Annotated in this window: 58 protein-coding genes and 1 other RNA gene (2 of these 59 running past the window's edge); 18 read left to right on the forward strand and 41 right to left on the reverse strand. The window is 73.9% G+C overall.

The window, feature by feature from the left end; genetic code table 11:
* Positions 1-57, forward strand: the 3' portion of a protein-coding gene (locus ASG36_RS03955; protein ID WP_082522763.1) for a TetR/AcrR family transcriptional regulator. 552 nt of this gene lie to the left of the window's left edge; the window shows 57 of its 609 coding nt (coding positions 553-609); the start codon falls outside the window, past its left edge; it ends in the stop codon at positions 55-57.
* Here the strand turns inward: ASG36_RS03955 and ASG36_RS03960 are convergent.
* Positions 54-809 (reverse strand): 3-hydroxyacyl-CoA dehydrogenase, encoded by a 756-nt coding sequence (locus ASG36_RS03960; RefSeq protein ID WP_055759709.1) that lies wholly within the window; start codon positions 807-809, stop codon positions 54-56. The two genes, ASG36_RS03955 and ASG36_RS03960, sit on opposite strands and share 4 nt — an antisense overlap.
* 103 nt (positions 810-912) lie before the next feature.
* On the opposite strand from ASG36_RS03960, the gene ASG36_RS03965 reads away from it, so the two are divergent.
* A complete protein-coding gene (locus tag ASG36_RS03965; protein WP_055759711.1) occupies positions 913-2475 on the forward strand; it encodes a long-chain-fatty-acid--CoA ligase in 1563 nt (520 codons plus the stop codon).
* Positions 2476-2666: 191 nt separating this feature from the next.
* A complete protein-coding gene (locus ASG36_RS03970) occupies positions 2667-3464 on the forward strand; it encodes an endonuclease domain-containing protein (RefSeq protein ID WP_235494548.1) in 798 nt (265 codons plus the stop codon).
* A gap of 50 nt (positions 3465-3514) precedes the next feature.
* Here ASG36_RS03970 and ASG36_RS03975 read toward each other — a convergent pair whose 3' ends face one another.
* The 4 genes from ASG36_RS03975 to ASG36_RS03990 all read right to left on the reverse strand — a co-directional run bounded on the left by ASG36_RS03975 (position 3515) and on the right by ASG36_RS03990 (position 8158).
* Positions 3515-4279: a crotonase/enoyl-CoA hydratase family protein gene (locus ASG36_RS03975; protein WP_055759718.1), complete on the reverse strand. Its 765-nt coding sequence runs from the start codon at positions 4277-4279 to the stop codon at positions 3515-3517.
* Positions 4280-4324: 45 nt separating this feature from the next.
* Positions 4325-5698: a sugar porter family MFS transporter gene (locus ASG36_RS03980; protein ID WP_082522764.1), complete on the reverse strand. Its 1374-nt coding sequence runs from the start codon at positions 5696-5698 to the stop codon at positions 4325-4327.
* Positions 5699-5836: 138 nt separating this feature from the next.
* Positions 5837-6988, reverse strand: coding sequence for a hypothetical protein (locus tag ASG36_RS03985; protein WP_162245166.1), 1152 nt, complete (start codon positions 6986-6988; stop codon positions 5837-5839).
* Positions 6989-7303: 315 nt separating this feature from the next.
* Entirely contained in the window at positions 7304-8158 is an 855-nt protein-coding gene (locus tag ASG36_RS03990) for a patatin-like phospholipase family protein (RefSeq protein ID WP_055759723.1), read from the reverse strand.
* A 64-nt stretch (positions 8159-8222) separates the two neighbouring features.
* Between ASG36_RS03990 and ASG36_RS03995 the strand changes: the two genes are divergently transcribed.
* The gene (locus ASG36_RS03995) at positions 8223-9956 is read left to right on the forward strand and encodes a class I adenylate-forming enzyme family protein (protein ID WP_055762374.1); all 1734 of its coding nucleotides are present in this window, start codon (positions 8223-8225) and stop codon (positions 9954-9956) included.
* A gap of 97 nt (positions 9957-10053) precedes the next feature.
* Complete coding sequence (locus ASG36_RS04000) at positions 10054-11040, forward strand: TrkA family potassium uptake protein (RefSeq protein WP_235494550.1); 987 nt, start codon at positions 10054-10056, stop codon at positions 11038-11040.
* Between the two features lies 1 nt (position 11041).
* On the opposite strand, the gene ASG36_RS04005 is transcribed toward ASG36_RS04000, so the two are convergent.
* Positions 11042-12538: an adenylate/guanylate cyclase domain-containing protein gene (locus ASG36_RS04005; protein WP_200944319.1), complete on the reverse strand. Its 1497-nt coding sequence runs from the start codon at positions 12536-12538 to the stop codon at positions 11042-11044.
* 117 nt (positions 12539-12655) lie between these two features.
* Here ASG36_RS04005 and ASG36_RS04010 point away from each other — a divergent pair, with 117 nt between their 5' ends.
* Together ASG36_RS04010 and ASG36_RS22150 are read left to right on the forward strand one after the other, a co-directional pair.
* Positions 12656-14107 (forward strand): glycoside hydrolase 100 family protein, encoded by a 1452-nt coding sequence (locus ASG36_RS04010; RefSeq protein WP_055759729.1) that lies wholly within the window; start codon positions 12656-12658, stop codon positions 14105-14107.
* Positions 14104-14589, forward strand: coding sequence for a DUF4240 domain-containing protein (locus ASG36_RS22150; protein ID WP_055759732.1), 486 nt, complete (start codon positions 14104-14106; stop codon positions 14587-14589). The genes ASG36_RS04010 and ASG36_RS22150 overlap by 4 nt, the downstream gene beginning before the upstream one ends.
* 5 nt (positions 14590-14594) lie before the next feature.
* On the opposite strand, the gene ASG36_RS04020 is transcribed toward ASG36_RS22150, so the two are convergent.
* Positions 14595-14822 (reverse strand): hypothetical protein, encoded by a 228-nt coding sequence (locus tag ASG36_RS04020; RefSeq protein ID WP_200944320.1) that lies wholly within the window; start codon positions 14820-14822, stop codon positions 14595-14597.
* A 140-nt stretch (positions 14823-14962) separates the two neighbouring features.
* Positions 14963-16033: an alpha/beta fold hydrolase gene (locus ASG36_RS04025; RefSeq protein WP_055759738.1), complete on the reverse strand. Its 1071-nt coding sequence runs from the start codon at positions 16031-16033 to the stop codon at positions 14963-14965.
* Between the two features lie 101 nt (positions 16034-16134).
* Here ASG36_RS04025 and ASG36_RS04030 point away from each other — a divergent pair, with 101 nt between their 5' ends.
* On the forward strand, positions 16135-17169 hold the full coding sequence (locus tag ASG36_RS04030; protein ID WP_055759741.1) for a uroporphyrinogen decarboxylase family protein: 1035 nt from the start codon (positions 16135-16137) through the stop codon (positions 17167-17169).
* 73 nt (positions 17170-17242) lie between these two features.
* Here ASG36_RS04030 and ssrA read toward each other — a convergent pair.
* Both ssrA and ASG36_RS04035 read right to left on the reverse strand, forming a co-directional pair.
* Positions 17243-17619, reverse strand: a transfer-messenger RNA (tmRNA) gene (gene ssrA / locus ASG36_RS21365).
* A 26-nt stretch (positions 17620-17645) separates the two neighbouring features.
* Positions 17646-18797, reverse strand: coding sequence for a magnesium and cobalt transport protein CorA (locus tag ASG36_RS04035; RefSeq protein ID WP_055759744.1), 1152 nt, complete (start codon positions 18795-18797; stop codon positions 17646-17648).
* Positions 18798-19104: 307 nt separating this feature from the next.
* Between ASG36_RS04035 and ASG36_RS04040 the strand changes: the two genes are divergently transcribed.
* Entirely contained in the window at positions 19105-19815 is a 711-nt protein-coding gene (locus ASG36_RS04040) for a YitT family protein (protein WP_200944321.1), read from the forward strand.
* Here ASG36_RS04040 and ASG36_RS04045 read toward each other — a convergent pair.
* The 17 genes from ASG36_RS04045 to ASG36_RS04125 form a co-directional block, all read right to left on the reverse strand.
* A complete protein-coding gene (locus ASG36_RS04045; protein ID WP_235494552.1) occupies positions 19757-20320 on the reverse strand; it encodes a carboxymuconolactone decarboxylase family protein in 564 nt (187 codons plus the stop codon). The two genes, ASG36_RS04040 and ASG36_RS04045, sit on opposite strands and share 59 nt — an antisense overlap.
* Positions 20317-21210 (reverse strand): hypothetical protein, encoded by an 894-nt coding sequence (locus ASG36_RS04050; protein ID WP_055759747.1) that lies wholly within the window; start codon positions 21208-21210, stop codon positions 20317-20319. Before ASG36_RS04050 ends, ASG36_RS04045 begins: the two co-directional genes overlap by 4 nt.
* 28 nt (positions 21211-21238) lie before the next feature.
* Positions 21239-22216, reverse strand: coding sequence for a GNAT family N-acetyltransferase (locus ASG36_RS04055; RefSeq protein ID WP_055759750.1), 978 nt, complete (start codon positions 22214-22216; stop codon positions 21239-21241).
* A gap of 11 nt (positions 22217-22227) precedes the next feature.
* Positions 22228-23121, reverse strand: a complete 894-nt coding sequence (locus tag ASG36_RS04060; protein WP_055759752.1) for an amidohydrolase family protein — start codon at positions 23119-23121, stop codon at positions 22228-22230.
* Positions 23118-24041: an NADP-dependent oxidoreductase gene (locus ASG36_RS04065; protein ID WP_055759757.1), complete on the reverse strand. Its 924-nt coding sequence runs from the start codon at positions 24039-24041 to the stop codon at positions 23118-23120. Before ASG36_RS04065 ends, ASG36_RS04060 begins: the two co-directional genes overlap by 4 nt.
* Positions 24038-24520, reverse strand: a complete 483-nt coding sequence (smpB, locus tag ASG36_RS04070; protein WP_055759760.1) for an SsrA-binding protein SmpB — start codon at positions 24518-24520, stop codon at positions 24038-24040. The genes ASG36_RS04065 and smpB overlap by 4 nt, the downstream gene beginning before the upstream one ends.
* Positions 24521-24654: 134 nt before the next feature.
* Positions 24655-25539 (reverse strand): permease-like cell division protein FtsX, encoded by an 885-nt coding sequence (gene ftsX, locus ASG36_RS04075; protein ID WP_055759763.1) that lies wholly within the window; start codon positions 25537-25539, stop codon positions 24655-24657.
* Positions 25540-25572: 33 nt separating this feature from the next.
* The gene (ftsE, locus tag ASG36_RS04080; protein ID WP_055759766.1) at positions 25573-26262 is read right to left on the reverse strand and encodes a cell division ATP-binding protein FtsE; all 690 of its coding nucleotides are present in this window, start codon (positions 26260-26262) and stop codon (positions 25573-25575) included.
* A gap of 62 nt (positions 26263-26324) precedes the next feature.
* Positions 26325-27437, reverse strand: a complete 1113-nt coding sequence (prfB, locus tag ASG36_RS04085; RefSeq protein WP_082522765.1) for a peptide chain release factor 2 — start codon at positions 27435-27437, stop codon at positions 26325-26327.
* Positions 27438-27496: 59 nt separating this feature from the next.
* Positions 27497-29269, reverse strand: a complete 1773-nt coding sequence (locus ASG36_RS04090) for a bifunctional diguanylate cyclase/phosphodiesterase (protein ID WP_235494554.1) — start codon at positions 29267-29269, stop codon at positions 27497-27499.
* A gap of 119 nt (positions 29270-29388) precedes the next feature.
* Positions 29389-29838, reverse strand: coding sequence for a hypothetical protein (locus tag ASG36_RS04095; RefSeq protein ID WP_055759771.1), 450 nt, complete (start codon positions 29836-29838; stop codon positions 29389-29391).
* Positions 29835-30233, reverse strand: coding sequence for a TadE/TadG family type IV pilus assembly protein (locus tag ASG36_RS04100; RefSeq protein WP_055759775.1), 399 nt, complete (start codon positions 30231-30233; stop codon positions 29835-29837). Before ASG36_RS04100 ends, ASG36_RS04095 begins: the two co-directional genes overlap by 4 nt.
* A complete protein-coding gene (locus tag ASG36_RS04105; RefSeq protein ID WP_055759778.1) occupies positions 30226-30426 on the reverse strand; it encodes a hypothetical protein in 201 nt (66 codons plus the stop codon). The genes ASG36_RS04100 and ASG36_RS04105 overlap by 8 nt, the downstream gene beginning before the upstream one ends.
* A gap of 31 nt (positions 30427-30457) precedes the next feature.
* Entirely contained in the window at positions 30458-31399 is a 942-nt protein-coding gene (locus tag ASG36_RS04110; RefSeq protein ID WP_055759780.1) for a type II secretion system F family protein, read from the reverse strand.
* Positions 31396-32259, reverse strand: a complete 864-nt coding sequence (locus tag ASG36_RS04115) for a type II secretion system F family protein (RefSeq protein ID WP_055759783.1) — start codon at positions 32257-32259, stop codon at positions 31396-31398. Before ASG36_RS04115 ends, ASG36_RS04110 begins: the two co-directional genes overlap by 4 nt.
* On the reverse strand, positions 32256-33494 hold the full coding sequence (locus ASG36_RS04120) for a CpaF family protein (RefSeq protein WP_055759786.1): 1239 nt from the start codon (positions 33492-33494) through the stop codon (positions 32256-32258). Before ASG36_RS04120 ends, ASG36_RS04115 begins: the two co-directional genes overlap by 4 nt.
* 300 nt (positions 33495-33794) lie before the next feature.
* Positions 33795-34739 (reverse strand): NADP-dependent oxidoreductase, encoded by a 945-nt coding sequence (locus tag ASG36_RS04125; RefSeq protein WP_235494556.1) that lies wholly within the window; start codon positions 34737-34739, stop codon positions 33795-33797.
* 110 nt (positions 34740-34849) lie between these two features.
* On the opposite strand from ASG36_RS04125, the gene ASG36_RS04130 reads away from it, so the two are divergent.
* Both ASG36_RS04130 and ASG36_RS04135 read left to right on the forward strand, forming a co-directional pair.
* A complete protein-coding gene (locus ASG36_RS04130) occupies positions 34850-36154 on the forward strand; it encodes a bifunctional glycosyltransferase family 2/GtrA family protein (RefSeq protein WP_082522767.1) in 1305 nt (434 codons plus the stop codon).
* Entirely contained in the window at positions 36151-38109 is a 1959-nt protein-coding gene (locus tag ASG36_RS04135; RefSeq protein WP_055759792.1) for a glycosyltransferase family 39 protein, read from the forward strand. The genes ASG36_RS04130 and ASG36_RS04135 overlap by 4 nt, the downstream gene beginning before the upstream one ends.
* A 127-nt stretch (positions 38110-38236) precedes the next feature.
* On the opposite strand, the gene ASG36_RS04140 is transcribed toward ASG36_RS04135, so the two are convergent.
* The gene (locus ASG36_RS04140; protein ID WP_055759796.1) at positions 38237-40633 is read right to left on the reverse strand and encodes a choice-of-anchor Q domain-containing protein; all 2397 of its coding nucleotides are present in this window, start codon (positions 40631-40633) and stop codon (positions 38237-38239) included.
* A 155-nt stretch (positions 40634-40788) separates the two neighbouring features.
* On the opposite strand from ASG36_RS04140, the gene ASG36_RS04145 reads away from it, so the two are divergent.
* Complete coding sequence (locus ASG36_RS04145) at positions 40789-41604, forward strand: L,D-transpeptidase family protein (RefSeq protein WP_055759800.1); 816 nt, start codon at positions 40789-40791, stop codon at positions 41602-41604.
* Between the two features lie 10 nt (positions 41605-41614).
* Here ASG36_RS04145 and ASG36_RS04150 read toward each other — a convergent pair whose 3' ends face one another.
* On the reverse strand, positions 41615-42175 hold the full coding sequence (locus ASG36_RS04150) for a hypothetical protein (protein ID WP_055759803.1): 561 nt from the start codon (positions 42173-42175) through the stop codon (positions 41615-41617).
* 20 nt (positions 42176-42195) lie between these two features.
* Positions 42196-43395 carry an acyl-CoA dehydrogenase family protein gene (locus tag ASG36_RS04155; RefSeq protein ID WP_055759805.1) on the reverse strand — a complete coding sequence of 400 codons (1200 nt, stop codon included), beginning with the start codon at positions 43393-43395 and terminating at the stop codon, positions 42196-42198.
* 112 nt (positions 43396-43507) lie between these two features.
* On the opposite strand from ASG36_RS04155, the gene ASG36_RS04160 reads away from it, so the two are divergent.
* The gene (locus ASG36_RS04160; RefSeq protein WP_157498548.1) at positions 43508-44230 is read left to right on the forward strand and encodes a hypothetical protein; all 723 of its coding nucleotides are present in this window, start codon (positions 43508-43510) and stop codon (positions 44228-44230) included.
* A 31-nt stretch (positions 44231-44261) separates the two neighbouring features.
* Complete coding sequence (locus ASG36_RS04165) at positions 44262-44693, forward strand: DUF4190 domain-containing protein (protein ID WP_082522769.1); 432 nt, start codon at positions 44262-44264, stop codon at positions 44691-44693.
* A 47-nt stretch (positions 44694-44740) separates the two neighbouring features.
* Here the strand turns inward: ASG36_RS04165 and ASG36_RS04170 are convergent, their stop codons facing one another.
* The 3 genes from ASG36_RS04170 to ASG36_RS04180 are packed head-to-tail and all read right to left on the reverse strand — an operon-like array spanning position 44741 to position 47545.
* The gene (locus ASG36_RS04170; RefSeq protein ID WP_055759810.1) at positions 44741-45694 is read right to left on the reverse strand and encodes a CoA ester lyase; all 954 of its coding nucleotides are present in this window, start codon (positions 45692-45694) and stop codon (positions 44741-44743) included.
* Between the two features lie 52 nt (positions 45695-45746).
* Positions 45747-46679, reverse strand: coding sequence for an EamA family transporter (locus ASG36_RS04175; protein WP_055759813.1), 933 nt, complete (start codon positions 46677-46679; stop codon positions 45747-45749).
* Positions 46676-47545, reverse strand: a complete 870-nt coding sequence (locus ASG36_RS04180) for a PhzF family phenazine biosynthesis protein (RefSeq protein ID WP_055762394.1) — start codon at positions 47543-47545, stop codon at positions 46676-46678. Before ASG36_RS04180 ends, ASG36_RS04175 begins: the two co-directional genes overlap by 4 nt.
* A 101-nt stretch (positions 47546-47646) precedes the next feature.
* On the opposite strand from ASG36_RS04180, the gene ASG36_RS04185 reads away from it, so the two are divergent.
* Positions 47647-48885 (forward strand): magnesium transporter MgtE N-terminal domain-containing protein, encoded by a 1239-nt coding sequence (locus ASG36_RS04185; RefSeq protein ID WP_055759816.1) that lies wholly within the window; start codon positions 47647-47649, stop codon positions 48883-48885.
* On the forward strand, positions 48878-49435 hold the full coding sequence (locus ASG36_RS04190) for a DUF1003 domain-containing protein (protein WP_055762397.1): 558 nt from the start codon (positions 48878-48880) through the stop codon (positions 49433-49435). The genes ASG36_RS04185 and ASG36_RS04190 overlap by 8 nt, the downstream gene beginning before the upstream one ends.
* A gap of 9 nt (positions 49436-49444) precedes the next feature.
* On the opposite strand, the gene ASG36_RS04195 is transcribed toward ASG36_RS04190, so the two are convergent.
* From ASG36_RS04195 to ASG36_RS04210, 4 genes are all read right to left on the reverse strand, one after another.
* Positions 49445-50707: an SLC13 family permease gene (locus tag ASG36_RS04195; protein ID WP_055759819.1), complete on the reverse strand. Its 1263-nt coding sequence runs from the start codon at positions 50705-50707 to the stop codon at positions 49445-49447.
* An 83-nt stretch (positions 50708-50790) separates the two neighbouring features.
* Entirely contained in the window at positions 50791-51324 is a 534-nt protein-coding gene (locus tag ASG36_RS04200) for a hypothetical protein (RefSeq protein ID WP_200944323.1), read from the reverse strand.
* A gap of 9 nt (positions 51325-51333) precedes the next feature.
* Complete coding sequence (locus ASG36_RS04205; protein ID WP_055759822.1) at positions 51334-51648, reverse strand: AzlD domain-containing protein; 315 nt, start codon at positions 51646-51648, stop codon at positions 51334-51336.
* The gene (locus ASG36_RS04210; protein WP_055759825.1) at positions 51645-52328 is read right to left on the reverse strand and encodes an AzlC family ABC transporter permease; all 684 of its coding nucleotides are present in this window, start codon (positions 52326-52328) and stop codon (positions 51645-51647) included. Before ASG36_RS04210 ends, ASG36_RS04205 begins: the two co-directional genes overlap by 4 nt.
* Positions 52329-52377: 49 nt before the next feature.
* Here ASG36_RS04210 and ASG36_RS04215 point away from each other — a divergent pair, with 49 nt between their 5' ends.
* On the forward strand, positions 52378-53538 hold the full coding sequence (locus ASG36_RS04215; protein WP_055759826.1) for an Mrp/NBP35 family ATP-binding protein: 1161 nt from the start codon (positions 52378-52380) through the stop codon (positions 53536-53538).
* Position 53539: 1 nt separating this feature from the next.
* Here the strand turns inward: ASG36_RS04215 and ASG36_RS04220 are convergent, their stop codons facing one another.
* From ASG36_RS04220 to sigE, 4 genes are all read right to left on the reverse strand, one after another.
* Positions 53540-53926 carry a twin-arginine translocase TatA/TatE family subunit gene (locus tag ASG36_RS04220; protein WP_055759829.1) on the reverse strand — a complete coding sequence of 129 codons (387 nt, stop codon included), beginning with the start codon at positions 53924-53926 and terminating at the stop codon, positions 53540-53542.
* Positions 53927-53986: 60 nt separating this feature from the next.
* Complete coding sequence (locus ASG36_RS04225; RefSeq protein WP_055759832.1) at positions 53987-55294, reverse strand: S1C family serine protease; 1308 nt, start codon at positions 55292-55294, stop codon at positions 53987-53989.
* A gap of 224 nt (positions 55295-55518) precedes the next feature.
* Positions 55519-56097 (reverse strand): anti-sigma factor, encoded by a 579-nt coding sequence (locus ASG36_RS04230; RefSeq protein WP_055759835.1) that lies wholly within the window; start codon positions 56095-56097, stop codon positions 55519-55521.
* A complete protein-coding gene (sigE, locus tag ASG36_RS04235) occupies positions 56094-56654 on the reverse strand; it encodes an RNA polymerase sigma factor SigE (RefSeq protein ID WP_055759838.1) in 561 nt (186 codons plus the stop codon). The genes ASG36_RS04230 and sigE overlap by 4 nt, the downstream gene beginning before the upstream one ends.
* A 195-nt stretch (positions 56655-56849) precedes the next feature.
* Between sigE and ASG36_RS04240 the strand changes: the two genes are divergently transcribed.
* Positions 56850-56909: the beginning of an O-methyltransferase gene (locus tag ASG36_RS04240; protein WP_055759841.1), read on the forward strand. The gene runs 618 nt beyond the window's last position; 60 of the gene's 678 nt are visible here — the first part of the coding sequence; its start codon is at positions 56850-56852; its stop codon lies off the right edge, out of view.

Genomic DNA, 56909 nt, shown 5'->3' on the forward strand with positions numbered 1-56909 from the left:
ACCGACCCCCACGTGGCGATGTGGCAGTCGCTGGCCAGGGAGCTGCTGGAGTCCTAGCGGGGCGCCATCCGGATCGCGCCGTCGAGCCGGATCGTCTCGCCGTTGAGCATCGGGTTGGCCACGATGTGTGCGGCCAGCGCGCCGAACTCGTCGGGCTCACCGAGCCGGGCCGGGTGCGGCACCTGGGCACCCAGGGACGCCTTGGCCTCCTCGGGCAGCCCGGCCAGCAGCGGGGTGTTGAACAGCCCGGGCGCGATGGTGACCACCCGGATCGCGTACTGCGCCAGGTCGCGGGCGATCGGCAGCGTCATGCCGACGATGCCGCCCTTGGACGCGGAGTAGGCCGCCTGCCCGATCTGGCCGTCGAACGCGGCCACCGAGGCGGTGTTGACGATGACGCCGCGCTCCTCGCCGAGCAGGTCCACGTCGAGCATCCGCTGGGCGCCCAGCCGGATGACGTTGAACGTGCCGAACAGGTTGACCGCGACGACCTTCTGGAAGGCCTCCAGCGGGAACGGGCCCTTCTTCCCCGCGGTCTTCACCGCGTTGCCGATCCCGGCGCAGTTGACCACCACGCGCAGCGGACCGAGCTCGACGGCCTGGTCCAGCGCCGCCTCGACCTGGGCGGTGTCGGTGACGTCGGTGGCGGCGAAGTGCGCGCCGAGCTCGCCGGCGACCTGCTCCCCGGCCGAGCCGGGCAGGTCCAGCAGCACGACCTGCGCGCCGGCGGCGCGCAGCCGCTTCGCGGTGGCCAGGCCGAGGCCCGAGGCCCCTCCGGTGACGACGGCGACGGCATCGGTGACGTCCACGAGCTCTCCTCCTCGATCGGCGACAGTCAGGGTTGACCGTCTCCAGCGGTGCCGACAGCATGGCCCACGTCACCCGCCCGCCGCGCACCAGGGAGCCCCCGCGATGACCACCACCCAGAGCTGGCGCGGGATGACGATCTCCGACCAGGTCGCCCGGCACGCCCGGTCCACCCCGGACGCCGTCGCCCTCCGCTTCGCCGGCACCGGTCGCACCTACGCCGAGCTCGACGAGCGGGTCACCCGGCTGGCCGCCGTGCTCACCGCCGCCGGCGTCGGGCACGGCGACCGGGTCGCGGTGCTCGCGCTCAACGGGCTCGAGGTGGTGGAGACGTACCTCGCGACCGTGCGGCTGGGGGCCATCGCCGTCCCGGTGAACTTCCGGCTGGTCGCCGACGAGGTGGCCTACGTGCTCGCCGACTCCGGCGCCGTTGCGCTCGTGGTGGACCCGGCGACCGCCGACACCGCCGCGAAGGCCCGGGACCGGGCACCCGCGGTCACCTCGGTGCTCACCGTCGGTCCGGCGTTCGAGGCGGCGCTGGCCGCGGCCGACCCGACCCCGGTGGAGCACGTCGTGGAGGAGGCCGACCCCGCGTTCTTGATGTACACCTCGGGCACCACCGGCAAGCCCAAGGGCGCCGTCCTCACCCACCGCAACCTGCTGATGCACGCCGTCAGCCACATGACCCACCTGGGCTGGTCCCCCGACGACCGGACGACCCTCTACGGGGCCCCGCTCTTCCACATCGCCGCGGTGGCCGGGATGCTGCCGAACCTGCTCATCGGCGGCACGTTCGTGATCACCCGGTCCGGCGCCTTCGACCCGGCGGCGACGCTGGACGAGATGGTGGCCGAGCAGGTCACCTCCTGCTTCTTCGTCCCGGCGGCCTGGCAGGCGGTCGTCGCCGTCCCGGACCTCGCCGGGCGCGACCTCTCCCGGCTGCGGCGGATCTCGTGGGGTGCGGCCCCGGCGTCGACGTCGCTGCTGCGCGCGATGCTGGCGGCCTTCCCCCAGGCCGAGATGGTCACCGCGTTCGGCCAGACCGAGTGCTCCCCGGTGACCTGCCTGCTCCGCGGGGAGGACGCGCTGCGCAAGATCGGCTCCGTCGGCACCCCGATCCTCAACGTGGAGGTGCGGGTCGTGGACGAGGCGATGGTCGACGTCCCGCGCGGGGAGGTCGGCGAGATCGTCTACCGCTCGCCGATGGTCATGCGCGAGTACTGGGGCAAGCCCGCAGAGACCGCGGAGGCCTTCGCCGGCGGCTGGTTCCACTCGGGCGACCTGGTGCGGCAGGACGAGGACGGCTACTTCTTCGTCGTCGACCGGAAGAAGGACATGATCATCTCCGGAGGCGAGAACGTGTACTGCGCCGAGGTCGAGGACGTGCTCGCCGCGCACCCCGGCGTCGCCGAGGTCGCGCTCATCGGGGTGCCCGACACCCGCTGGGGCGAGGCGCCGCTGGCCGTCGTCGCCCCGCGCGACCCGGCCGCTCCCCCCACCCCGGCCGAGCTGACCGCCTGGTGCCGCGAGCGGCTGGCCGGCTACAAGTGCCCCCGCGAGTTCTCCGTCGTCGGCGCCCTCCCCCGCAACCCCAGCGGCAAGGTGCTCAAGACCCAGCTCCGCCAGGAGCACTCCGCCGGCTCCCTGGTCGCCGACCCGGCGGTCTGAGCGTCGAGTGACAGCTGAGCGGGTGCAGGCGCTCGTCGCGCGCCCCCTCAGCAGTCACTCGGCGGCCTGTCCACAGGCGGTCTCCCGGGCAGGCCCGCTTCGGGGACGCTGCCCCGGTGACCCCGGCCCGTCGAGCGCACCCGTTCGGCGACCAGCCGTTCCGGGGTCGGACGGCGGTCGACGGTGGACTGTTGACCGTCGACGACCTGCGCGGGCCCCGATGGCGGCGGATCCTCCCCGGGATCCACGTCGCGGCCGGTGCGGTGGTCGACCACGAGCTCCTCGCCCGTGCTGCGGCCGGGCTGCTCCTCCCGCACGCCGTGGTGTCCGGTGCCAGCGCCGGGGTCCTCTGGGGGCTGGACGACCTCGCCGGGCCGACCGACCCGGTCGAGCTCACCGTCCGCCCCGGTGCCCCCCGGGCGGACTGCCCTGCCGTACGGGTCCGCCGCCGCACCCTCCCGCGCGCATCGGTGACCCAGCGGTCCGGGGTGGCGGTGACGACCGCAGAGGTCACCGCTCTCGGGCTCGCGGCCGACCTCCCGCTGGTCGAGGGCGTCGTCCTGCTGGACCGCTTCCTCGGAGCCCGGGTCACGCGGCTCGACTGGTTGCAGGACGCCGCTTCGGTGATGACCGGCCGCGGGTGCCGAGGGGCTCGGGCGGCCCTGGACCTCGCTGACGGACTGGCCGGATCACCTCAGGAGACCAGGCTGCGGCTCGTCATCCGGTTCTCCGGGCTCCCTCGACCCGTCGCGCAGCACGAGGTACGGATCGGCGGCCGCTTCGTGGCCCGGACGGACTTCGCGTGGCCGGGACGTCGGCTCGCTCTGGAGTACGAGGGCGCGTGGCACACCCGTCAGGTGGCCGCGGACCGTCGGCGCATCGAGGCGTTGCAGGCAGCAGGCTGGCGGGTGCTCTTCGTGACGGCCGCCGACCTGCTCCGTCCGGCCGAGCTCATCGCTCGCATCGCTGCCGCACTGAGTGACAGCTGAAGGGGCACCGGAGCGGGTGGTGCGCCCGCTCAGCTGTCACTCGGCGGCGCTCAGACGCCGCGCCAGACCGGGGGGCGCTTCTCGGCGAAGGCGACGGCACCCTCGCGGGCGTCGGCGGAGGAGAACACCGACTCGGTGACGGTGGCCTGGTGGTCCAGGAGGTCCCGGTCGGTCCAGCGGACGGCGCCGGCGACCAGGCTCTTGGTGGCCCTGATCGCCAGCGGCCCGTTGACGGCGATGCGGGCGGCGAGCTCGCGGGCGCCGGCGAGCGCGCCGCCGGGCTCGGTGAGGGCGTTGACCAGACCGAACCGGTGCGCCTCCTCGGCGCCCATCGGGTCACCGGTCAGCGCCAGCTCCATCGCCCGCTGGTAGGGCAGCGTCTTGGGCAGCCGCAGCACCCCGCCGCCGGCCGCGACCAGGGAGCGCTTCACCTCGGGGATGCCGAAGCGCGCCTCGCGGGAGGCCACCACCAGGTCGCAGGCCAACACGAGCTCGAACCCGCCGGCCAGCGCCCAGCCCTCGACGGCGGCGATCAACGGCTTGGCCGGCGGGGCCTCGGTGAGCCCGGCGAACCCGCGCCCGGGCAGCGAGGGCCGCTCGCCGCGGGCGAAGGCCTTGAGGTCCATCCCGGCGCAGAACACCCCGCCGGCGCCGGTGAGCACCATGACCGTGACGTCGTCCCGGGCGTCGAAGTCGTCCACCGCCGCGGCGAGCGCCTCCGTGGTCGCGAGGTCGACCGCGTTCTTCGCCTCGGGGCGGTTGAGGGTGAGGACCCCGACGCCGTCGGACACCTCGGTGAGCACCGTGTCAGCCATGGCGACATGTGTGCCAGGTCGCGGGCTGACGGTCAACCCTGACCGCTAGGACGACGGCGACAGCTCGCGCTCGATGTCGGACAGGCTCCGGTTCTTGGTCTCCGGCACCGCCTTCACCACGTAGACCAGCGAGAGCACCGTGACGACGGCGTAGGCGCCGAACGTCGCGGTCTCCCCGATCGCGGAGATGATCGACAGGTAGCTGACCGCGACCACGAAGTTGGCGATCCAGTTCGCCATCGTGGCCACCGAGGACGCCCGCCCCCGCACCGCCAGCGGGAAGATCTCGCTGATCAGCAGCCACACCACCGGGCCCAGGCTGACCGCGAACGAGCCGACGTAGAACGCCAGCACCAGCGTGGTGGCGATGGCCCCGGCGCCGTTGATGTCGAAGAGGAACGCGACGGCGAGCCCGATCAGGCCCAGGGTCATGCCGCTCATGCCCCAGATCAGCAACGCCCGGCGGCCGACCCGGTCGATGACCTTGATCGCCACGATCGTCATGACCACGTTGGTGAGCCCGACGACGAGCAGCGCGAGCAGCGCGGCCTGCGCGCCCAGGCCGGCGTTCTCCAGCACGGTCGGGGCGAAGTAGATGACGGTGTTCACGCCGGTGATCTGCTGGACGACGGCCAGCGTGATGCCCAGGATCATCGCTGGCCGGAGCTTGGGCGCCAGCAGGGAGCGCTTGGCGCCCTTCTCCTCCTCGGTGGCGGTGCCGCGGATCTCGTCGATCTCGGCCTCGATGGCCTCCTCGGAGTCCCGCAGCGTGCGCAGCACCGTCCGGGCCTCGTCGTCCCGGCCCTGGCGGACCAGCCAGGCGGGGCTCTCCGGCTCGCGGATCATGCCCAGGCCCAGGACGACGGCTGGGGCCAGCGCCAGGCCCACGCTGATCCGCCAGTCGCCGCTGCCGGCCAGGAAGTAGGCGACCAGCTGGCTGACCAGGATGCCCATGGTCACCGACAGCTGGTTCAGGCTGACCAGGGCGCCGCGGCGCTCGGGCGGGGCGATCTCCCCGATGTAGACCGGGACGACGAAGGACGCCGACCCCACGCCCACGCCGATCAGGAACCGGGAGAGCAGGAGCACCCAGAACGAGGGCGCGACGATCGACAGCAGGAGCGCGACCACGAAGACGACCGACGTCACGATGATCGCCCGGCGCCGGCCGAGGGTGTCGGCCACCCGTCCGGCGATCAGCGCTCCCACCGCGGCACCGACGAGCAGGATCGACACGACCGTCCCCTGCAGGAACGGGGTGTCGAGGGTGAAGTCGTCGCTGATGTTCGGCAGGACGCCGCCGATGACACCGGTGTCGTAGCCGAACAGGATGCCGCCGACCGCGGTCAGCGCCGCGGCCTTGGTCACCGCCCGCCGGTGGGTGGCCGATGCGGCCGCCGAGGACTGGGTCTCGCTCATGGTGCTTTCTCCCCCGGGTGGTTCGTTGCAACTCTCAACCACGTGATCATCCGCCCGGGGTGCCAGGAGTGCTACCGGAGGGCGGGGCCGCTCCGCTCCGGGCCGGGCCGCGGGCCGTGGGGCCCGCGACCCGACCGGTCAGCGAGCCGCCGGACGGCGGGCGGCGACGGTCGCGCCGACACCCAGGGCGAGCACCAGGCCACCCAGGAGAGCGAGGCTGCCGACCTCGTCGCCAGTGGTCGCCAGCGTCGTCGGGCGGGCCGTCACGGTCGTCGACGCCGGAGCGGTGCCGGTCGCCGCCGGGCGGGTGACGGGGTGCGGGGCGGGCGTCGAGCCACCGGTCGTCGGCACGACCGGGGCCGGTGCGGCCGGGACCGGGGCGACGGGGAGCGGGGCCACCGGGACACAGCTGCCCAGCTCGACGAGGTCTCCGGCGATCGACGCGTAGGTCACCCCGTCGACGACGAGGGAGAAGCCCGAGATGGCCTCCAGCGGGACGAAGCCGGTGTCGCTGACGAGCGACAACGTCCGGGTCAGGCGGCCGTCGGCCGGTTCCACGTCGGCGCTGGCGAGGGCCACCCGCTGGCCGGAGGAGGACGCCCCGATCACGGCGACCCCGTACACGCGGCCGTCCTGCAGTCCGGTGACGTCGACGCTCGCGGTCACGAGGTCGGGCGTCAGGCAGTCCCGGGAGACGGTGATCGTGCCGGTGGCCGTGCACACGTCGGCGACCGTCGCGGAGGTCACGAACACGAGGTCCTCCACCCGGACGGTGATCGCGACGCTCGTCGCGTCGTCGAGCAGCCCCACGGTCTGCACCACGATCCGGCGGTCGGGCAGGACAACGGCGGCCACGGGCTCAAGGCCCTCGACCAGCACGGTGACCGGGGTGCCGACCTCCAGGCCGGGGACGGTGACGACGACGGCCGTCTCACCGAGGCACCCCCGGGACGCGGTGGCCGTGGTCCCGCCCGTCGACGGGAGACCGGTCGAGGGCTCGGCCCCGTCCGTGGGCTCCGGGGTCCCCGACGGCGGCGCAGGGGGCGTGGTCCCGGTCGGTGCGGTGGTCTCCGGAGCAGAGGTCTCCGGAGCAGAGGTCTCCGGACCAGAGGTCTCGGGAGCGGAGGTCGTCGGGGCCTCGGTCGTCGGGGCGGCCGTCGTCGGAGCGGCCGTCGTCGGGGCGGCCGACGTCGACGGCGCGGCCGACTCGCTGGAGGACGCGGGCGCCGAGGTGCCCGGCAGCTCGTCCGGTGCACCGCCGGTCGCCGGTCCCGGGTCGGCCGTCGTCACCTCCGCCGCCGGAGAGGCCTCGACACCGGTCGCCCAGGCCGCTCCTGCACCCCCGACCAGCACTCCCGCTGTCAGCACCACTGCCGTCACTGCACGCACCACGTCGACCCGCACGAACCCCGTCCCGTCCTCAGCCCCTCGCGGGGGCACAGCGGGGACATGGCGTCCCCGCGGACACGGAACGTGACACCACATGTGCCGCTCGGCCAACCCCAGTCCCACCACCGGTGGACACCGACAGCGAGTCGCCACACCCGTGTCCGCGAGTGGTCACGCTCGGTGCACGTGACCTCACCCGATCGGGGGGGTGGGTTCTCAGCCCGCCCAGGCCTCGCGGACCCGGTCGACCTCGGCTGCGGCCTGGGCCCGGCCGGCCCGCGCCGAGGCCGCGCGGGCGGCCGGGTCCAGCACGTTCTTGCCGATCGCGGCCCTCGACCCGGCGTCCGGGCTGACCACCGCGACCCGGGAGACCAGCCCGGTGACCTGGGCGTCCACGCTGGTCATCGGGCCGATGCCCCGGGTGATCGGGGCGAGCACGACGATCCGGTCGTAGCCGGTGGCCAGGTCGACGTTGGCCACCGAGCGCATCCCACCGTCGACGAAGCGCCGCACGCCGATGGTCACCGGCGGGTAGACGCCCGGGATGGCGCAGCTGGCCGCGACCGCGGACACCAGGTCGACCCCGGAGTCGCGGGTGAAGGTCTCGAAGGCGCCGGTCTCGGCGTCGACGGCGGTGAGGGTGAGCGGGCGGTCCGGCCAGGACTTCGACGGCAGCCGGGCGGTGATCACGTCGCGGCGCTGCTGCTCGGTGGGGGTCTTCCCCGCGGCCTCGGCCTGCAGCGCCAGCCGGCCCACCTGGGCACGGAAGGCCTGCTCGTGCTTGCGGTGGCGCAGCACGGCCAGGCCGAAGCACAGCACCAGCCCGCGGCCCATCGCCGCCGGCGGCCCGGTCTCCACGGGGGGTGCCAGCTGCTGGTCGAACAGCTCGTGCACGTCGAGGGCGCTGCGCAGCTGGGTGCCCACCACCGACCCCGCCGAGGTGCCGACGACGAGGTCGGCGGTGCGCAGGTCGACCCCGGCGTCGGCCAACCCGGTGACCACGCCGATCTCCCACGCGATCCCGGTGATGCCGCCGCCGCCGAGGACCAGTGCCGTGCGCCCGTTGCTCATCGGCCCATCCTCACCCGCCGTCCACCGCTCGACAGCTGGTGTGACGCGGGCCACGCTGGGGTCCATGACCGCGGCACCGGAGACCACCACCGACCACTGGCCCGCAGGACTGCCGCGCAGCCTGGACTACCCGCTGGCCCCGGTGGGGTCGGTGCTGCGTGCCGCCGTGCGCCGTTGGGGCGACCGGACGGCGTTCACCCAGCACGGCGTGGCGCTGAGCTACGCCGAGCTGGGCCGCCGGGCGCACGCGGTCGCGGCCGGCCTGGCCGAGCGGGGCGTGGGCCGCGGCGACGTCGTCGCGGTGCACCTGCCCAACTGCCTGCAGTACCCGGCGGTCTACTACGGGGTGCTGCTGGCCGGCGCGACGTTCTCCCCCACCAACCCGCTGCTGCCCCCGGCCGAGCTCGCCCACCAGCTGGCCGACGCCCGGGCGCGGGTGCTGGTCACCTGGGAGCCGTGCCTGCCCGCGGTGCGCGCCGCACTGCCCGACACCGCCGTGGCCACCGTGGTGGTCACCGGCCCGCAGCAGGTCGCCGACCCCGACGCGGCGGTCGAGCTCCCCGACCTCGGCCGCACCGACCGGCCGGTCAGCCTGGCCGAGCTGCTGCGCGCCGACCCCACCGACGCCCACCGCGACGCCGGCGTCGACCCGGTCGCCGACCTCGCGCACCTGGCCTACACCGGCGGCACCACCGGGGTGAGCAAGGGCGTGGAGCTGCCGCACGCCCAGGTGGTCACCAACGTGCTGCAGTCGGCGTGCTGGTCCTCCGGCTCGGTCTCCGCCCGGGACGACGAGGGCGACGTGACCCTCGAGCAGGTCGTCGGCGCCGAGGAGTTCCCCACCCGGCTGGGCACCGCGTGCTCGATCAACCTGACGCCGTGGTTCCACGCGATGGGGGTGATCGGCTACCTCAACGGGCAGGTGCTCACCGGGGCCAGCGTCGTCATCCACGAGCGGTTCGACCCGGTCGCCTACGTCGCCGACGCCGTCGCCCACCGGGTCACCTCGATCGGCGGCGCACCGCCGGTCTTCGCCGCACTGCTGCAGGTGCCGGGCATCGCCGAGGCCGACCTGTCCTCGGTGCGGGGGCTGTCCAGCGGGGCCGCCCCGCTGCCGGTGCCGCTGATCGAGCGGCTGCAGGCACTGCTGCCCGACGTCGTCATCGGCGAGGGGTACGGGCTGACCGAGGTCACCATGCAGGCCACCGGCAACCCGGTGAGCCGGTCCGGGGTGCGCAAGCCGGGCACGGTGGGGCTGCCGGTCTTCGACACCGAGGTGCAGATCCGCTCGCTGGAGGACGGCGCACCGGTCCCCACCGGGGAGCGCGGGGAGATCCACCTGCGCGGGCCGCAGGTCATGCGCGGCTACGCCGGCAGACCCGACGGGGCGATCGACGCCGAGGGCTGGTTCCGCACCGGGGACGTCGGGGTGCTGGACGCCGACGGCTACCTGGCGGTGGTCGACCGGACGAAGGACATGCTGATCCACAAGGGCTACAACGTCTTCCCCCGCGAGCTCGAGGAGCTGCTGCACGCCGTCCCCGGGATCGCCGGTGCCGCCGTCGTCGGCCGTCCGGACGACGCCGCCGGGGAGCTGCCGGTCGCCTACGTCGTCCGCCGGGCCGACGACGCCGGGGCAGGACTGACCGCGGCGTCGGTGATGGCCGCGGTCAACGACCGGGTGACGCCGTACAAGCGGCTGCGCGACGTCGTGTTCACCGACGCGATCCCGGTCTCGGCCGCGGGCAAGGTGCTCAAGCGCCAGCTCAGCGACCTGGAGAGGTCCCGGGTCGGGTGACCCGGAGGGGTGTGCCCCGCGCACCGGCGGGCCCGGGGCCCACTACCGTCCTCGCCGTGGCAACGGGGCGGCGTCGGTGATGAACGACCACGGTGGCGTGCAGCTGGCGCACACCGAGCAGTCCCCGTTCCGCCAGGTCGGCAAGCGCGTGGTCATCGCCACGGTGGTGCTGGTGGCCACCGTGCTGCTCGTGTACTTCGACCGGGACGGCTACCGGGACAACAACGGCGGCGAGCTCTCCCTGCTCGACGCCACGTACTACGCCACGGTGAGCCTCTCGACCACCGGCTACGGCGACATCACGCCGGTCACCCCGGGCGCCCGGCTGGTGAACATCCTCATCATCACGCCGCTGCGCGTGCTGTTCCTGCTCATCCTCATCGGGACCACGCTGGAGGCGCTCACCGCGCGCTCCCGCGAGGAGTTCCGGGTCCGCCGTTGGAGGTCCTCGGTGCGTCAGCACGTCATCGTGTGCGGTTACGGCACCAAGGGCCGCAGCGCGATCCGCGCCCTGGTCTCCACCGGCACCGCGCCGGACCACATCGTGGTCGTCGACCCCAGCCCGGCGATGATCGAGGAGGCCAACTCGATCGGGCTGACCGGCATCGTCGGGGACGCCACCCGGGCCGACGTGCTCAAGCGGACGTCGATCGAGAAGGCCCGCGCGGTCATCGTCGCGGCCAACCGGGACGACACCGCCGTCCTCATCACCCTCACCGTGCGCCAGCTCAACCCCAGCGTGCCGATCACCGCCAGCGTGCGCGAGGAGGAGAACGCCAGCCTGCTGCGCCAGTCCGGCGCCGACTCGGTGATCACCTCCTCCTCCACCTCGGGCCGACTGCTCGGCCTGGCCACCGACAGCCCGCGGGTCGTCGCCGTGGTCGAGGACCTGCTCACCTCCGGGCACGGCCTGGACCTCACCCAGCGCACCGTGTCCTCCTCGGAGGTGGGCATGGGCGCCCGTCAGCTGCGCGACGTGGTGCTGTCGGTGACCCGGGGCGGGCGCACGCTGCGCTTCGACGACCCCCAGATCGGCACCCTGCAGAGCGAGGACGTGCTCGTCGTCGTCCGCTCGCACGCCTGAGTCAGGCGGCCACCCAGGTCCTCGTCGGCTCGGAGCGCCCGCGCAGGACGACGTCCTCGCCGCGGGACCACCACCGCCGCTCGGCGGGGTCCGCGGCCGCCAGCGCGGCGTCGGAGGCGACGACCCGGCCCGGGTGGTCCTTGGCCAGCTCGGTGAGCCGGGCCGCGGTGTTCACCGCGTCGCCGATGACGGTGTACTCCAGCCGGCTGGCCGCCCCGACCTGACCGGCGACGACGTCGCCCCAGGCCACTCCGACGCCGACGTCGACCTCCCCCGCCTCGGCCACGGCCGCGCAGACCGCCCGGGCCGCCCGCAGGGCCGAGCCGGCCGCGTCGGGCAGTGCCGCCGGGGCGCCGAAGACGCACAGCGCGGCGTCGCCCTCGAACTTGTTGACCAAGCCCCCTTCGGCGGACACCGCGTCCACGACGACGGCGAAGAACCGGTTGAGCAGGCCGACCATCTCCTGCGGGCCGACCTGCTCGGCCAGCGTGGTGGAGCCCGAGACGTCGACGAACAGCGCGGCCACCGTGCGGGTCTCCCCGCCCAGCTCGACGCCGTTCTCCAACGCCCGGGCCGCGACGTCGGCCCCGACGTGCCGGCCGAACAGGTCGCGCATCCGCTCCCGCTCGGCCAGTCCGGCGGCCATCGAGTTCACCCCGGTCTGCAGCAGCCCGATCTCCCCGGCGTCGTCGACCTGCACCCGGACGTCGGTCTCCCCCTCCCCCACCCGCTGGACGGCCCGCCGCAGCACCACCAGCGGGGTGCCCACCGAGCGGGCGACCAGCAGGGTGGCCAACAGCCCGACGACCAGGCTCACCCCGGGCAGGAACAGCGCGGTGAACCGTCCCGGCGTGCCCGTCCCGGTGGGGTCCAGGACCAGCAGCACCAGCCCGACCATGGGGACCCCGCTGGTCAGGCCCCAGGTGAGCAGCAGGCGCCGGCGCACCGACAGCGTCCGCGGCACCTCCGGCGGGTGCGCGGCCAGCGCCCGGGCGGTCACGTGCCGGCCGGCCCGGGCGACCAGCAGGTGGGTGACGCCTGCGGTCACCACCCCGCCGAGGACGACCGACAGCCCGGTGCGCAGCCCGACGAGGGGCTGCGGGTAGACCGACGCCGCGACCACGCCGATGCCCACCGCCCCGACCGCCCAGACCACCGCGACGATCCGGGCCACGTCGGCGGGCAGCCGCAGCGCGATCAGCGCCTCCTCGGGGGTGGGCTCACGGCCCGACCACAACCAGGCGTTGGTGCGCCGCTGGCGCCGCAGCCCCCAGACGGTGCCCACCGGGACAGCGAGCAGCAGGTAGCCGGCGCCGCTGACCGCGGTGACCAGCCGGGCGGTGGTGGAGTCCGAGGTGGTCACCCCGAGCAGCAGCAGGGTCACCACGCCGGCGCCGACCAGGTTCGCGACCACGACCAGCAGCACGATGACCGGGACGACGACCCTGTCGGCCGGGGCGACGCGGCGCACCGCGCGCACGACCCCGGTGACCCTCACGGACGTCCCAACGAGCAGGTCGCCGCCGGGACACGTGACCCGGCTCGCACCCACCCCGGGTTGGTCAGGGCCCGGCCGCGGGCGAGGATCGGCACTCGGCCACCGCTGAGGAGCACGATGACGGTCTCGCAGCCCACCCCGAACGACGTCGCGCTGATGGCCGGGCGTGCCGGCTACGTGCTCAAGGGCAACGACCGCGGGGACTTCACCGTCGCCTCACCCACGCTCTACCCGCACATGTGGAGCTGGGACGCCGGCTTCGTGGCGCTGGGCATCGCGACGGTCTCGGTGCCGCGGGCGCTGACCGAGCTGCGGACGCTGCTCTCGGGCCAGTGGGCCACCGGGATGCTCCCGCACATCCTGTTCCACTCCCCCAGCGACTACTTCCCCGACACGGACCGCTGGCGCACCCAGGTCGCCGCGGCCCGCCCGGCCGGGGTGCTCACCTCGGGCATCACCCAGCCGCCGATCCACGTCATCGCGCTGTCCCGGATCCTGCACGACGCCCGGCGCCGCGGGGGGCCCGACCGGGAGCTGGCCGAGGCCTTCGTCGTCGAGACGTTCCCGCAGTGGCTGGCCTGGCACCGCTACCTGGCCACGGCCCGCGACCCGTACGCCCACGGCCTGGTCGAGATCCACCACGGCTGGGAGTCCGGGATGGACGACTCCCCCCGCTGGGACGCCCCCTACTCCCACGTGCACCCCGGCCCGGAGATGCCGCCGTTCGTCCGCCGCGACCTGGCGCACGTGTCCGACCCCTCGCAACGCCCCTCGGACGCCGAGTACGCCCGCTACCTGTGGCTGCTGGAGCAGAAGGTCCGGGCCCGCTACGACGACGCCGCCTACCGGGCGACCGGGGACTTCGTCGTCGGCGACGTGCTGGTGTCCGCGCTGCTCGCCGCCGCCAGCGACCTGCTGGCCGACATCGGCGCCGAGCTCGGCATCGTCGAGGGCGTCGAGGAGTCCCGGGCGATCGCCCGCCGGTTCCGCACCGGGGTGCTGCGGTCGGTAGACCCGGCCACCGACCTGGCCCGCGACCTGGACCTGCGCACCGGGAAGTACCTCGACGTCGACTCCGCCGCCGGGTTCGCGCCGCTGCTGTGCGGTGGGGACGACGCGCTCATCCGCCGCCAGCGCGACCTGCTGCTGGGCCCCCGCTGGTGCGGGCACTCCCGGCTGCGCTGGCCCGTCGTGCCCTCGGTGTCCCCGGCGTCCCCGCACTTCCGGGAGCGCACCTACTGGCGTGGGCCGCAGTGGCCGGTGCTCAACTGGCTGATGGCCTGGGCGCTGAACCGCTCTGGGGAGCAGGAGGCCGCGAACTCGCTGCGGCTGGCGGGGCTGGCCCAGCTGGTGGACTGCGACTTCGCCGAGTACTACGAGCCGCTCACCGGCGAGCAGCTGGGCTCGCGGGACCAGTCCTGGACGGCGGCCATCGCGCTGGACTTCCTGGCCGCGCGGCGCCCCGGCCGGCGCCGCCCGGTGCGGCTGCTGACCAGCGAGCTGCCCCGGGTCACCCCCGCCGGTCGGCCGCCGACCCAGGAGTTCGGAGGTCCTACGGTGGCCCGGTGACCGAGGACGCGTTCTGGCAGCTGGTCGAGACCGCCGGGCCCACCCCCGACCGGGTGCGCGCCGCGCTGGAAGGCCTGCCCGACGACGAGGTGGTCGCCTTCCGTGCCCTGCTGCGCGCCCAGGTCGCCCGGGCCAACGACTGGGGCGTCTGGGCGGCGGGCTACCTGGCGCACGGCGGGATGAGCGACGACTCGTTCCTGGACTTCCGCTTCTGGCTGGTGCACCAGGGCCGCGCCGCCGTCGACGCCGTGCTCGCCGAGCCCGACGCGGTGGCCGGGCTGAGCTGGACCGACGAGGAGTTCGAGCACGCCGAGGACCTCGGCTACGTCGCCGACGAGGTGCTCACCGCCCGCGGGACCAGCGTGCCCGCCGACGGCGTCTCGTTGTTCGCCGACCCGACCGGCGAGGAGTTCCCGGAGGAGGACCGGGCCTGGTTCGCCGAGCACCTCCCCCGGCTCTGGGCGCGGTCCGGCGGTCTCTGAGGCCCTCAGTCCGCAGGCAGCTCGGCGAAGGTCTGCTTCGCGCCCTTGTACCAACCCATCGCCTTCTTCGGGTGCCGCCAACGGCTCTTCATGTCGTCCCGGGCCGGCTGGTGGGCGGCGTCCCCGGCCTTCTCGGCGTCCTTGAGGTGCTGGTCCTGAGCGTTGATCACGTCGTCGGCGCTCTCGCCGCGGTGCGCGGTGTCGCAGGGGCCGCCCAGCTGGCGGCAGGTCATGGTCTTCACGGTCGGTGCTCCTGTCGGTCGGTGGTGCTCCCACCCGTCTGACGTGTGCCGGCGCCAGGGTGTGACACGGCGGGTGCACGCTCGCTCTGCCCGACCCCTCCCCCGGACCAGAGCGAGCGTGCACCCGCGGGTCAGACCGGCCGGGCCAGCAGCTCCGACAGGTTGCTGTCGACGGCGTCCAGGTAGGTCTTCTCGAACCCGAACAGCCCGAAGTGCCCGGCGATGCTGGGCAGCACCCGCAGCTCGCTGTTCGGGGTGAGTGCCTGCTCGGCGGCGCAGTCCCGGGGCGGGAAGAACATGTCCTCGTCGATCGGCATCACGAACGTGGTCGCGGTGACCCGGCCCAGTGCCGCGGCCAGGTCGCCGCCGGTGTTGCGGGCGACGTCACCGCGCTGCCACTTCCAGCCCTGCACCAGCAGCGAGTTGGGGTCCATCGCGCCGAAGACGGCCTGGACGAAGCGCTCCTGGAACTCCTCGAAGGTGTCCCACGTGACGTCGGGCAGCTCGATGCCCTTCCAGAACCCCGAGCGCCAGAACTCGGTCGACAGGCCCATGATCGCCCAGATGTCGGCGTGCCGGCGCAGCCCGTCGGCCACCTCCGTGTTCGACCGGTAGGCACCCCCGGCCCACCCCGGGTCGGAGGTGATCGCGTCCAGGAGCGCCCGGGTGAACAGGAAGTCGTGCGGGGTGTTCTGCGCGGTGCCGGCGATCGGAGCCGCCCGGGCGACCTGCTCGGGGAAGCGGACCGCCCACTCCCAGGTCTGCTGGGCACCCATCGACCCGCCGACGACCAGCGCCCACCGCTCGATGCCGAACAGCTCGGCGGCCAGCTTCTGCTGGGCCCGGACGTCGTCCCCGATCCGCACCTTCGGGAAGGCGGCCATCGCGATCGACGCGTCGTCGGTGTTGTGCGGGGAGGTCGACAGCCCGTTGCCGATCTGGTTGACCACGACGATGAACCACCGGGTGGGGTCCAGGGCCCGGCCGGGACCGATGTAGACCTGCTCCCAGGTCGCGTGCGTACCGCTGAACCACGTCGGGATCAGGATCGCGTTGTCCTTGGCGGCGTTCAGCTCGCCGTACGTGGCGTAGGCCAGCTGCAGGTCGGGGATGCCCCCGCCCTCCTCCAGCGCGAAGCTGCCCAGCGAGTGCAGCTGGTAGGCCCCCTGGGCCTCGGGTGTGTAGAACGCGTTCTCGATCACGAGCAGCTCCTCGTCGAGCAGTCGGGGTGATGGGGCTCACCCTCCCGTCTCCACCCCCTGCTGACCACCCCCGGTCGCGCGGTCTGCGGCAGGATCGCCCCATGCCCCCGACGCTGCCCCCGCTGCCCACGACCGTCGTCGGCAGCCTGCCCCAGCCGGACTGGCTGATCGACCGCGACCGGCTGGGTCACCAGTTCCCGCCCCGGGTGCGGGCCGCCGAGCTGTGGCGCATCCCCGCCGACCACCTGCTGGAGGCCCAGGACGACGCCACCCTGGTCACCATCCGCGCCCAGGAGGCGGCCGGGCTGGACGTGATCGGGGACGGCGAGATCCGCCGCGAGTCCTACTCCAACCACTTCGCCACCGCGCTCGCAGGGCTGGACCTGGACCACCCCGGCACGGTGCGCAACCGGTCGGGCCTGGACGTGCACGTGCCCCGGGTGACCGGCGAGCTGCGCCGTCCCTCGCCCGTGCAGGTCGAGGACGTCCGGTTCCTCCGCGAGCACACCGACCGGGCCGTCAAGATCACCGTGCCGGGCCCGTTCACCATGGCCCAGCAGGCGCAGGACGACTTCTACGGCGACGACCGGCTGCTGGCGCTGGCCTACGCCGACGTCGTCCGGGAGGAGATCGCCGACCTGTTCGCCGCCGGCGCCGACATCGTGCAGCTCGACGAGCCCTGGCTGCAGGCCCGGCCCGAGGTCGCCAAGCGCTACGGGGTCGAGGTGCTCGACCGGGCGCTGGCCGGCGCGGCCGGCACCACCCACGTGCACCTGTGCTTCGGCTACGCCGCCATGGTCGCCGAGCGCCCCGAGGGCTACTCGTTCCTGCCCGAGCTGGCCGACGTCCCGGCCGACGCGATCTCCTTGGAGACCGCGCAGTCGCACCTGGACCCGGCCACCCTCGCCCCGCTGCGCGGCAAGGGCATCGCCCTCGGCGTGCTCGACCTGTCCACGCCGGAGGTGGAGACCCCCGAGGTGATCGCCGACCGGGTGCGCCGGGCGCTGGACCACGTGGACGTGGACAAGCTGCTGCTGTCCAGCGACTGCGGGCTGAAGTACCTGCCCCGTGCCGCCGCGGCCGGCAAGATGCGCGCCCTCGCGCAGGCGGCCGCCGTCCTGCGCACCGAGCTGTAGACGCGACAACGCCCGCACGGTCGGTGACCGTGCGGGCGCTGTCCTGCCAGGGGTGGTGGCTGGGTGGTGCTGATGGTGGAGGTGGCGGGAATCGAACCCGCGTCCTTCGACGCATCACCAGGGCTTCTCCGAGCGCAGTCCGCTCTGTCCCTGCTTGGCCTTCCTGATCACACGAACAAGTCAGGACGACAGGCCCAGCCGCTGTGTGGTGTCCCGTGCAGATCCGCGGCCGATCCGCACGGTGGAGCCATCTAGCTGATGCCAGGATCCGGGCCGATGGCAGAACCCGGGCTGACAGACTCACACTGGCTGCTTAGGCAGCGAGTGCGAAGTCGCGCTGACTGGAGTCGGCGCTTGTGTGTTTTGCAACGCGTGGTTAACGAGCTCATCGTTGCCTTCCTCGGCCCGCTTCCCCTGATGCCACGACCGAAGTCGAGACCAATCACCCCCTGTGCAGTTGTGTCCCCACCCTACCGCTAGATCCAGTCGCGGCGCTTGAAGATCACGTAGAGGGTGAAGCTGACCCCGAACATGAGGGCCAACGCGAACGGGTAGCCGAACACCCAGCCCAGCTCGGGCATGTGCTCGAAGTTCATCCCGTACACGCCTCCGACCAGCGACGGGGCGAAGAGGATGGCCGCCCAGGCGGAGATCTTCTTGACCTCCTCGCCCTGGGCGATCGAGGTCTCCGAGAGCGTCTTCATCTCCTCGTTCTGCCGCTGGGCGACCAGGGTCGCGTTCACGGTGAGGATGTCGCGCAGCTGGAGCCGGAAGCCCTCCACCCGCTCGTTGATGCCGGCGACGTGGTCGGCGACGTCGCGCAGGTAGGCCCGCAGGTCCTCGTCCACGCCGTACTTCTCGAAGCCGGCGGCGATGGCGGCGCAGATCCCGGCCAGCGGCGCGGTCGCCCGGGAGACGTCGAGGACCTCCTGGGAGAGCTCGTAGATGCGCCGGGACACCCGCGGGTCCCCACCGAACACCTCGAGCTCGATCTCGTCGATGTCCTTGTCCAGGCCCTCGACGACCGGGGCGTACCCGTCGACCACGGCGTCGAGGATCGCGTAGAGGACCGCCTCGCTGCCCTTGCCCAGCAGCTCCGGGTCGCTCTCCAGCCGACGGCGCACCCGGGCGAGGTCCGGGGACTCCGAGTGCCGGACGGTGATCGCGAAGTCGCGGCCGAGGAACAGGTGCAGCTCACCGAACTCGACCTCCTCGCGGGCGTCGAGGTACCGGGCGGCCTTGAGGACGACGAACAGCGTGTCCCCGTAGCGCTCGAACTTCGGCCGCTGGTGGGCGTGGATCGCGTCCTCGACGGCCAGCTCGGGCAGGTCGTACTGCTCGGCGAGCTCCCCCAGCTCGTGCGGCTCGGGGCGGTAGAGGCCCAGCCAGGCCAGCCGGTCCTCGGCGAACCCGTCGGTGAGCCACTCCCGGCTCTCGGCCGGGGACTCCGGGGTGGCGATCCGTCGGCCGTTCTCGTAGACGGCGTTGTCGATCAGCTTGGACGCCCGTCCGGGCAGCTCGAGACGGGGTGCCGGCGCGGGCGCGGCACCGCCCGGGCGGGGACGGCGGGTGAGGGTGCTCAGCGCGGTCAGGGGCGCGGTGAGCTGGGTGCGGCGACGGTCGGTCACGGCGGACTCCCGGGGTGGTGCGGACGAGGGACGTCGGCAGAGGCCCCGTCGCGCATCAGGCGGCGGGGACCTCGGGACTGTGACTGGGGGGCTCGCTGCTGCGCATCGCGGCCACCTCCCTGTCCTGGAGCATCGTCGTCGGGCCCGGGTGGACCGCCGACCATCGTGACACGCCGGGGCGACCCGCCGCACGACCGGTCCCGGTCGGGGAGGTGAACACCACACCCCCGGGGTGGGTCGGTGGCCTGCGGTCCACCGGCCGCAGTGGACTGCCCGGGACGACGGTGGACTGCGTCAGGCTGGGCCGGTGCCCACCGCTCTCCCCTCGCTGACCCCCCGCGAGCAGCTGCGCGCCGGCCGGCTCCCCCGCCGGCTCACCCAGCTCTACCTCGGCCTCGCCCTCTACGGCTTCTCGATGGCGATGGTGATCGAGGCCGGCCTGGGCCTGGACCCGTGGGACGTGCTGCACCAGGGTCTCGGCGAGCAGCTGGGCTGGTCGTTCGGCACGGTGACCATCGTGGTCGGCGCCCTCGTGCTGCTGCTGTGGATCCCGCTGCGCCAGTGGCCGGGGCTCGGCACGGTCAGCAACGTGGTGGTCATCGGGGTCGCGGTCGACGCCGGGCTCTGGTTGCTGCCGCCGGTGGACTCCCTGCCGGTGCGCACCGCGCTGCTGCTGGGCGGGGTGGTCGCGAACGGGCTGGCCGGGGCGACCTACCTGGCCAGCTCGTTCGGCGCCGGTCCGCGGGACGGGCTGATGACCGGCCTGGTCGCCCGCACCGGGCGCAGCGTCCGCCTGGTCCGCACGCTGATCGAGCTCACCGTGCTGGGCGTCGGCGTGCTGCTGGGCGGCACGGTCGGCATCGGCACGGTGCTCTACGCGGTGGCCATCGGGCCGCTGGTCCAGCTGTTCCTGCCGCTGGTCGCCGTCCGGCTGCCCGGGCGCACCCCGCACCCGCCGGTCAGCCGGCGACCTCGCCCTCCGGCGGGGGCACCTGCAGGGCGACGAGGAACCGGCTGACCATCGCGTAGCCGCCGATGGTCACCATCAGCTCGACGATCTCCCGCTCGCTGAAGGTGGCCCGGACCTGCTCGAAGAGCAGCTCGGGGACCTCGATGCCCCAGGTCGAGGCATCGGTCAGCTCCAGGACCAGGTTCTGCCGGGCGTCGAAGTGCGCGGAGGGGTCCTGCTCGTAGAGGGCGTCGATCTGCTCCTCGGTGATGCCGGCCCGGCGCGCGGCGGCCTTGTGCGCGACCCACTCGAAGGCGGCGTTGTTGAGCACCGCGACCCGCAGGATGGCCAACTCGCGCAGGTCCGCGCCCAGCGAGGAGCGGTGCCGCAGCGCGCCGAGCAGCTCGTTCCAGCCGTCGGCGACCGGCGGGCTGTGCAGCAGCAGCTTGTCCAGCGCGGACAGCTCGCCACCACGGCGGGCGGCCATCCGCTCGGCGATCGCCGCGTCGTCCGCACCGACCTCGGGGAAGGGCAGCCGGGCCGGGCCGGTGGCCTCGTGCTCGTGGGCGCTCACGACCGGGCCCCCGCGAGGACGCCGGCGGGGTAGGCGCCGTGGGCGGCCAGGGTGCGGGCCATCGGACGGGCCAGCTCCACCACCCGCTCGGTGCGCTCGGTGCCCAGGTGCGCGAAGGGCGCCAGCGACAGGTCGTCGGTGAGGTCCTCCACGGCCCGGCGCTGGGCCTCGCCCTCGTCGGTGAGCCCGGCGTCGTCGACCAGACCGCGGTCGGCGAGCCGTTGCCAGCCCTCCGCCCACTCCTGCTCGGACCACCCTCGGGTCTTCTGGGCTGCCTGCACGGTGAACCCCCGTCCGGTCGCGGTGTGCGTGATGAGCGCCTCGAGCCCGGAGAGACCGTGCTGCTGCAGCGCCATGAGGTGCCCGTCGCCGCGGTGCTCGCGCACCAGGGTGACGGCGTGCCAGAGCCGGGTGACCGGGTCGGTCGGCCACGGCAGGTCGGCGTGTCCGGCGTAGAGCGGGCGGGCCTCGGGGGCCAGCACCGTGCACGCCTCGGCCAGCAGGTCACCGAGCTCGACGACGTCATCGGTGGCGGTGTCGCCCAGCAGCCTCGTCAGCGACGCCCGGGCGGAGTCGAACCGGGCCGCGGCGACCGCCTCGGGGGTGGCCAGCGTCCAGCAGCGCGGCACGTGCCGGGCGACGAGGCCGGGGTGGAAGTTGTAGAACGTCGCCGTCACCACGCCCGGGCCGACGGCGCCCATCGGGGCGGCCCGGCCGGCGAAGTAGGTCATCCGGCCCGGTCGGAGCCCGGCTGCCGTCAGGTGCTCGTCGAGCTCGGGGGCGAAGTAGGTGTGGGAGTGCAGCGGCTCGACCGTCCGGTGCGCCCGGCTGGCGAGCCGGCGGTCGACGTCCGGCGGGGCGGCGGGTGTGAGCTGATCGACACTGACCATGGCCGGACCCTACTGGCGAGTGGTCCGATCAGGTGAGCGGGGCGAGGTGCGTCGACCAGGAGACCTGGGTGCGCCGGGTGGTGAAGCCGATCGACTCGTAGAGCCCCAACGCCTGGGTGACGTTGTCGCTGTCCACCTCCAGGCTCGCGGTGTCGCAGCCGGCCGCTGCGGCGGCCCGGAGCGCAGCGATGATCACCGGCTTGGCCAGGCCGCGGCCCCGGGCGGTGGGGACGACGCCGATCTGCCCGTAGTAGGCGTCGGTGACCCCGGTCGCCGCGGTGTCCGCCTCGTGGACGTAGGCCAGCACGTAGCCGACCACCTCGTCGTGGTCCAGGGCGAGCACCGACAGGTCGGGCCGGAACGACCGCTGCCCGGTGAACATCGACTCCCACGAGGTCCGGTCCCGCTCGCTGGAGCCGTAGTGCTCGGTGAACGCGGCGTTGTGCGCGTGCCTGGCCTGCTCGTCGCGGGACCAGTCGAAGGCGACGAGGTCCACGCCCTCGACGGTGCGCGCGGCGGGCACGTCGGCCAGTGGCCGGGACATCTGCTGGAACCAGCGCACCGGTTCGAGGCCCGCGTGCCGGAGCAGGCCCTCCTGGCCGGTGATCGAGGCCTGGGCCAGCACGGTCAGCCGGGCCGGTGCCTCGGGGTGCCGTTCGGCGTGGATCGCCGTCCCCCGCTCGAGTTGCCAGCCCAGCAGGGCCCGGCCGATCCCCTCGCCGCGGCGCGCCGGGTGCACCCGGCCGTCCAGGTGCACGCCGTAGGCGTCCCGGAAGGTGGGCGGCGCGACCGCGACACCGACGGCGACCAGCTCGTCGCCGTCGAGCACCACCCGGGTGTCGGCGGCGACGTCGATGAACGGCGCGAACCAGTACTCGGCCAGGTCGTCGGCGTCGTGGTGCTCTCCGGTGTCGTCGACCGCCTCGGCCGCGGCGTACAGCGCGGCGACCGCGGGCAGGTCCGCAGCGGTGAGCGGTCGGTCGGTGAGGCCGGCGGGGAAGATCACGGGTGCCGAGGCTAGCGGGGCAGGCCGAACAGGTCGGCCCCGTTCTGCCACAGCACCCACCGCAGCCAGTCCTCGCCCAGCCCGAGCCCGTGCAGCGCGGCGAGCTGGTGGGCGTACGGGTAGGGGATCGTCGGGAAGTCGCTGCCGAGCAGCACCTTGTGGCCCAGGGCCGCCAGGCGGGGTAGCAGCGCCCGGTCGAAGGGCATCAGCCGCTCGGTGAAGTCGGTGGCGAACATCGTGGTATCCAGCCGCACGCCGGCGTACCGCTCGGCCAGCGTCAGGAACTCGGCGTACTCGGGCATGCCGAGGTGGGCGATCACCAGCTGCAGGTCCGGGTGCCGCTCCAGCAGACCCGCCATCGGCGCGGGCCCGGTGTGCTCCCCGGCCAGCGGCCCGGACCCGCAGTGGATGACCACCGGGGTGCCGGACTCCTCCAGCCGGGTCCAGACCGGGTCGAGCAGCTCGTGCCGCGGGTCGAACGAGCCGACCTGCACGTGCACCTTGAACACCCGGGCCCCGGCCTCGATCGCCTCGGGCACGTAGTGCGCGGCCTCGGGCTCGGGGAAGAACGTGGCCGACTGCAGCACCTGCGGGTGGGCGGCGGCGAACGCGGCCGACCAGTCGTTGAGCCCGGCGGCCATGCCCGGCTTGTGCGGGTAGTTCAGCGCGGAGAACGCCCGGACGCCGAGCGCGGCCAGCTGATCCAGCCGCTGCTCGACGGGCCCCTCGTAGGTGATCGGCCAGGGCGCGCCGTAGTGGGTCTCGGCGTCGGCGAAGTACGCCCACACCGCCGCCTGCACCCGCTCGGGCATGAAGTGCACGTGCACGTCGACCAGCCCGGGCAGCCCCAGCTCGCCCCAGAACCGGGGGACGTCGGCGTCGTCGACCGGGGGCGGGACGGTCATCGCAGCGTGACGACGACCTTGCCGCGCACGTGTCCGGCGGCGACCAGCTCGTGCGCCTCGGCGGTGCGCTCCAGCGGGAACGCCTTGGCGATCGGCACCCGCAGCTGGCCGTCCTCGACCAGCCGGGCCAGTTCCTCGAGGTCGTGGGCCTCGGGCCGGACGAACACGTACTGCCCGCCCAGGTCGTTCACCGCCGGGTCGACGACCGAGGCGATCCGGGCCGGGTCGCGCACCTGGTCGGGCGCGTCGGCCAGGGTGGGTCCGCCGACCAGGTCCAGGACGGCGTCCACCGGCTCGGACAGCTGCTCGCTCAGCGGGCCGTCGGCGTAGTCGTAGACCTCGGCGCAGCCGGCCTCGCGGAGGAAACCGTGGTTCTTCGCCGACGCCGTGCCGATGACGTGCGCGCCCAGGGCGACGGCGATCTGGACGGCGTTGAAGCCGACCCCGCCCGAGGCCCGGTGCACCAGCACCCGGTCGCCCTCGCCGACGTCGAGGGTCTCGGTGAGCGCCTGGTAGGCGGTCAGCCCGGCCAGCGGCAGCGCCCCGGCCTCGGCGAAGGACAGCGACGGCGGCTTGTGCGCCAGGCACCGCTGCGGGGCGGCGACCAGCTCGGCGCAGGTGCCCAGGCCGACGTCGTCCCGACGCACGTAGCCGAACACCTCGTCGCCGACGGCGAACGACGTGACCGCCGGCCCGACCTGCTCGACGACGCCGGAGACGTCCCAGCCCGGCACGATCGGGAAGTGGTGCGGGAACAGCTCGGCCAGCCCGCCGGAGCGGATGCCGACGTCGACCGGGTTGACCCCGGCCGCGTGCACCCGGACCAGCACGACGTCCGGGCCGACCGGCGGGGTGGGCAGGTCCTCGCGGAGCTGCAGCACCTCGACACCGCCGAAGGCGTCGTACGCGATGCCCCTCACTTCCGGCCCCCCCGCTTCACGTACTGCCCGAACGCGCGCTCCATCTCCCGGCGGCTGTCCCGCTCGGCGAGGTCCTGGCGCTTGTCGTAGGTCTTCTTGCCCTTGGCCAGGGCGAGCGTGGCCTTGGCCTTGCCGTCCTTGAAGTACATGTCCAGCGGGACGAGCGTCAGCCCGCCCTCCTTGGTCTTGCCGATCAGCTTCTCGATCTCCGACCGGTGCATGAGGATCTTCCGCTTGCGGCGCGGGGTGTGGTTGGTCCAGGTGCCCTCGGTGTACTCCGGGATGTGCACGTGGTGCAGCCACACCTCGCCGTCCTCGACCATGGCGAAGCCGTCCACCAACGAGGCACGACCCATGCGCAGGCTCTTGACCTCGGTGCCGGTGAGCACCAGGCCCACCTCGTAGGTGTCGAGGATCGAGTAGTCGTGCCGCGCCTTCTTGTTCTGGGCGATGAACTTCCGCCCCTGTTCACGCGGCATGCCCCCAGGTTACCGGCGCCGCGCCACCCGGAATCGCGCCTCGGCCGCCCCTGCCCCCTGACGAAGGAAGCTCTGCACCCCACATCGCCGCATCGAGGGGGTGCAGAGCTTCCTCTGCCACGGGTGGGACGGCGCTACAGGCGGACGTACAACCGCAGCGTCACGTAGGCGGCGATCGCGGCCAGCAGCATGCCGGCGCCGGTGATCACCGGGCTGATCGTGGCGATGACGCCCCAGTCGACCGGCGGGATGATGCCCGCCCGGATCGGCCCGGCCAGTGTCCGGTCGATGAACAGCACCTTGGTGAGCACCAGCCCGACGGTCGCCAGCAGCCCACCCAGCAGGCCGGCGAGCGCGGCCTCGAGGATGAACGGGAGCTGGGTGTACCACCGGGAGGCGCCGACGAGTCTCATGATGTTGGTCTCGTTGCGCCGGTTGAAGGCCGCGAGCTGGATCGTGTTGGAGATCAGCAGCAACGCGGCCAGGGCCTGGACGACGGCCACCGCGATGGTGGCGTTGCGGGCCCCGTTGAGCAGGCTGAACAGGCGGTCGAGGAAGTCGCCCTCGTCGCGCACCTGGTCCACGCCGTTCTGGCCGTCGGGGAACTCCGCGGCGATGACCTCGTAGCGCTCGGGGTTGACCAGCTCGACCCGGAAGCTCTCCGGCAGGGCGTTCGGGTCGGTGTTCTCGACCAGGGCCGGCTGCTGGCTGAACTGCTCGGTGAACCGCTCGTAGGCCTCGGCCTTGGACTCGTAGATGAAGTTCGCGACCTCCGGTGAGGCGGACAGCTCCTCCGAGATCGACTGGCGCTGCTCCTCGGTCACGTCGTCGGCCAGGAAGATCGAGACCTGGACCTTGTCGTAGTAGATGGCGCGCATGTCGCTGATCATGTTGGCGATGACCAGGCCGGTCCCCATGAGCGCCAGCGAGATGCCGGTCGTCAGGATCATGGCGACCGTCATGGTCAGGTTCCGACGCAGCCCGGTGGCCACCTCGGAGAGGACGAAGTTGACGCGCATGTGTTCCTCAGGAGTTCCTGTGCGGGGAGGCGGTCAGCGACCGACGCCGTAGACGCCGCGCGACTGGTCGCGGCTGACGACGCCCTCGTTGAGCTCGATGACGCGACGGCGCATGGAGTCGACGATGTGGTAGTCGTGCGTGGCCATCACCACGGTGGTGCCGGTGCGGTTGATCCGCTCCAGCAGCAGCATGATCCCCTGGCTGGTCTCGGGGTCGAGGTTGCCGGTGGGCTCGTCGGCGAGCAGCACCAGCGGGCGGTTCACGAACGCGCGGGCGATGGCCACGCGCTGCTGCTCACCACCGGAGAGCTCGGTGGGCAGCCGCTCGGCCTTGCCCTCCAGGCCGACCATCTCCAGCACCTCGGGGACGACGCGCTTGATCGTCTTCTGCGGCTTGTTGATCACCTCGAGGGCGAAGGCCACGTTCTCGGCGACGGTGCGGTTCTTCAGCAGCCGGAAGTCCTGGAAGACGCAGCCCATGGTCCGGCGCAGCTTGGGCACCTGCCACTTGCTCATCGTGCCCAGGTTCTTGTCGTTGACCGTGACGGTGCCGGTCGTCGGGTCGTCCTCCTTGAGCAGCAGCCGCAGGAAGGTCGACTTGCCCGACCCCGAGGCGCCGATGAGGAAGACGAACTCGCCCTTGTCGATCTCCATGGAGACGTCGTCCAGAGCCGGCCGACTGCTCGTCGGGTACAGCTTGGTGACGTGTTGCAATTCGATCACGGGGACTGACCGTACCCGTCGGACCTGGGCATCCTGGTCGGCTCGCCGGGGTGGACCGCCGCTCAGACGGCGGGCGCGTCCTCCTGCTCCTTGCGCCAGCGGATGCCGGCCTCGATGAACGGGTCGAGGTCGCCGTCGAGCACGTTGGACGGGTTGCCCGACTCGGTCTCGGTGCGCAGGTCCTTCACCATCTGGTACGGGTGCAGCACGTAGGAGCGCATCTGGTTGCCCCAGCTGCTGCCCTCGCCCTTCAGGGCGTCCATCTCGGCCTTCTGCTCCCGCTGGCGGACGACGAGCAGCCGCGCCTGGAGCACCCGGAGCGCCGCGGCCCGGTTCTGGATCTGGGACTTCTCGTTCTGGCAGGACACCACGATGCCGGTGGGGATGTGGGTCATCCGGACGGCGGAGTCGGTGGTGTTGACCGACTGGCCACCGGGGCCGCTGGAGCGGAAGACGTCGACCCGGATCTCGTTGTCGGGGATGTCCACGTGGTCGGTCTGCTCGACGACGGGGAGCACCTCGACACCGGCGAAGGAGGTCTGTCGTCGTCCCTGGTTGTCGAAGGGCGAGATGCGCACCAGGCGGTGGGTGCCCTGCTCGACCGACAGCGTGCCGTAGGCGTAGGGCTGCTTGACCGCGAAGGTCGCGGACTTGATGCCGGCCTCCTCGGCGTAGGAGGTGTCGTAGACCTCGGTCGGGTAGCCCTTGCGCTCGGCCCAGCGCAGGTACATGCGCAGCAGCATCTCGGCGAAGTCCGCGGCGTCCACGCCCCCGGCCTCCGAGCGGATGGTCACCAGGGCCTCACGAGCGTCGTACTCCCCGGACAGCAGGGTGCGGACCTCGAGCTCCTCGATGGACTTGTGCAGTCCCTCCATCTCGCGCTCGGCCTCGGCGCGGGTGGCCTCGTCGTCCTCCTCGGCCGCCATCTCCCACAGCACGCCGACGTCGTCGATCCGGCTGCGGAGGTCCTCGACCCGGCGCAGGTCGCCCTGCAGGTAGGACAGCCGCGAGGTGAGCTTCTGGGCGGTCTCGACGTCGTCCCAGAGGTCCGGGGCGGCGGACTGCTGTTCGAGGTCCCGGATCTCGTCGCGCAGGTCGTCGAGCTTGAGCACGGTCTCGATCGACCGCAGCGTCCCGTTCAGGTCGTCCAGTCGGGAGGAGAAGTCAGCGGCCACGTCTGACCACGGTAGTGGTCGCCCACCACCCTGGACAGCGCAGGACGGTCCGCGACGGTTCAGCCGGGGACGACGGCCCGACGCCGGCTGCGGGAGCCGAGCCAGCGGGGCAGGTCCGCGGCGGGCATGGGGCGGGCGATGAAGAAGCCCTGGCCGTAGGTGCAGCCCAGCGCGGTGACCGTGGCCAGCTGCTCCTCGGTCTCCACACCCTCGGCGACGCTGCGCATGCCGCACGCCCGGGCCAGGCTGACCACCGTCTCCACCGCGGCCGCGGACTGGCTGGCCCGCCGGTGGCCGGCACCGGCCACCCCGGCCACCAGGCTGCGGTCGATCTTGAGGATGCCGGCGGGCATGGACACGATCTGGCCCAGGCAGGAGAAGCCGCTGCCGAAGTCGTCGATGGACACCTCGATGCCGGACACCCGCAGCTCGGCGAACTGCTCGGCGGCCCGCTCGGGGTCCTCGGCGACGCTGGTCTCGGTCAGCTCGAGCACCAGCCGCTCGGGCCGCAGGCCCGACTCGACCAGCGCCGCGGTGACGTCGGCGACCAGCGTGCCGGCCCCGATGTGGGTGGCGCTGATGTTCACCGCCGCGGTCAGCGGCAGGCCCATCGCGTCCCAGGCCGCGGCGTCGCGGGCCACGGTGCCCAGCACCCAGCGGGTGAGCTCGCCGACCAGCCCGGAGGCCTCGGCGTCGGGGATGAACTCCCCCGGCGGCAGCAGCCCGCGCTCGGGGTGCTGCCAGCGGACCAGCGCCTCGACGCCGGTGACCGCGCGGGTGCGCAGGTGCATCAGCGGTTGGTAGTGCACGACGAGCTGCCCGGCCGCGATGGCGTCGTGCAGCTCGGAGGCCACCCGGAGCCGGCGTTCGGCGGCGACCCGCAGGTCCGGGGAGAACAGCCGCACGGTGTTGCGGCCGGCGGCCTTGGCCGCGTAGACGGCGAGGTCGGCGTCGCGGACGAGGTCGGTGGCCCGGTCGACCTGGCGGGCGGTGGCCACGGCGATGCCCACGCTCACGGTCAGCGGGACGACGGACCCCGCCACCCGGAAGGGCTCGGTGAAGGCGTCCTGGCAGCGCAGCGCGAGGGCGGCGGCGTCGGACTCGGTGCACCCCCGGCCGAGCACGACGAACTCGTCTCCCCCGAGCCGGCCCACGGTGTCCTCCTCGCGGGTGTGCTCGGCCAGCCGCAGCGCGACGTCGCGGATCAGCTGGTCGCCGGCGTCGTGGCCGAGGCTGTCGTTGACCGCCTTGAACCCGTCGACGTCGAGGAACAGCACGGCGACCGGCCGGTCGGCGTCGCCGGCGAGCTCGGCGTCGATGAGCTCCTGCAGGTGCCGGCGGTTGGGCAGGTCGGTGAGGTGGTCGACCCGGTCGCGGCGGGCGGTGGCCCGGACGGCCTCGACCCGGGCGGTGATGTCGGTGTGGGTGACCACGAGGAGCCCGGCGTCGTCGACCCGGGCGGCCTGCACGTGCACCCAGCGCCCGGTCTGCCCGGGGGCCAGGGCGCAGTCGACGGAGACGGGGTCGCCGCCGTGGGCGGACAGCTCGCCGAGCGCAGCCAGCAGCCTGCGGACGTCGCCGTCGTCCCGGACGGCCAGCACGGCCTCGCCGTAGTCGTCGCCCACGGTGACCGGGAGCCCGGGCCGGTGCTGCAGCTGGTCGGTCCACGCCGCGTTGACCTGCAGGATCGTGCCGTCGGGGTGCAGCAGCACCGCCGGTGCGGGCAGGGCATCCAGGACGGCGCCGACCGGCGGGGGTGCCGCGGGGGTCTCCCGCGCGCGGTGTCCACCTGCGCGGGGGCCGTCCACGACCGGGACGGCAGGTGACGACACGGCGGCCAGCGTAGGGATGCGCAGCCCGCTCTCGCTCTGTCACCGTCCGCTCACGCATGCCCCGTCGGTGTGTCGCCCGGACGAGTCACCGACCGGTCACCCCACCCGTCCCACCAGCCTCACGGGTCGACGTAGCGGTCCCGCTCGACGACGAACTGGCCGGTGGCGGTGTTGGCGTCGATGAACTCCGGGAGCAGCGGCACCCGGACCGTCACGGTGACGCAGACGCTGAACTCCTCCCCCGGCACCAGCGCCGGCCGATAGCCGCCGTTGGTGGCGGTGCACTCCACCCCGGCCGGCAGGTAGGCGATCCGGACGTCGGTGGCGTCCACCGACTGGTCCTCCACGGCGAGGGCCACCGCCGCCTCGGCCCGGGCGGCGCCGGTCACCGGGTCGGGCGCGGTGCCGATCGCGCGGCCGGCCTCCCGGGCGGCGGCGTCGGCGGCGAAGACCCCGCGCTGGACGGCGCTGAACCCGGCGACCAGGTAGACCAGCGGCACGAACACGACCAGGGCGATGAAGACGAACTCGACGATCGCCGAGCCGCGTTCGTCGTCGTCGCGCCTCACGCGCCCTCCTCCACGGCCCGCCCGGTGACCTGCAGCGGCAGCAGCTCCCCCAGGGCGGCCAGCAGCGTGGGCACCTGACCGGAGCAGCGGACGACGACCAGGGTCAGCCCGGTGCCGTCGGTCTCCGGGACGCTGGTGCACCGCAGCCCGGCTGCGGTCTGGGCGCCGGTGGCCGCGGCGACGACCTCGAGGGTGCGGTCGGCCCCGACGGCGGCCGGGACGTCGGCGTTCGCCGCGTACCGGGCACCCTCCTGGGCGCTCGCGGTGACCACGTTGCGGACGTGCACGTAGACCGCGACCTGCAGCACCGCCAGGAGCAGGACGACGACCAGCACCGAGACGAACACGAAGTCGACGACGGCGCTGCCGCGCTCGCGGTCCTCCCGCTCAGCCACCGCCGCTGGTGACCGAGGACAGCGCGTTCTGCACCGCGGTGACGATGGCCTCGCGGAACGGGACGAGGATCGCCAGCACCAGGGCGGCGGTCATCACGGTGATCATCACCCAGCCGGGCACGTCGCCCCGCTCGGGGTCCCCGCCGCGCAGGCGGGTGACCAGCGCGGCGAGCAGGACGGTCAGGACGGGCATGCGGTGCTCTCCTCGGGTTCCACTGACGCCCTCACTGGGCGAGGGTGACGATGCTGATCAGCCCCGGGAACAGGGCGAACAGGACGGTGACGGGCAGGACGAGGAAGACGACCGGGACCATCATCTGGATCTCCTTGGCCCCACCTGCCTCCAGCAGCCGGCGCTTGCCGGCCTCGCGGACGTCGGCGGCCTGGGCCCGGAGCACCTCGGCCAGCGGCGTGCCGCGCTCGACGGCCACGATGACGCCGTCGACGAAGCGGGCCAGGGCGTCCAGCGACGTCCGGTCGGCCACCTGCTGGAGGGCCTCGACCAGCGGCACGCCGGCGCGGGCCCGGCCCAGGGCGCCGCCGAGCTCACGGGCCAGCTCGCCCCCGGAGAGGCGGGTGACCCGGGCGATGGCGGCGGTGGGGCTCTCCCCCGCGGTCACGGCCAGGGCGAGCAGCTCGGCGACCACGGGGAACTCGGCGAGCAACAGCTCCTCGCGCCTGCCGACCTGCTGGGTCAGCCACCAGTCCCGGCCCAGCACCCCACCCACCAGGCCCGCGACGCAGAGCAGCACCGCCGACAGCACGTTCACGCTGCCGGCGAGCACCGACCCGACCGCGGTCAGCACGGCACCGCCGAGCAGGCCCAGACCGCCCCACACCACCTGCTCCACCCGGAAGTCCTCGACGGTGCTCTCGGCGGCCAGGGCGTCCAGCCGCCGGCGGACCGCCACGCGGCCACCGAGCAGCCGGTCGACGAACCGGGCGCCGTCGCCCAGTGCGGGCCCGAAGACCCGCCGGGCGGCGGAGAGGAGTCCGGGCTGGGTGGCGGTGCCCAGCAGCCGGGAGGGCGGCGGGGTGTCCTGCACGTACGGGGCGAGCCGGTCGACCAGCCGGACCGGGCGGGCCGGCGGTGCGTAGGCCAGCAGCAGGACCAGCCCGGTGGCCGCCGTGAGACCCAGCAGCACACCGGTCAGACCGGCGCTCACTGGAGCACCCGCAGGTCCTGGGGCAGTCGACCGATCCGCAGCATGAGCCGGTAGGCGGCCACGCAGACCACCCCGCCTGCCACGAGGATCGCCGTCCCGACCGGGCTGTCGTAGGCGGCGAGGGTCTGCTGCTGGGTGGCGAGCAGCAGGAGCACGACCCAGGGGGCGCCGACAGCGAGCCGGGCCGCCTGCACGACCCAGCCCTGCCGGGTCTCCAGCTCGGCGCGGGCCCGGGCGTCCTCGCGGAGGAAGCCGGCCAGGGTGCGCAGCACCCGGCCCAGGTCGCTGCCCCCGACCTCGCGCGCCACCCGCAGTGTCTCGACGATCCGGTCACCGACCGGGTCGGCCAGGTCGGCCTTCAGCCGGTCGAGGGAGTCGGCGAACCGGCCGGTGGCCCGGTGGTCGGCGGCGAACCGGCCGAAGGGGGCGCGCAGCGCCTCGGGGCCGCGGACGGCGAGCGCACCGAGGGCCTCGGGCAGGCTCAGGCCGGCCCGGACGGCGGACGCCAGGTTGTCCACCACCTCGGGCCAGACCTCACGCAGGTCCGCGCGGCGCTTGACCGCCAACCGCTTCACCAGCAGGTGCGGCGTCGCCGCCCCGAAGCCGCCGAAGACCAGGCTGATCGTCACGGTGCTGGTCGTGACCAGCACCAGGACCGCGACGGCCAGCCCGAGGGCGACCTGCAGGGCCACCAGCTGGGCGGGGTTGATGCCGGTGAGCCCGGCGGCGGACAGCAGCTGCTGCCGGCGGCCGGGACGCCGGGGGCCGCTCCGCTTCTGCGGTGCCCGCGGTCCGCTGCGCCAGACCAGCAGCAGGCCCACGCCCAGGCCGAGCCCGAGCAGTGCACCGGACACGCTCACCGGCGGTCCCCGAGCAGGGCGGGCAGGTCCAGGCCGAGGGCGGCGTAGCGCTCGGGGTGCGGCGGGTGCCCGTCGGCGCGGACCAGCCGACCGTCCCGGGTGGTGAACACGTCGGCGGTCTCCACGACGGTGCCCTCGGTGCGGCCGGGCAGTGCCACGACCTCCCGCACCCGGCGCTGACCGGAGGGGTCGGTGCCCACGTGCGCGACCAGGTCGACGCTGCTGGCCACCGTCGGCACCACGAAGGCGTGCCCGATGTTCTCCCCCGCGAGCAGCGGGAGCGTGCACATCTTGACCACGGCCTCGCGGGCGCTGTTCGCGTGCAACGTGCACATGCCGGGGAGCCCGCTGTTGAGTGCGATCAGCAGGTCCAGGCACTCCTCCTGGCGCACCTCGCCCACGACGAGCCGGGATGGCCGCATCCGCAGCGCCTCCTTCACCAGGCGGCGCAGCGGGATCTCCCCGGCGCCCTCGAGGTTGGCCTGCCGGGTCTGCATGGCCACCACGTCGGGCAGCGGCACCCGCAACTCGAAGACCTCTTCCGCGGTGATCACCCGCTCCCGGGCCGGGATCGCCGCGCAGAGGCAGTTCAGGAGGGTCGTCTTGCCCGCCTGCGTTCCCCCGCTGACCAGGATGTTCAACCCCGCGGCCACGGAGGCCTCCAGGAAGCGGGCGACCTGCGCCGGCAGGGTGCCCAGCGCCACCAGCTCGTCGAGGGAGTGCGCCTGCAGCACGAACTTCCGGATGTTGACCGCCATGTGCCGACGGGTGACGTCGGGGATCACCACGTGCAGCCGCGACCCGTCGGGCAGCGTGGCGTCGACGAAGGGCGTGGACATGTCGATCCGTCGGCCCGACGTGCGCAGCATCCGCTCGACCAGGTCGGCCAGCTGTCCGGCGCCCAGGATGGTGGTGGTCAGCTCGCTGCGGCCGCGGCGGGCGATGAACACCCGGCCCGGTTCGTTGACCCAGATCTCCTCGACCTCGGGGTCGTCGAGCCAGCGTTGCAGCGGGCCGAAGCCGGCCACCCGGTCCAGCACGTCGCGCACCACGGTCTCGGCGTCCACGATCGGCGGCAGCGCCGAGGACATGGAGCGTTCGGAGTAGTCGGCGACGACATCGCGGACCAGCACCCGGATGGGCGCGGGGTCGGTGAAGGGGTCCAGCCCGCGCCGCCGGATCAGCTCCCGGACCTCGCCGTCGACGACGTCGAGCGCGCTGGAGACGGTCGGCACGGCACCCCCGGGAGACCAGTCGACGAGACGGTGGGACTGCCGGGACCGTACGGGTCCAGAAGGCGGTACGGGAGCCTGACCAGGGCATCTGTGGACAACTCACGATGGGTCACCACTCGAACGGGTGAACCGCGACCGGCGGGTCCAGTGCCTCGGACATCGGGACGGGGGCAGGGCCCCGACGTCGTCGGTCCCTCAACGGTGGGGTCGGTGCACGCCGTGCACATCCTGACCGGTGCGCCACGCCGCGGCGCGGGGACGCAGCGCGTCCGACCGCACACGCGGCGCGACGACGAGGGGTCAGCTGAAGTCGAGCACCAGCCGGCCGCGCACCCCGCCGGCCTCGAGCCGGGCGTGCGCGGAGGCGGCCTCGGCGGCAGGCACCACGTCGGCCACCCGCAGGGTCACCGCACCGGACTCGGCCTGCTCGCGCAGCCGGTCCAGGGCGGCCCGGTTCTGCCCGTAGTCGCGCACCATCACCGGCTCCATCCGGATGCCCCGGCCCAGGTGCTCCTCGGCGTCCTCCCCGCGGTAGCCGCGCACGGTGGAGACCACGCCGCCGTCCGCGACCGCCGGCAGCACCTGTGCACCCTGCACCGAGCCGTCGGCCAGCCCGTCGACGCCGTCGGGGTACTGCTCGCGCACCGCGGCGGCGAAGCCCTCGCCGCGGGGCAGCACGACCTGCGCCCCGAGGGAGCGGACCAGCTCGGTGTCGGCCTCGCTGGCGTCGGCGACGACGGTTAGACCGTCGGCGACGGCCAGCTGCACGACGTAGCCGCCGAACGACCCGGCCGCTCCGGTCACCGCGAGCACCTGGCCCGGCTGCAGCGCCATCCTGTCCAGGGCGAGGCGCGCGGTGAGGCCGTTCATCGGCAGCGACGCGGCGGCCGGGAAGTCGACCCCGGCCGGCACCGGGACGACGGAGTCCGCCGGCAGCGCGATCTGCTCGCGGTAGCCGCCGTGCGCACCCTCGGGGACGACGATCGCCATCACCGCGTCGCCCACCGCCAGCGGGGTGTCGGTGTCCGGGCCGATCTCGTCGACCACCCCGGCGACGTCCATGCCCGGGATCCACGGCATCTCCTGCGGGGCGCCCTTGCGCTGGGCGTACGTGCCGTTGCGGGCGTACGTGTCGGTGGGGTTGACGGCGGCCGCGCGGACGGCCAGCCGCACCTCCCCGGGGCCGGCGTGCACCTCCGGGACGTCGATTAGGTGCAGGGCCTCGGGCCCTCCGAACTCGGTCACTCCGGCTGCTCTCATGTCCGGTGCAAGGCGGCGACCGGGTCCCGGGATTCCACAGCCGGCGTGCAGCGACATCGCGGTCGACGACCAGCAACCGGACCGACAGTGCCCCCATGTCCACGCTGACGGCCCCGGCCGAGGCCCGCCCCGACCCCGCCGACGGGGCCACCGACCAGGTCCCGCCGACCCCGGTGCTCGACGTCGTCGTCCCGGTGCACGACGAGGAGGACGGCCTCGAGCCGTGCCTGCGCCGGCTGCACGCGCACCTGGCCCGGCTGCCCTGGCCGTCCCGGATCACGGTGGCCGAGAACGCCAGCACCGACGGCACCCTGGCCGTCGCCCGCCGGGTCGCCGCCGAGCTGCCCGGGGTCGTCGTCCGTGTCGAGAGCGGCCCCGGCCGGGGCCGGGCGCTGCGGGAGGCCTGGCTGGCCAGCGACGCCGCTGTGCTGGTCTACATGGACGTCGACCTCTCCACCGACCTCGCTGCGCTGCTGCCGTTGGTCGCGCCCCTGATCAGCGGGCACTCCGACCTGGCGATCGGCACCCGGCTGGCCGGGTCGGCCCGGGTGGTCCGGGGCACGAAGCGGGAGCTGATCTCGCGCAGCTACAACCTGCTGCTGCGCGGGACGCTGGCCACGCACGTGTCCGACGCGCAGTGCGGGTTCAAGGCCGTGCGCGCCGACGTCGCCCGGCGGCTGCTTCCCCTGGTCGAGGACACCGGCTGGTTCTTCGACACCGAGCTGCTGGTGCTCGCCGAGCGCAGCGGGCTGCGGATCGCCGAGGTGCCGGTCGACTGGGTGGACGACCCCGACAGCAGCGTGCACATCGTGGCCACCGCCCGGGCGGACCTGGCCGGGATCGTCCGGATGTCCCGGGCACTGGCCCGTGGGCGGCTGCCGGTCGCCGACCTGCGGGCCCAGATCGGCCGCGGCCCGCTGGTGGAACCCGCCGTGGACGGCGTCCCACCCGGCCTGGTCGGCCAGCTGGTCCGCTTCGCCGCCATCGGGGCCCTGTCCACCGCCGCCTACCTGGCGCTGTTCCTGCTGCTCCGCGGGGTCGTCGAGGCCCAGCCGGCGAACCTGGTCGCACTGCTGGTCACCGCGGTCGCCAACACCGCGGCCAACCGGCGGCTGACGTTCGGCGTCCGAGGTCGAGACGGCGCAGGACGGGCCCAGCTGCAGGGGCTGGCCGTGTTCGCGCTGGGCCTCGCCCTGACCAGCGGGGTGCTCGCCGGGCTGCACGCCTGGGACCCGCACGCCTCCCGGCTGGCCGAGGTCGCCCTGCTGGTGACCGCGAACGGGCTGGCCACGCTGCTGCGGTTCGTGCTGATGCGCGCGTGGGTGTTCCGCTCCGGGTCGGCCGTCCGGCGGACCGTCGTCGTCCCCACGCCGGTCGCCCTGCCCTCCCTCGCCCGGTGAGCGCCGTCCTGGACCCGCCGGTCGTCCTCGACCCGGCCGCCTCCCCGCAGCAGCCGGAGGCGGCCGCGGCCGACCCCCGGTGGGTGCGCCCCTCGCTGGTCGCGCTGCTGTCGGCGACCGGACTGCTGTACCTGTGGGACCTCAGCGCCTCCGGCTGGGCGAACGCGTTCTACGCCGCCGCCGCCCAGGCCGGGTCGCAGAGCTGGGAGGCCTTCTTCTACGGCTCCTCCGACGCCGCCAACGCGATCACCGTGGACAAGCCGCCGGCATCGCTGTGGGTGATGGGGGCGTCGGTCCGGCTGTTCGGGCTGAGCTCGTGGTCGGTGCTGGTGCCCCAGGCGTTGATGGGCGTCGCGACCGTCGGGGTGGTGTACCTCGCCGTGCGCCGCGTGGTGGGGCCCGGGGCCGGGCTGCTGGCCGGTGCGGTCCTGGCGACCACGCCGGTCGCCGCGCTGATGTTCCGGTTCGACAACCCGGACGCGCTGCTGGTCCTGCTGCTGACGACCGCCGGGTACGCGCTGGTGCGGGCGACCGAGACGGCGAGCCGGCGCTGGCTGGTCGCGGTCGGGGTGCTGATCGGGTTCGCGTTCCTGGCCAAGATGCTGCAGGCACTGCTCGTCGTCCCCGGGTTCGCGCTGGTCTACCTCGTCGCCGCCCGCACCACGCTGCGCGCCCGCATCGGCCACCTCCTGCTCGCCGGGGTCGCCCTGGTGGCCGCGGCCGGCTGGTGGGTCGCGGTGGTCGAGCTCGTGCCCACCGACTGGCGGCCCTACATCGGCGGGTCCCAGACCAACTCGGTGTGGGAGCTGGTCTGGGGCTACAACGGCCTGGGCCGGCTGACCGGCGACGAGACCGGCAGCGTCGGCGGCGCCGCAGGGTGGGGCTCCACCGGCGTCGGGCGGCTGTTCGGCGTCGACATCGGCGGGCAGGTCGCCTGGCTGCTCCCCGCCGCGCTGCTGCTGCTGGTCGGCGGGCTGGTCGCCGTCGGCCGGGCGCCGCGCACCGACCGCACCCGGGCCGCGCTGCTGACCTGGGGCGGCTGGCTGCTGGTCACCGGCGCGGTGTTCAGCCTGATGGCCGGCATCTTCCACGCCTACTACACCGTCGCGCTGGCCCCGGCCGTCGCGGTGCTCGTCGGCATCGGCGGCGGTCTGCTGTGGGAGCGGCGCAGCGCGCTGTTGCCGCGGGTGGTGCTGGCCGTGACCACCGTGACGACCGCCGCCTGGTCGTGGGTGCTGCTGTCCCGCACGCCGCTCTTCCTGCCCTGGCTGCGCTGGGTGGTGCTCGTCGCCGGAGTGGTCGCGGGGCTGGGGCTGCTCCTCGCGCACCTGCGCCGCCGGTCCCTGCTGGTCGGCGTCGTCGCGACCGCACTGCTGGTCGGGCTGGGCGGCCCGGCCGCCTACGCCGCACAGACCGCGGTCACCCCGCACACCGGCGCCATCCCGAGCGCCGGTCCGACCGCGTCCGGCGGCTTCCTGCACGGCGGGCACGTCGCGTTCGTCCCGCGGGTCCCGCACACCAGCGGGAGGACGGCGGGACACCCGGTCACCACGTCCAGCGTGCCGCGCGCGGGCTCGGGCATCGGCAACCTGCTCGACGCCGGCACCCCCAGCGCGGCGGTCACCGAGCTGCTCCGCCGCAACGCCTCGTCCTACACCTGGGTCGCCGCCACGATCGGCTCCAACAGCGCGGCCGGGTTCCAGCTGGCCAGCGGGCACCCGGTGATGGCCCTCGGCGGCTTCAACGGCAGCGACCCGGCGCCGACGCTGACCGAGTTCCAGCAGGACGTGGCCGACGGGGAGGTGCACTGGTTCATCGCCGGCGGGGTGGGGATGGCCAGCTCCAGCGGTTCGGACGAGGCGCACCACGTGCAGACCTGGGTGGAGGCGCACTACGCGTCCACCGTCGTCGACGGGGTGACCCTCTACGACCTGAGCCGGCCGCCGACGAGCTGAGGCTCAGCGGTCCCCCGCCGCGTCCTCGGCTGCGACCCAGCCCCGTCTGCCCACCGCAGCATCGTGCCCCGCAGACGCCAGTGGCGCCGTGACCCGAGGGTCACGGCGCCACTGGTGGGTGGGTCGGTCAGCCGGTGTAGTTCGGCTGCGCCGGCACCGGGCGGGCCGGCGGGGTGACGCCGCCGCCACCGGGGGCCGGGGTGACGGCGATCGCCGGCGCCTCGACCGAACCGGCGTCGACGTCGGCCCGACCGTCGCCGTTGCCGTCCAGGGGACGGGTCACTCCGCGCTGGTCGGTGTCGATGAGCGTGCCGCCCATCTCCTCCATGTCGTCGCCGAGCACGGGGAGCCCGGCGTCGATGACCGGGCTGCCGGTGGCCGGCAGCAGGGTCGGGGTCGGGCCGCCGTTGTCGGCGAGCTCACCGAGCTGGGGGTCGGAGACACCCGTGGTGTCGGTGGCCCCGGGCAGGGTGTTCGTGGAGAACGGCAGCGCGTCGTCGAGGACGTTGCCGCCCACCGACGTGACGCCGGCGTCCGCGTCGGCTCCGCCGTTGTCGGTCAGGACCGTGTTGCCGATCTCGACCGCACCCGCGATGCCCGACCCGTTGCCCGTCACCGTGGCGTGCAGCAGACCCACGACCGCCGTGCCGGCGTTGAGCACGGCGCCACCGGCCCCTGCGTCCGCGGTGTTGTCGGTGATGGTCACGTTGATCGCGACCAGGCCGCTCTCCGGGGTGATGGTGCCGGCGCCGTCCTGGTAGAGACCGCCGCCACCGTCGGTACCGGTCGCGGTGTTCCCGGCGACCGTCGAGTCCGAGACGATCATGGAGCCCGCACCCGAGTTCCAGAGCCCGCCGCCCTCGACGGCGGTGTTGTCGGCGACGAGGGTCGTGTCGACGACCACGTCACCCTCACCGGTCAGGTGGAACCCACCGCCGTTGCCGGGAGCCCCGACGCCGGTGGCGGTGTTCCCGGTCAGCGCGACCCCGGTGAGGACCGTGCTGGTCGGCTCGACCGCCCCGACGAGCGGACCGGCCTCGATGCCACCGCCGGCGCGCACCGCGGTGTTGCCGTTGATGGTGGAGTCGATGACGACGACGCCCACGGTGCTGCCGTCCTCGGCCGCCGCGGCGTTGAGGTTCAGGATGCCGCCGCCGGAACCGAGCGCGCCGGTCGCGTCGTTGCCGCTGATGTCGCTGGTGTCGATCAGGACGTCGCCGCCCTCGGTGAAGACGCCACCGCCACCCTGGTCGGCCGCGGCACCGGTCGCCGTGTTGTTCGAGATCGTGGTGCCGGAGACCGTCAGGACGCCGGCGGCCGAGTTCCAGAGGCCACCGCCCTCGACCGCGGTGTTGTTGACGACCGTCGAGTCGACGACGTCGACGGTGCCGGCGCCGGTGATGTGCAGGCCACCGCCGTTGCCGGGCGGGCCGGTGACGGTGTTGCCGCCGAGCAGCACGTCGGTCAGCGTCGTGGTCGTGGCCGCTGCGGTGCCCGGGGCGAGCAGCGGACCGGCCTCGACGCCACCGCCGGCGCGGACCGCGGTGTTCTCGGTGATCTCCGTGCCGGTGACGGTCACGGTGCCGTTGACGTTCTGGATGCCACCGCCGGACCCGAGGGCACCGGTGGCGTCGTTGCCCTCGATGATGCCGCCGGTGATCGTGACGGCACCGCCCTCGGTGAAGACGCCACCGCCACCCTGGTCGGCGGCTGCGCCGTTGGCGGTGTTGCCCTGGATCGTCGCGTCGGTGACGGTGAGCGTGCCCCCCGCGGAGTTCCACAACGCACCGCCCTCGGCAGCGGCGTTGGCGCTGAACGTGCCACCGGTGACGGTCGCGGCCGCGGCGCCCGTGATGTGCAGCGCGCCACCGTTGCCCGGCGCGGCAGCCGTCGCGTTGTCGGTGAAGTCCGAGTCCGACACCGTGGCCGAGCCGCCGGCGAGGACCTCGATGGCGCCACCGGCGCGCGAGACGCGGTTGCCCTCGAAGGAGGCACCGGTGACCGTCGTGGCACCGGCGGTGGCGATCGCGCCACCGCTGCCGGCCGTGGCGGCCGGCGCGTCCGGGTTCACCGCGGTGCTGTCGTTCATCGCCCCACCGCTGACGACGAGCGACGCTCCGGCAGCGACCCGCACTGCTCCACCGTTCTCGGTGCCGGGGGCGACGCCGTTGACGATCGTGACGTCGACGAGGGTCAGCGTCCCGCTGGCGACGTCGAAGAACCGGTCGATCGTGGCCGCGTCCAGGAGGGCGCCGTTGCCGTTCACGGTCAGGTCGCCGGTGATGTCGAGGTCACCGGATGCGACGTCGGCGTTCCCGGCTGCCCCGTCCAGGACGTAGGTCGCGTCGACGAGGTCGATGACGTCCACCTCGGCCGGGTCGTTCGTGTTGGCGGTCGCGATCTGCGTCCGCAGTTCGGCCAGGGTGTTCGCGGTGGTCTCGGCGGCGTTGGCCGGCAGGGGCGCGATGAGGAGCAGGCCGCAGACGACTGCGGCAGTGCTCAGGACAGGGGTGGTACGGCGCATGGAGCTCGTCTCGTCTCTGCATCGGGGCGATGGCGTTCACAGCGTGCTCGCAGGAACCTATCGGCACTTACGCAGGGAATCGGTACTGCGTTCACCCGACACCGGGATTTCCGCGCTGCCGGGTGAACACCCGCCCCACCCCTATCGTCACCCCGGTGAACCGACTCCAGTCCCTGCTGGGCACCCCCCGTCGCCGGCTGGCGGCCCTGGGCGTGGTGCTCGTCCTCGTGCTGGCCGTGGTCCTCGCGGTCGTCCTGCCCGGCGGAGGGGACAGGACGACCGCGGAGGCACCGGCCACCACCAGCCCGTCGTCGAGCTCGCCGGAGGCGGCCCCGACGACGGAGGCTCTCGCCGGTCCGGTCTTCCCGACCACCGTCGCCTCGGCGACCACCGACCGGGTCGACGTGTACGACGCACCCGACGCCGATGCCGACCCCAGCCGCACGCTGGACGCGGCCGACGAGCTGTCCGGCCAGCTCACCTTCGTGGTCACCAAGCAGCAGGACGACTGGCTGCAGGTGCAGCTCCCGGTGCGCCCGAACGGGTCCACCGGCTGGATCCGCGCCCAGGACGCCTCGCTCAGCGAGCACGACTTCAGCATCGAGGTCCGCCTGTCCGACCACCGGATGCTGGTCTACCGCGGCGAGCTCACCCTGCTGGACACCCCGATCGGCGTGGGGACCGGTGACGCCCCCACCCCCGGCGGCACCTACTACCTGAAGGAGCTCCTCCAGCCCCCGAACCCGGCCGGCGGGTACGGGCCCTACGCCTACGGGCTGTCCGGCTTCTCCGACGTCTTCACCAGCTACTCCGGCGGCGAGGGCGTCATCGGCATCCACGGCACCAACGCCCCCGAGACCGTCGGCACCGACGTCAGCGACGGCTGCATCCGGGTGACCAACGAGGTCGTGACCCAGCTCGTCGACGAGATCGGGCTGCCGCTGGGCACCCCGGTGACCATCGTCGCCTGAGCCGAGCGGGTCACCGGGTCCAGGGCGCGAACAGCTCGACGGCGCCCTGGTCGGGCGTGCGGTACGTGCGCACCGAGCCGTCCTGCAGCAGCACCGACACCACCACCGGGTCGGCGGGGGTGGCCGGCGTCCGGCAGTCCACGGCCCGGACGTCGTCGGCGCCCACCCGCACCCCAGGGGACACCCGGGCGACGTACTCGGCGGAGCTGCCGACCGGCCGCAGCACCGGCACGCGCCGACGGGTGACCCGGTGGTGCGGGGCGCGCGCGGACCGGTCCCGGGCCCGGAGGCGGGCGAAGAGCAGCACCGACACCAGCACCGCGGCCAGCGCTGCCGCCGACAGCACCAGCGACGTCTCGCTGCTGCCGGAGTCCAGCCGCCCGGCGAGCTGGGAGAGCAGCACCAGGACGCCCAGGGAGCCCAGCAGCAGGAGCAGGGTGCGCTGCACGATGTGTCCGTCGGAGGGGGCGGGACCGAACCCGGGCAGCTCGACCCAGCCGTCGTCGAAGACCGCCAGCCGCCAGCGGTCCCCGGCCGGGTCGGTGACCGAGACCCACCCGCGTCGCGCCATCAGGTCACCGCCCGGGGGACTCAGCGCTTGCTGGCGTAGGTCTTGAGCAGACCCCGGCTGATGATCGTCTTCTGGATCTCGCTGGTGCCCTCGCCGATGAGCAGGAACGGCGCCTCGCGCATGAGCCGCTCGATCTCGTACTCCTTGGAGTACCCGTAGCCGCCGTGGATCCTGAAGGACTGGGTGGTCACCTCGGCGCAGTACTCACTCGCCAGCAGCTTGGCCATCCCGGCCTCGACGTCGTTGCGCTTGCCGCTGTCCTTGAGCTTGGCCGCGTTGACCATCATCAGGTGGCTGGCCTCGACCTTGGTGGCCATCTCGGCCAGCTGGAAGGCGATCGCCTGGTGCTGGGCGATCTTCTTACCGAAGGTCTCGCGCTGCTGGGCGTACTCGACGGCCAGCTCGAAGGCGCGGATGGAGATGCCGCAGGCCCGGGCCGCGACGTTGACCCGGCCGACCTCGACGCCGTCCATCATGTGCGCGAAGCCCTTGCCGGGCACCCCGCCCAGGATGTCGTCGGCGCTGGCCTGGTAGCCGTCGAACACCATGCTCGTGGTGTCCACGCCCTTGTAGCCCATCTTGTCGATCTTGCCGGGGATGCTCAGCCCGGGCTTGACCTCGCCGAACCCGGTGGGCTTCTCGACGAGGAACGTGGTCAGGTTCTGGTGGGCCTTCTCCCCGCCCTCGTCGGTGCGCACCAGCGCGGCGACCAGCGTGGAGCTGCCGCCGTTGGTCAGCCACATCTTCTCGCCGTCGATCGTGTAGCCGCCCTCGGCGTCCTTCTTGGCCCGGGTGCGGATCGCGGCGACGTCGGAGCCCAGCCCCGGCTCGCTCATGGAGAACGCCCCGCGCACCTCGCCGGTGGCCATCCGGGGCAGGTAGCGCTCCTTCTGCTCCCGGGTGCCGTGCTGGATCAGCATGTAGGCGACGATGAAGTGGGTGTTGATGACGCCCGAGACGCTCATCCAGCCGCGGGCGATCTCCTCGACGACCAGCACGTAGGTCAGCAGGCTCTCGCCGAGGCCGCCGTACTCCTCCGGGATCATGAGGCCGAAGAGCCCCATCTCCTTCATCCCGTCGACGATCTCCTGCGGGTAGGTGTCGGAGTGCTCGAGCTCCTGGGCCCGCGGGATGATCTCCCGGTCCACGAACGTCCGGACCGTGGACAGGATCTCGGTCTGGATCTCGGTCAGGTCGGCGGTCTGCGCCAGGCGGGTCATCGCTCTGCACTCCTCGGGGACGACGGTGTCCTGTCACCGGGGAGTATGCGGCAGGACACCGACGGTCCAGGCGTGGCCTCGACCACACCCAGAGCCGACTACCGTCGCATCCGTGACGACCCGCCGCGTGCGCCTGCTCGCCCCGTTCGCCCTGGCCACGGCCCTGCTCGTGACGAGCTGCAGCAGCACCGACGGGGACGCCAGCCCGGCCGCCAGCAGCGCCACCAGCAGCTCTCCGGCCGCGACGTCACCGGAGCCGGCCCCTGCCGAGGCCGAGGAGTCCGCCGCGGCCGCGCTGGACCCGACAGCGGTGACCAGCCCGGACGAGGCCGCCCTGGCCTCGGCGATGCGGGTCGCGGACCTGCCCGAGGGCTGGGACGTGCAGTCCAACCCCGTCGAGGACGGCGACCTCAGCGACAACCCCAGCTTCGAGGGCCTGTGCGAGACCTCGTTCCCCTCCGAGGCCCGCCGGACGGCGAAGTTCCCGGTGGTCGCGGTGGACGAGACCGGGTCCCCCCAGCTGACCAGCGAGTCGATCTCCTACGACGGCGCCGACGCCGCGGCCCAGGCCCTGGCCGAGCTGCGGACCGCCTTCGCCGGGTGCGAGTCCGCCGACCGCACCTTCGTGACCCCGCCGTCCTCGGAGGGACTGACCGCCGACTCCGTCGTCGTGCAGTACCAGCTGTCCACCGGCACGCCCCAGGTGATCGTGGCGCAGGCGCGCGGCACGGTCGTGTCCGTCGTCATCGGGGACGACCCGGATGCGACCCTGTCCGCGGCCCGCTCGATCGCCGCCCGGATGGCCCAGCTGCCGGCGGCGGTCATCGGCGCCTGAGCTCCACCACCCCGCGGCGAGGAGGACCCACGTGAGCGAGCCCCAGGACGGCTTCTACCGGGGCGACCCGCCGGTGCAGCGCGCCGCGCCGCCGGCCTCCTACGGCCCGCCCCCCGGGTACGGCCCACCCCCGGGCTCCGGCCCTCCCCCCGGCTACGGCCCTCCCCCCGGCTACGGCCCCCCGCCCGGGTACGGCCCTCCCCCGGGGTACGGCCAGCCCGTCTTCGTGGTGCGCCGCCCGACCAACTCCACCGCGATCCTCGCGCTGGTGTTCGCCTTCGTGTTCGCGCCGGTGGGGCTCGTCCTGGGCATCGTGGCCCGCCGGCAGATCCGGCAGACCGGCGAGGAGGGCGACGGGATGGCGCTGGCCGGCATCATCATCGGCGGCATCGCGGCCGCCTTCTACGCCGTCTTCATCGTCATCTGGGTCGTCGCGCTGGTGTCGGTCACCAGCTCCTTCTAGGCGGACCCCCTCGCCGCGCGGCGAGGGGGTCCGGCCCGGCAGCCCGCTCAGTCCTCCGGCGGGGTGAAGGACGACGTCCGGCTCATCCCGGCCGCCCGGCCCTTGCCGGAGATGACCAGGGCCATCTTGCGGCTGGCCTCGTCGATCATCTCGTCGCCGAGCATCGCCGAGCCCTTCTTGCCCCCGGCCTCGCTGGTGGCCCACTCGTAGGCGTCCAGGATCAGCTCGGCGTGGTCGTAGTCCTCCTGCGAGGGCGCGTAGATCTCGTTGGCGGCGTCGATCTGGCCCGGGTGCAGCACCCACTTGCCGTCGAAGCCGAGCATCGCCGAACGCTTGGCGACCTCCTCGAAGGCCGGCACGTCCCGCACCTGGAGGAAGGGCCCGTCGATGGCCTGCACGCCGCGGGCGCGAGCGGCCATCAGGATCTGCATGAGGATGTAGTGGAACGGGTCGCCCGGGTAGTCCGGGTGCAGCGCCCCCACGACCAGGGACTTCATGTTGATCGAGGCCATGAAGTCGGCCGGGCCGTAGATGATCGTCTCGATCCGCGGGCTGGCGAAAGCGATCTGGTTGACGTTGATGAGGCCCTGCGCGGTCTCGATCTGCGCCTCGATGCCGATCTTCCCGACCTCGAGGCCGTTGGCCTTCTCGATCTGGGTGAGCAGCATGTCCAGGGCCTGCACCTGACCGGCGTCCTGGACCTTGGGCAGCATGATCGCGTCCAGGTTCGCCCCGGCGCCCCCGACGACCTCGATGACGTCCTGGAAGGTCCACTCCGTCGTCCAGTCGTTCACCCGGACGGTGCGGATCTTGTCGCCCCAGCCGCCCTCGTTCAGGGCGGCGACGATGTTCTTCCGGGCGCCGGGCTTGGCCAGCGGCGCGCAGGCGTCCTCCAGGTCCAGGAACACCTGGTCCGCGGGGAGGCCCTTGGCCTTCTCCAGGAACCGGGGGTTGCTGCCGGGGACGGCCAGGTTGGAACGACGGGATCGGAGCTCGGCCACGGTGCCTCCGCTGATCGGGGATGGGACGTGAACGGAGACTAACCAGCGGCCCTCAGGTGACGGGCTCGGTGGCCGCCACCGGCCGGGAGGCCCGCACCACCAGGGCGACGCCGACGACGACGAGCACCATCCCCGGCAGCGCCAGCAGCGGGGGCAGCTGCTGCAGCAGCACCAGCGCCACGAGCAGCGCGCCGGGCACCTCGAGCAGGATGGCCAGCCCGACCACGGTGGGCCCGACCGTGGACAGCACCAGGTTGAACAGCGTGTGCCCGAGCAGCTGGGCGACCACGGTGATGCCGGCGATCAGCCACCAGTCGCGGGCGCTGAACCCGGCGAGCGGGATCCCGACGAGCAGCGCCGCGGCCGCGACGACCACCGCGCAGGTGGAGTAGCAGACCACCGCGTACGCCGAGGTGGACAGCCGCACCCGGGCCTTGGCCCCGGCCAGCACGTACCCGGCGGCGGCGATCGCCCCGAGCAGGGCCAGGCCGTCCCCGGCCAGGGCGCGCAGCGAGACGGTGACGTCGACCCCGGCGATGAGCGCGGCGCCGGCGACGGCCAGGGCGAGGCCCCACCACACCTGGGCCGGCAGCCGCACCCCGGAGAGCCGGGCGGCCAGCGCCGTCCAGATCGGGGTGGTGGTGACCAGCGCGATGGAGGCCGCCACGGTGGTCATCGACAGGCTGGGCAGCCAGGCGGCGAAGTGGGCGGCCAGGAAGAGCCCGGCCACCACCGAGCTGCGCAGGTCGCGCAGCCGCAGCCCGGTCAGCGTGCTGCGCTCCCGGGTGAGCAGCACCGGCAGCAGGGCCGCCGCACCGGCCGCGTTGCGCCAGAACGCGATGGCCAGCGCGGGTGCGGCGACGAGGGCGGTCATCGGCCCCGACAGCGAGACCCCGACCACCGCGACGGCCATGATCACGACGTCGCGGGTGCCGGGCCGGTGCAGCGCCCAGGCGGGGTCGGCCGTCGTCGGCTCGGCTGTCACGCCGGGACGGCGATCGTGCCGCGGGCGACCGGGTGCACGGTGCCCTCGACGGTGGCGCCGACCGGCTGCCCGTCCACGACGGTGACGGTCCCGTCCAGCACCGAGGGACGACGCAGCGCGGCGCCCTGGTGCAGGCGGTAGCCCGTCGTCCCCTCCCCGGCCAGACCCTCGGTGGCCAGCCAGACCCCGGTGCCCAGCGCGGCGGACCCGGTGGCCGGGTCCTCCTCCCACGACAGCCCCCCGGCGAAGACCCGCACCGTGTGCTCGGTGCCGGTCCCGCGCTCGAGCAGGGAGATCCCGCCCCTCACCTCGGGCAGCAGGGCGTCCAGGGCCCGGCGGTCGGGCCGGGCCCGGTCCAGCGCACCGGGCCGCACGTCCAGCTGGGCGAACTCGAGGCCGCAGCCGACCAGGTGCGCGGGCCGACCGGTGACGTCGTCCGGGGTGAGGCCGACGGCGAGCGCGAGGTCGGCCGGGGACGGTCCGGGCCGCAGCTGCACGGCCCCGCCGGTCAGCCGGGCGCCGTCCCCGGTGACCGCGACCGGCACCGTGCCCACCCCGCAGTGCTGCTGCACCACCCCGGCCTGCAGCAGGCCCAGGCGCACCAGGGTGTGCGCGGTGCCCACGCTGGGGTGCCCGGCGAAGGGCAGCTCGGTGTCGGTGGTGAAGATCCGCACCCGGTAGCCGCCGTCCCCCACGTCGGAGACGAACGTGGTCTCCGACAGGTGGAACTCCCGGGCGAGCGCCTGGCACTGCTCGGTGCTCAGCGCCCCGGCGTCCAGGACGACCGCGAGGGGGTTCCCGGCGAAGGGACGGGGCGCGAAGACGTCCACGACCTCGTAGGCCAGCTCGGCGGTCCGGGGTGTCACGGGCGCGACGGTAGCCTCACCGCTGGTGATCACCGTCGTGTGGTCGTGGGCCACGCGGTGGCCCCGTGACCTGACGCGCGAGACCTGACGAGGAGGCCGCTGTGACCACGGTGACCAGGGCCTACGTCTCCCGGCTCGCCGGGCTGACCGTCTTCGACCCCAACGGCGACCGGGTGGGCAAGGTCCGCGACGTCCTGGTGGCCCTGCGGGTGGGCACCGCGGCGCCCCGGGTGCTGGGGCTGATCGTCGAGGTCGTGGCCCGACGGCGGATCTTCTGCCCGATGGGTCGGGTCACCGCCGTCGACGCGACCGCGGTGATGCTGGCCTCCGGCACGGTCAACCTCAAGCGGTTCGAGCAGCGCGCCGGGGAGACGCTCGTGCTCGGCGAGCTGGCCGACCGCAGCGTGACGGTCACCGAGACCGGGCGTCCGGCGACGGTCACCGACGCCGCGATCGAGCAGACCCGGACCGGCGACTGGGTGCTCTCCCGGCTCGCCGTCCAGGAGCCCGGGCGGCTGGGCCGCCGCGGGCACACCCACCAGCTGGCCTGGGACGAGGTCACCGGCCTCGGGCTGCCGCAGGTGGGGCAGTCGGCCGAGACGCTGATCGCCACCTACCGCGACCTCAACCCCGCCGACATGGCGCACGCCCTCCAGGACCTGCCGCTCAAGCGCCGGCACGAGGTCGCGGACTCGATGGACGACGACCGGCTGGCCGACGTGCTGGGTGAGCTGCCCGAGGCCGAGCAGATCGTCATCCTGGGCACGCTGAGCGAGAACCGGGCCGCCGACGTGCTGGAGGCGATGGACCCCGACGACGCCGCCGACCTGCTCGCCGAGCTCCCCAACGTCGACCGCAACCGGCTGCTGGAGCTGATGGAGCCCGACGAGGCCGAGCCGGTCCGGCAGCTGCTGAAGTACTCCGAGGACACCGCCGGCGGGATGATGACCAGCGAGCCGGTGATCCTCTCCCCCGACGCGACGATCGCCGAGGCGCTGGCGCGCGTGCGGGCCCCGGAGCTCACCCCGTCGCTGGCCAGCCAGGTCTACGTCTGCCGGCCCCCGTCGGCGACCCCGACGGGGCGCTACCTGGGGCTGGCGCACATCCAGCGGCTGCTCCGCGAACCCCCCTCGACCCTCGTGTCCGGGGTGCTCGACGACCTCGAGCCGCTGCGCCCGGAGACCCCGCTGGCCGAGGTGACCCGCTACTTCGCCACCTACAACCTGGTCGCCGCCCCCGTGGTCGACCCCCAGGGACGCCTCGTGGGCGCGGTCAGCGTCGACGACGTGCTGGACCACCTGCTGCCCACCGACTGGCGGGAGCGTGCCCGCCGTGGCTGACGGCGACCGCCGGCCGGAGACCGGGCGACTCGACGTCCCGCGCAGCAGCCGGACCGCGTTCCAGTTCCTGCGGCTGGACCCCGACGCGGTCGGCAAGTTCGCCGAGGGCATCGCCCGGTTCCTGGGCACCGGCCGGTTCCTCGCCGTCCAGACGATCATCGTGATCGTCTGGATCGTGCTGAACGTGACCGCGGTGCAGCTGCGCTGGGACCCCTACCCGTTCATCCTGCTCAACCTGGCCTTCTCCACCCAGGCCGCCTACGCCGCGCCGCTGATCCTGCTGGCCCAGAACCGGCAGGCCGACCGCGACCGGGTGCAGTCCGAGGAGGACCGCAGCCGGGCCGCCTCGACCCGGGCCGACACCGAGTACCTGGCCCGCGAGCTCGCCTCGCTGCGGGTGGCCGTCGGCGAACTCGCCACCCGGGACTTCATCCGCGGCGAGCTGGCCCGGCTGGTGCCCGAGGACCTGAGCGAGGAGACCGCGGAGCGCCGCAAGAAGGAGCGCAAGCGCAAGCGCGAGCAGGCCCGCGAGGACGCCGGCAAGAACTGACCGTCTGCGTCAGCCCCACCCGGGCAGCACGAACACCGCCCAGGCCAGCAGCGGACCCAGCGCGGTGACCGTGCCCGCGTAGCCGAGCATCCGCTTGTAGAAGCGGTCGCGGTCGGTGCCGGCCGGGGCGTTGGCGAGCACCAGCGCGCCGTTGGTGGAGAACGGGCTGACGTCGACCACGGTGGTGGCCACGGCCAGGGCCGCGACGAAGCCGACCGGGCCGATGTCGCCCTGCTGCAGGAACGGCAGTGCCAGCGGCACCATGACCCCGAGCATCGCCACCGACGAGGCGAACGCCGAGGCGATGCCGCCCAGGTAGCAGATCAGCAGCGCGGCCAGCAGCGGGACGCCGAGCCCGGCGATGCCGTCGCTGACCAGGTCGATCGTGCCGGCGGCCTGCAGCACGCCGACGTAGGTGAGCACCCCGGCGATCAGCAGCACCGTCGACCAGGCCACCGAGTCCACCGCCCGCCGGGTGCCCTTCGGGTCGAGCAGGGCCAGACCCGCACCGATCAGCAGCGAGGCGAACCCGACGTCGACCTGCCAGACCACCGTCAGCACCGCGAGCAGGAGGATGCCGGCCACCGTGGCGGCCTGCACCAGGGTCACCCGGGACGCCCCCGGGACCGCGTCGGTCTCGGGCTCGGCCGCAGCGCCCGGGGCGCCGACGGCGACGGGGACCCGCCGGCGGCCCAGCCACACGGTCAGCGCGGCGGCGATCGCCAGGTTGAAGCCCAACGGGGCCAGCGCGAGGGCGAGCGGACTGCCGGCGAGGTCGCTGTCGCGCACCAGGCCGTTGACGAAGCTGCCGTAGACGCTGATCGGCGTGAACGCCCCGCCCAGCGCGCCGTGGACGACCATCATGCCCATGTAGAGCGGGTCGATCCGGTGCCGCGCGGCGAAGCGCAGCGCGATCGGCGCGACGATGGCGACGGCGAAGAGCGCGCCGATCCCGATCAGCACGGCGCTGACGGCGAACATCACCCACGGCACGAGGGCGACCCGGCCGCCCACCGCGCGGACCGCCCCGGCGACGAGCAGGTCGACCGTGCCGTTGACCTGCGCGATGCCGAACAGGTACGTGATCCCGATCAGGGTCACCACGAGGTCGGCCGGGAACCCGGCCAGCACCTCGTCGGTGCTCAGACCGAGCACGACGGCGCCCACCAGGAACGCGGCGCCGAAGCCGAGCACGCCCATGTCGATCGGCAGCAGGGTGGCGATGACCAGGATCCCCAGCAGCACCAGCAGGGACAGGACCTCCGGTGACACGGAGCAGCCTCCTCGGGCTCGACGGTGCGGCCCGACCGGCTGTGAGCGGGGCCACGTTCCGGGACAGCCGACCAGAGGACCGGTCAGTCCGCTCCTCGGCCCCCCGCAGCCAGCCGGGCCAGGTTCAGCAGCTGCCGGCGCATCATCACCAGGTCCCCCCAGCACAGCGCCGCGGCCACCGGCCTCGGCAGCGCCTGCACGCGCAGGACGGCGACCAGCCGACTCGTCGCGTCGTCGTCCCCGGGGAGGGCGGCGTAGCTGACCGCCATGTCACCGGAGGCCCGGGCGACCGGGCCGGGCGGGAGGACCAGGGTCAGCTCCTCCCCCGGCACGAACGTGTGCACCCGGAACACCGTGGCCACCCGCTGACCCACCGCCAGCTCGTCCAGACCCGGGGTGAGGGTCTGCGGACTGCGCCGGCCGAGGTTGTCCACCAGGTCGTAGCTGTAGGGCGCCGCGCGCAGCTGGCAGAGCCAGCGGAACGCCACCTCGCGCGGGGCGGCGACGTCCACCCCGCGCAGCCAGCGCAGCGGCGCACCGGGTCGCAGCCCGTCGCAACCGTACGTCGCGGCGACCTCGGCCGGGGTCACGCCCCACTGCTCGGGCAGGTCCGACACCGTCGCTCCTCAGGTCAGCCAGTGCACGGCGGCACCGGTCAGGCCGGCCAGCAGCAGGACCACCACGAAGGGCGCCCGGAGGGCCAGGGCGAGCGCGGCGACCGCGAGACCGGCCAGCCGCCCGTCCACGACCAGCTGCGCTCCGGAGGTCGCCGCCTGCACGGCGACCAGGGCGCCCAGCAGCGCGGCCGGGACGAACTCGACCACCCGGCGCACGACCGGGTGCTCCACCCAGGCGGCGGGCACGCTGAGCCCGGCCAGCTTCAGCAGGTAGCAGCCCACCGAGGCCACCAGCACCACCGTCCACAGCGTCCCGGTGCTCACCGCCGCCACCTCCCGGCCAGCGCTACCGCCACCACCGCGGCGATCACCTGCACCCCGGCCGGCACGAACGGGGTGAGCGCGAGCGCGACCACCGCACCGCCGAGGGCGACCCGGCGCTGGGCGGCGGGCTCGGCCCAGGCCCGCTGCAGCCGGGGCCACAGCAGCGCGAGGAAGGCCGCCGGCACGACGGCGTCCAGCGCGGCCTGCGCCGTGCCGCCCAGCCCCTCGGCGCCCAGCGCGCCGACCAGCGTCATCACGTTCCAGCCGAGGTAGATGGTCGCGCCACCGGCGGTGAAGGCCAGCCGGGCCAGCTCCCGGTCCGGGGCGGCCACGGCCAGCGCGGTGGTCTCGTCGATCACCCAGTGCGCCGTCGCCGCCCGTCGCGCCGCGCCCCGCGTCTGCAGCAGCGGCACCAGCCGGACCCCGTAGACGGTGTTGCGGGTGCCCAGGAGCAGGGCGCTGCCGACCGCGGCGAGCGCTCCCCCACCGGCGCCGAGCACGCCGACCAGCGCGAACTGGGAGGCCCCGGTGAACATGAGCAGGGACAGCGCGCAGGCCTGCCAGGGGTCCAGCCCGGCCGTCACCGCGGCCGCACCGAAGGCGACGCCGTACAGACCCACGGCGACGCCGAGACCGATCGCGTCGCGCAGCGTGGAGGCGCGGGTCGCGTCGGTCGTCACGACCGCGCAGCCTAGGGAGGGCCCGGAACAGCGGTCGTACAGTGGCGCCATGACCGAGACGATGACCGGCACGCCGGCGCTCGACGCCGTCAACGCAGCCCTGGCCACCGTCCAGGACCCCGAGATCAACCGGCCGCTGCCGGAGCTCGGGATGATCAAGGACGTCCAGCTGGGCGTGGGCGGTGACCCCGGCGCGGTCCGGGTCGAGGTGTACCTGACCGTCTCCGGCTGCCCGATGCGCGACACCATCACCGACCGGGTCACCGAGGCCGTCACCCGGGTGCCCGGGGTGACCACCGTGCAGGTCGGCCTGGACGTGATGAACGACGAGCAGCGCACCGAGCTGCGCAAGACCGTGCGCGGCACCGACGCACCCGAGGCCGTGATCCCCTTCGCCCAGCCGGGCTCGCTGACCCGGGTCTACGCGGTCGCCTCCGGCAAGGGCGGGGTGGGCAAGTCCAGCGTCACGGTCAACCTGGCCGCCTCGCTGGCCCGCCGCGGCCTCTCCGTCGGCGTCGTGGACGCCGACATCTACGGCCACTCGGTGCCCCGCATGCTGGGCGTCGACGACAAGCCCACCCAGGTCGAGAACATGATCATGCCGCCGCAGTCCTACGGCGTGAAGGTCATCTCCATCGGCATGTTCACCCCGGGCAACACCCCCGTCGTGTGGCGTGGCCCGATGCTGCACCGCGCGCTGCAGCAGTTCCTCGCCGACGTCTGGTGGGGCGACCTGGACGTGCTGCTCATGGACCTCCCCCCGGGCACCGGCGACGTCGCCATCTCGGTGGCCCAGCTGGTCCCGAACGCCGAGATCCTGGTGGTGACCACCCCGCAGCAGGCCGCTGCCGAGGTGGCCGAGCGCGCCGGGGCGATCGCGACCCAGACCCACCAGCAGGTGGTCGGGGTCGTGGAGAACATGTCCTGGCTCGAGCTGCCCGACGGCTCCCGGATGGAGCTCTTCGGCTCCGGTGGTGGCCAGGCCGTCTCCGACGCGCTGACCAAGACCCTGGGCGCCCGTGTGCCGCTGCTGGGTCAGATCCCGCTGGACACCCGGCTGCGCGAGGCCGGGGACGCCGGAGCACCGATCGTGCTGGCGCAGCCCGACGCCCCGGCCGCGCAGGCGCTGGAGAAGATCGCCGAGGGCCTGGCGGTGCGCTCCCGCGGGCTGTCGGGCATGTCGCTGGGGCTCACGCCCGTCCGACGGTAGGTCAGGTCGCGTCGGTGTCGTAGGGCGCGGGCCGCGTGCGGTCCCGCGCCCTGCTCGCACCGGCGGCGGCTGCCGCCCCGGCGGCGGCCGCCGGGGTCGCCGACCGCGGGCCCGACGCCCGGCGCACCGGGGACTCGTCGTCCCCCACCAGCTGCTGCCGGATGAACGTCCGCGGGTTGTACTGCCGCAGGTCCAGGTCACGCAGCTGGTCGAAGTCCTCGCCCAGGCTGTCGTGCAGCTGGCCCCGCACGCCGGTCACGGCCTCGCGGACCCGCTTGAGCCCCTGGGCGGCGTCCTTGGCCAGCGAGGGCAGCCGCTCGGGCCCGAAGATGAACAGGGCGGCGAGCCCGAGGACGATGATCTCGCCCCAGCCGATCGAGTCGAACACCTGCCACCCCCTCCCGTGAAGCCGTCGGACCCACTGTAGGCAGGCCGCCTGAGCGTGGGCTCAGGCCCTGGTGAGGGTCGCCTGCACCTCGGTGGACCCGCCACCGCGGACCACCTCGATGGTGACCACGTCGCCCGGGGACCGGGCGTCCACGGCGACCACGAGCTCCTCGCTGCTGCCCACCCGCTGACCGTCGACGGCGATGACGACGTCCTGCTCGACGATGCCGGCCTGCTCGGCCGGGCTGCCGGGCTCGACGTTGACCACCAGCGCGCCGTCCCGGGCACCGTCGGTGACCGAACGGGCCTGGACGCCCAGCGAGGCGTGCACGGCGGTGCCGGTGCTGATCAGCTGCTCGGCGATCCGGTCTACGGTGTCCACCGGGATCGCGAAGCTCAGCCCGATCGAGCCGCTGCCCAGGGAGGCGATGGCGGTGTTGATGCCGATCAGCGCGCCGGTGGCGTCCACCAGGGCACCGCCGGAGTTGCCCGGGTTGATCGGGGCGTCGGTCTGCACGGCGTTGATCACGGCGTTGGTGTCACTGCCCTGCCCGGAGAGCCGCACCGGGCGGTCCAGGGCGCTGACGATGCCGCTGGTGACCGTGCCGGCCAGACCCAGCGGCGAGCCCAGCGCCACGACCGGGTCCCCGACGACGACCTGGTCGGACGTGCCGAGGGTGGCCTGCACGAGCCCGGGCTTGTCCACCTGGAGGACGGCGAGGTCGCTGGCCGGGTCACGCCCGACGATGGTCGCCGCCGAGCCGCTGCCGTCGGAGAACACGGCGCGGATCTCGGCGCCCTCGACCCCGTCGGCGCCGGAGACCACGTGGTTGTTGGTGACGATGTAGCCGGAGTCGGCGTCGATGACGACGCCGGAACCCGACCCGCCGGCCTCCCCGACCCGCACCTCGATCGAGACCACGGCCGGGCTGACGGCGGCGGCGATCTCCGAGATCGACCCCGGCTCGCGGGTGATGCCCGGGGACACCTGGGTGATCGAGGTGCCCGGGGAGAGCAGCGGCTCCTCGTCGGCGGTCCGGCCCAGGTACCAGCCCAGCGAACCGCCCAGGGCGGCCACGAAGACCAGGGCCAGCAGGGCCAGAGCGCCCAACCGGATCGACACGTCGCCCAGCCGCAGCCGCCGGCGGCCGCGGGGGTCGACGACGAGCGGCCCGTCGTCCTCGGCGGTCTCCTCGGCGTAGACGGCCGGGGCGCCGAGCCGGGCCGGGGAGGCCGGGTCACGCCACGGGTCGTCGGCGGCGTCGGACTTCCACCACGGGCCGGTGGCGGTGCGTCGCCGGCCGGGGCGGCCACCGGGTGGCTCGCCGATCCCGGACTGGCCGGCGCGCGGGGCGAAGGCGCGCAGCACGGCCTCCGGCGGCGGGGCGGGCAGCGGTCGGGGGCGCGGCGTGGGGCGGTCCTCGGCGAAGGACCCCTCGACCTGGTCGGGGCGGCCGAACGCCGTCCGCTGCTCCGGGGCGGGCTCCGGGGCGCGGCGGGCGGGTGCCGGGACCGACGGGCCGCGCTCGAAGGAGCCCTCGGCGCCGGTGGGGCGGCCGTAGCCGCCGTCGTCGGGCCGCTCGGGGGTCTCGCTCAGGGGGTCCCGCCGGTGAGCTCGGTGGTGGCGCCCACGGTCTCGGTGCGGACGACGGGCGGGACGACCTCGGTGCGCTCGGACAGCCCCTCGACGGTGTCGACGACGACCGCGGGCCGGGCGACCTGGGCCGCGTCGGTGGCCGGCAGCGACGCGGCCAGCGCGACCACGCCCAGACCCAACCCCGCGAGACCGGCGGCCACGCCGCGGCGCAGCCACCGGGCCTGGCCCGGGCGGGCAGGGGCGTCGGCGTCGGGGGCCAGGGAGACCGAGAACCCGTTGCCCAGCACCCGGTCGGAGGTGGCGAACAGCGGCGTGGACCCGCCGAAGCCACCGGAGGCCGACACGTCGGCGGTGAAGGGGATGGCGCGCAGCCGGGACATCAGGTCACCGGGCACGACCACGTCGTCGCTGTCGTGCAGGGCGGCCTTGGCCTCCCGCTGGGCCGCGACGGCGAGCCGGCACTGCAGGCAGCCGGTGAGGTGCCGGGCCGCACGGCCGGCGGCTCCCCCGGAGAGCTCGCCGTCGACCAGCGCGGCGATGGCCTCCTGTGCGAGGTGGCTCTCCGGGACGTTCACCGTGCGCCCTCCGCGACCGGACGGCGCTGGGGGGCCAGGTGGGCCAGGGCCTCGCGCAGCTGCACCCGGCCGCGGTGGATGCGGCTGCGGACGGTGCCGAGCTTGATGCCCAGGGTCGCCGAGATCTCCTCGTAGGTCAGGCCCTCGATGTCGCACAGCACGACCGCCACCCGGAACTCCGGGGACAGGGCGTCCAGCGCCGCCTGGACCTGCGGGTCGAGGTGGGTGTCGGCGTAGACCTGCTCGGGCGAGGGGGCCGTGCCCGGCAGCCGCTCGGTGTCCTCGGGCAGGGCGTCGAAGCGGATCCGCTGCCGGCGCCGGACCATGTCCAGGAAGAGGTTGGTGGTGATCCGGTGCAGCCAGCCCTCGAAGGTGCCCGGGGTGAAGTCCGCCAGCGAGCGGAACACCCGGACGAACGTCTCCTGGGTCAGGTCCTCGGCGTCCTGGGCGTTGCCCGAGAGCCGGTAGGCCAACCGGTACACCCGGGCGGAGTGGTCGCGGACGACCTGTTCCCAGGTGGGCGCCACCCAGACGTCGGCGGCGGCAGGCTCGGTCACGTCCCCAGGATCGCAGACGGCGGCCCCCGCGACCTCCCCACGGGGGGCGGTGCCGCCCACACGGGTGGTGGAGCCGGGATCCGAGGACGCACGCTTCAGCCGCACACCCGCCCCAACGGACGACGAGGCCCCCGGTGTTCCCCGTCCGCCCAGCTCACAGACACCCCACAGGTGCCCGTCCACTACCCTCGCCCGGTGACCAGCGCCGCCGGACCGCCGCCCGTGGGTGGCTCCCCCACCGACGCCGCGGCGTAC

It is taken from the genome of Geodermatophilus sp. Leaf369 (assembly GCF_001424455.1).
Taxonomy (GTDB): Bacteria; Actinomycetota; Actinomycetes; order Mycobacteriales; family Geodermatophilaceae; genus Klenkia.

What these genes read in the sequence shown, in the direction of transcription:
- ASG36_RS03965 (WP_055759711.1), top strand. Translation starts at nt 913, where the DNA reads ATGACCACCACCCAGAGCTGGCGCGGGATGACGATCTCCGACCAGGTC.
- ASG36_RS03975 (WP_055759718.1), bottom strand. Translation starts at nt 4,279, where the DNA reads ATGGCTGACACGGTGCTCACCGAGGTGTCCGACGGCGTCGGGGTCCTC.
- ASG36_RS03980 (WP_082522764.1), bottom strand. Translation starts at nt 5,698, where the DNA reads ATGAGCGAGACCCAGTCCTCGGCGGCCGCATCGGCCACCCACCGGCGG.
- ASG36_RS03990 (WP_055759723.1), bottom strand. Translation starts at nt 8,158, where the DNA reads ATGAGCAACGGGCGCACGGCACTGGTCCTCGGCGGCGGCGGCATCACC.
- ASG36_RS03995 (WP_055762374.1), top strand. Translation starts at nt 8,223, where the DNA reads ATGACCGCGGCACCGGAGACCACCACCGACCACTGGCCCGCAGGACTG.
- ASG36_RS04010 (WP_055759729.1), top strand. Translation starts at nt 12,656, where the DNA reads ATGACGGTCTCGCAGCCCACCCCGAACGACGTCGCGCTGATGGCCGGG.
- ASG36_RS04020 (WP_200944320.1), bottom strand. Translation starts at nt 14,822, where the DNA reads ATGACCTGCCGCCAGCTGGGCGGCCCCTGCGACACCGCGCACCGCGGC.
- ASG36_RS04030 (WP_055759741.1), top strand. Translation starts at nt 16,135, where the DNA reads ATGCCCCCGACGCTGCCCCCGCTGCCCACGACCGTCGTCGGCAGCCTG.
- ASG36_RS04050 (WP_055759747.1), bottom strand. Translation starts at nt 21,210, where the DNA reads ATGGTCAGTGTCGATCAGCTCACACCCGCCGCCCCGCCGGACGTCGAC.
- ASG36_RS04060 (WP_055759752.1), bottom strand. Translation starts at nt 23,121, where the DNA reads ATGACCGTCCCGCCCCCGGTCGACGACGCCGACGTCCCCCGGTTCTGG.
- smpB (WP_055759760.1), bottom strand. Translation starts at nt 24,520, where the DNA reads ATGCCGCGTGAACAGGGGCGGAAGTTCATCGCCCAGAACAAGAAGGCG.
- ftsX (WP_055759763.1), bottom strand. Translation starts at nt 25,539, where the DNA reads ATGCGCGTCAACTTCGTCCTCTCCGAGGTGGCCACCGGGCTGCGTCGG.
- ASG36_RS04105 (WP_055759778.1), bottom strand. Translation starts at nt 30,426, where the DNA reads ATGCCCGTCCTGACCGTCCTGCTCGCCGCGCTGGTCACCCGCCTGCGC.
- ASG36_RS04130 (WP_082522767.1), top strand. Translation starts at nt 34,850, where the DNA reads ATGTCCACGCTGACGGCCCCGGCCGAGGCCCGCCCCGACCCCGCCGAC.
- ASG36_RS04140 (WP_055759796.1), bottom strand. Translation starts at nt 40,633, where the DNA reads ATGCGCCGTACCACCCCTGTCCTGAGCACTGCCGCAGTCGTCTGCGGC.
- ASG36_RS04150 (WP_055759803.1), bottom strand. Translation starts at nt 42,175, where the DNA reads ATGGCGCGACGCGGGTGGGTCTCGGTCACCGACCCGGCCGGGGACCGC.
- ASG36_RS04155 (WP_055759805.1), bottom strand. Translation starts at nt 43,395, where the DNA reads ATGACCCGCCTGGCGCAGACCGCCGACCTGACCGAGATCCAGACCGAG.
- ASG36_RS04215 (WP_055759826.1), top strand. Translation starts at nt 52,378, where the DNA reads ATGACCGAGACGATGACCGGCACGCCGGCGCTCGACGCCGTCAACGCA.